55 protein-coding genes (1 of these 55 cut by a window edge) are annotated in these 56,887 nt (G+C 53.1%); 27 read left to right on the forward strand and 28 right to left on the reverse strand.

What is annotated here, in order from left to right; translation table 11 throughout:
* Positions 1-539: 539 nt before the first annotated feature.
* Complete coding sequence (pssA, locus tag CBE72_RS02220; protein WP_100142121.1) at positions 540-1,445, reverse strand: CDP-diacylglycerol--serine O-phosphatidyltransferase; 906 nt, start codon at positions 1,443-1,445, stop codon at positions 540-542.
* A gap of 91 nt (positions 1,446-1,536) precedes the next feature.
* Between pssA and CBE72_RS02225 the strand changes: the two genes are divergently transcribed.
* Positions 1,537-1,980: a DUF4124 domain-containing protein gene (locus CBE72_RS02225; RefSeq protein ID WP_025890175.1), complete on the forward strand. Its 444-nt coding sequence runs from the start codon at positions 1,537-1,539 to the stop codon at positions 1,978-1,980.
* Between the two features lie 77 nt (positions 1,981-2,057).
* Here the strand turns inward: CBE72_RS02225 and mdh are convergent, their stop codons facing one another.
* On the reverse strand, positions 2,058-2,993 hold the full coding sequence (mdh, locus tag CBE72_RS02230) for a malate dehydrogenase (RefSeq protein ID WP_025012092.1): 936 nt from the start codon (positions 2,991-2,993) through the stop codon (positions 2,058-2,060).
* A gap of 285 nt (positions 2,994-3,278) precedes the next feature.
* Here mdh and argR point away from each other — a divergent pair, with 285 nt between their 5' ends.
* Entirely contained in the window at positions 3,279-3,749 is a 471-nt protein-coding gene (argR, locus tag CBE72_RS02235) for a transcriptional regulator ArgR (protein ID WP_025012091.1), read from the forward strand.
* 59 nt (positions 3,750-3,808) lie between these two features.
* Here the strand turns inward: argR and CBE72_RS02240 are convergent, their stop codons facing one another.
* The 5 genes from CBE72_RS02240 to CBE72_RS02260 form a co-directional block, all read right to left on the reverse strand.
* The gene (locus CBE72_RS02240) at positions 3,809-4,744 is read right to left on the reverse strand and encodes a Dyp-type peroxidase (RefSeq protein WP_071238517.1); all 936 of its coding nucleotides are present in this window, start codon (positions 4,742-4,744) and stop codon (positions 3,809-3,811) included.
* A 98-nt stretch (positions 4,745-4,842) separates the two neighbouring features.
* Complete coding sequence (gene ggt, locus CBE72_RS02245) at positions 4,843-6,486, reverse strand: gamma-glutamyltransferase (RefSeq protein WP_229672017.1); 1,644 nt, start codon at positions 6,484-6,486, stop codon at positions 4,843-4,845.
* A 272-nt stretch (positions 6,487-6,758) separates the two neighbouring features.
* Positions 6,759-7,802 carry an ABC transporter ATP-binding protein gene (locus CBE72_RS02250; protein WP_188726041.1) on the reverse strand — a complete coding sequence of 348 codons (1,044 nt, stop codon included), beginning with the start codon at positions 7,800-7,802 and terminating at the stop codon, positions 6,759-6,761.
* The gene (locus CBE72_RS02255; protein WP_100142123.1) at positions 7,799-9,430 is read right to left on the reverse strand and encodes an ABC transporter permease; all 1,632 of its coding nucleotides are present in this window, start codon (positions 9,428-9,430) and stop codon (positions 7,799-7,801) included. Before CBE72_RS02255 ends, CBE72_RS02250 begins: the two co-directional genes overlap by 4 nt.
* Before the next feature lie 39 nt (positions 9,431-9,469).
* Positions 9,470-10,486 (reverse strand): Fe(3+) ABC transporter substrate-binding protein, encoded by a 1,017-nt coding sequence (locus tag CBE72_RS02260; protein WP_100142124.1) that lies wholly within the window; start codon positions 10,484-10,486, stop codon positions 9,470-9,472.
* Positions 10,487-10,698: 212 nt separating this feature from the next.
* Between CBE72_RS02260 and CBE72_RS02265 the strand changes: the two genes are divergently transcribed.
* Complete coding sequence (locus CBE72_RS02265; RefSeq protein WP_188726038.1) at positions 10,699-11,154, forward strand: hypothetical protein; 456 nt, start codon at positions 10,699-10,701, stop codon at positions 11,152-11,154.
* Here the strand turns inward: CBE72_RS02265 and CBE72_RS02270 are convergent.
* From CBE72_RS02270 to CBE72_RS02280, 3 genes are all read right to left on the reverse strand, one after another.
* Positions 11,116-11,706, reverse strand: a complete 591-nt coding sequence (locus tag CBE72_RS02270) for a glutathione S-transferase (protein WP_100142125.1) — start codon at positions 11,704-11,706, stop codon at positions 11,116-11,118. The genes CBE72_RS02265 and CBE72_RS02270 overlap by 39 nt on opposite strands.
* Before the next feature lie 13 nt (positions 11,707-11,719).
* Complete coding sequence (locus tag CBE72_RS02275) at positions 11,720-12,469, reverse strand: ferredoxin--NADP reductase (protein WP_100142126.1); 750 nt, start codon at positions 12,467-12,469, stop codon at positions 11,720-11,722.
* A 114-nt stretch (positions 12,470-12,583) separates the two neighbouring features.
* Positions 12,584-13,162: a DUF5610 domain-containing protein gene (locus CBE72_RS02280; protein WP_100142127.1), complete on the reverse strand. Its 579-nt coding sequence runs from the start codon at positions 13,160-13,162 to the stop codon at positions 12,584-12,586.
* Between the two features lie 136 nt (positions 13,163-13,298).
* Between CBE72_RS02280 and CBE72_RS02285 the strand changes: the two genes are divergently transcribed.
* From CBE72_RS02285 to CBE72_RS02295, 3 genes are all read left to right on the forward strand, one after another.
* Positions 13,299-13,805, forward strand: a complete 507-nt coding sequence (locus CBE72_RS02285; protein WP_100142128.1) for a phosphoglycerate mutase family protein — start codon at positions 13,299-13,301, stop codon at positions 13,803-13,805.
* 9 nt (positions 13,806-13,814) lie between these two features.
* Positions 13,815-15,305, forward strand: a complete 1,491-nt coding sequence (locus CBE72_RS02290) for an FMN-binding glutamate synthase family protein (protein WP_100142129.1) — start codon at positions 13,815-13,817, stop codon at positions 15,303-15,305.
* 111 nt (positions 15,306-15,416) lie between these two features.
* Positions 15,417-15,635, forward strand: coding sequence for a hypothetical protein (locus CBE72_RS02295; protein ID WP_100142130.1), 219 nt, complete (start codon positions 15,417-15,419; stop codon positions 15,633-15,635).
* Between the two features lie 11 nt (positions 15,636-15,646).
* On the opposite strand, the gene CBE72_RS02300 is transcribed toward CBE72_RS02295, so the two are convergent.
* Both CBE72_RS02300 and CBE72_RS02305 read right to left on the reverse strand, forming a co-directional pair.
* On the reverse strand, positions 15,647-15,916 hold the full coding sequence (locus CBE72_RS02300) for a hypothetical protein (RefSeq protein ID WP_100142131.1): 270 nt from the start codon (positions 15,914-15,916) through the stop codon (positions 15,647-15,649).
* Positions 15,917-15,977: 61 nt separating this feature from the next.
* Entirely contained in the window at positions 15,978-17,783 is a 1,806-nt protein-coding gene (locus CBE72_RS02305; protein WP_100142132.1) for an ABCB family ABC transporter ATP-binding protein/permease, read from the reverse strand.
* A 319-nt stretch (positions 17,784-18,102) separates the two neighbouring features.
* On the opposite strand from CBE72_RS02305, the gene CBE72_RS02310 reads away from it, so the two are divergent.
* Positions 18,103-18,276: a hypothetical protein gene (locus CBE72_RS02310; protein WP_096142315.1), complete on the forward strand. Its 174-nt coding sequence runs from the start codon at positions 18,103-18,105 to the stop codon at positions 18,274-18,276.
* A gap of 38 nt (positions 18,277-18,314) precedes the next feature.
* Here CBE72_RS02310 and aroG read toward each other — a convergent pair whose 3' ends face one another.
* On the reverse strand, positions 18,315-19,370 hold the full coding sequence (gene aroG, locus CBE72_RS02315; protein ID WP_100142133.1) for a 3-deoxy-7-phosphoheptulonate synthase AroG: 1,056 nt from the start codon (positions 19,368-19,370) through the stop codon (positions 18,315-18,317).
* A 562-nt stretch (positions 19,371-19,932) separates the two neighbouring features.
* On the opposite strand from aroG, the gene CBE72_RS02320 reads away from it, so the two are divergent.
* Both CBE72_RS02320 and CBE72_RS02325 read left to right on the forward strand, forming a co-directional pair.
* Positions 19,933-20,790 (forward strand): lipase family protein, encoded by an 858-nt coding sequence (locus CBE72_RS02320; protein WP_071238526.1) that lies wholly within the window; start codon positions 19,933-19,935, stop codon positions 20,788-20,790.
* 10 nt (positions 20,791-20,800) lie between these two features.
* On the forward strand, positions 20,801-22,090 hold the full coding sequence (locus tag CBE72_RS02325) for a DUF4785 domain-containing protein (RefSeq protein ID WP_100142134.1): 1,290 nt from the start codon (positions 20,801-20,803) through the stop codon (positions 22,088-22,090).
* Positions 22,091-22,248: 158 nt separating this feature from the next.
* Here CBE72_RS02325 and CBE72_RS02330 read toward each other — a convergent pair whose 3' ends face one another.
* The 4 genes from CBE72_RS02330 to glnK all read right to left on the reverse strand — a co-directional run bounded on the left by CBE72_RS02330 (position 22,249) and on the right by glnK (position 25,789).
* On the reverse strand, positions 22,249-23,478 hold the full coding sequence (locus tag CBE72_RS02330) for a hypothetical protein (protein ID WP_100142135.1): 1,230 nt from the start codon (positions 23,476-23,478) through the stop codon (positions 22,249-22,251).
* 91 nt (positions 23,479-23,569) lie between these two features.
* Positions 23,570-23,941: a hypothetical protein gene (locus CBE72_RS02335; protein WP_229672016.1), complete on the reverse strand. Its 372-nt coding sequence runs from the start codon at positions 23,939-23,941 to the stop codon at positions 23,570-23,572.
* 248 nt (positions 23,942-24,189) lie between these two features.
* Positions 24,190-25,440, reverse strand: coding sequence for an ammonium transporter (locus CBE72_RS02340; RefSeq protein WP_039036014.1), 1,251 nt, complete (start codon positions 25,438-25,440; stop codon positions 24,190-24,192).
* Between the two features lie 10 nt (positions 25,441-25,450).
* Positions 25,451-25,789, reverse strand: coding sequence for a P-II family nitrogen regulator (gene glnK, locus CBE72_RS02345; RefSeq protein ID WP_100142136.1), 339 nt, complete (start codon positions 25,787-25,789; stop codon positions 25,451-25,453).
* Between the two features lie 300 nt (positions 25,790-26,089).
* Here glnK and CBE72_RS02350 point away from each other — a divergent pair, with 300 nt between their 5' ends.
* A complete protein-coding gene (locus CBE72_RS02350; RefSeq protein ID WP_100142137.1) occupies positions 26,090-26,632 on the forward strand; it encodes a hydrolase in 543 nt (180 codons plus the stop codon).
* 91 nt (positions 26,633-26,723) lie between these two features.
* Here CBE72_RS02350 and nrfA read toward each other — a convergent pair whose 3' ends face one another.
* Complete coding sequence (nrfA, locus tag CBE72_RS02355; protein WP_100142138.1) at positions 26,724-28,127, reverse strand: ammonia-forming nitrite reductase cytochrome c552 subunit; 1,404 nt, start codon at positions 28,125-28,127, stop codon at positions 26,724-26,726.
* 314 nt (positions 28,128-28,441) lie between these two features.
* Here nrfA and narQ point away from each other — a divergent pair, with 314 nt between their 5' ends.
* Together narQ and CBE72_RS02365 are read left to right on the forward strand one after the other, a co-directional pair.
* On the forward strand, positions 28,442-30,151 hold the full coding sequence (narQ, locus tag CBE72_RS02360) for a nitrate/nitrite two-component system sensor histidine kinase NarQ (RefSeq protein ID WP_100142139.1): 1,710 nt from the start codon (positions 28,442-28,444) through the stop codon (positions 30,149-30,151).
* Positions 30,144-30,773, forward strand: a complete 630-nt coding sequence (locus tag CBE72_RS02365) for a response regulator (RefSeq protein WP_100142140.1) — start codon at positions 30,144-30,146, stop codon at positions 30,771-30,773. The genes narQ and CBE72_RS02365 overlap by 8 nt, the downstream gene beginning before the upstream one ends.
* Positions 30,774-30,828: 55 nt before the next feature.
* Here CBE72_RS02365 and CBE72_RS02370 read toward each other — a convergent pair whose 3' ends face one another.
* Positions 30,829-31,203 carry a YacL family protein gene (locus CBE72_RS02370; RefSeq protein ID WP_100142141.1) on the reverse strand — a complete coding sequence of 125 codons (375 nt, stop codon included), beginning with the start codon at positions 31,201-31,203 and terminating at the stop codon, positions 30,829-30,831.
* A 403-nt stretch (positions 31,204-31,606) separates the two neighbouring features.
* Here CBE72_RS02370 and CBE72_RS02375 point away from each other — a divergent pair, with 403 nt between their 5' ends.
* Entirely contained in the window at positions 31,607-32,575 is a 969-nt protein-coding gene (locus CBE72_RS02375) for a zinc transporter ZntB (RefSeq protein WP_100142142.1), read from the forward strand.
* A 69-nt stretch (positions 32,576-32,644) separates the two neighbouring features.
* Here CBE72_RS02375 and fkpA read toward each other — a convergent pair whose 3' ends face one another.
* On the reverse strand, positions 32,645-33,421 hold the full coding sequence (gene fkpA / locus CBE72_RS02380) for an FKBP-type peptidyl-prolyl cis-trans isomerase (RefSeq protein ID WP_100142143.1): 777 nt from the start codon (positions 33,419-33,421) through the stop codon (positions 32,645-32,647).
* A 205-nt stretch (positions 33,422-33,626) separates the two neighbouring features.
* Here fkpA and CBE72_RS02385 point away from each other — a divergent pair, with 205 nt between their 5' ends.
* The 7 genes from CBE72_RS02385 (at position 33,627) to CBE72_RS02415 (ending at position 40,501) form a co-directional block, all read left to right on the forward strand.
* Positions 33,627-34,601 carry a WD40 repeat domain-containing protein gene (locus tag CBE72_RS02385; protein ID WP_100142144.1) on the forward strand — a complete coding sequence of 325 codons (975 nt, stop codon included), beginning with the start codon at positions 33,627-33,629 and terminating at the stop codon, positions 34,599-34,601.
* Between the two features lie 3 nt (positions 34,602-34,604).
* Positions 34,605-34,817, forward strand: coding sequence for a SlyX family protein (locus CBE72_RS02390; RefSeq protein WP_025011529.1), 213 nt, complete (start codon positions 34,605-34,607; stop codon positions 34,815-34,817).
* A gap of 22 nt (positions 34,818-34,839) precedes the next feature.
* The gene (def, locus tag CBE72_RS02395; protein ID WP_100142145.1) at positions 34,840-35,328 is read left to right on the forward strand and encodes a peptide deformylase; all 489 of its coding nucleotides are present in this window, start codon (positions 34,840-34,842) and stop codon (positions 35,326-35,328) included.
* Positions 35,325-36,680, forward strand: a complete 1,356-nt coding sequence (locus CBE72_RS02400; protein ID WP_100142146.1) for a COG3014 family protein — start codon at positions 35,325-35,327, stop codon at positions 36,678-36,680. Before def ends, CBE72_RS02400 begins: the two co-directional genes overlap by 4 nt.
* A gap of 22 nt (positions 36,681-36,702) precedes the next feature.
* Complete coding sequence (gene lpoB, locus CBE72_RS02405; protein ID WP_170946744.1) at positions 36,703-37,296, forward strand: penicillin-binding protein activator LpoB; 594 nt, start codon at positions 36,703-36,705, stop codon at positions 37,294-37,296.
* 212 nt (positions 37,297-37,508) lie between these two features.
* On the forward strand, positions 37,509-40,154 hold the full coding sequence (pepN, locus tag CBE72_RS02410; protein WP_100142147.1) for an aminopeptidase N: 2,646 nt from the start codon (positions 37,509-37,511) through the stop codon (positions 40,152-40,154).
* A gap of 134 nt (positions 40,155-40,288) precedes the next feature.
* On the forward strand, positions 40,289-40,501 hold the full coding sequence (locus CBE72_RS02415) for a hypothetical protein (RefSeq protein ID WP_157929023.1): 213 nt from the start codon (positions 40,289-40,291) through the stop codon (positions 40,499-40,501).
* A gap of 99 nt (positions 40,502-40,600) precedes the next feature.
* On the opposite strand, the gene CBE72_RS02420 is transcribed toward CBE72_RS02415, so the two are convergent.
* Positions 40,601-41,167 (reverse strand): phosphoribosyltransferase, encoded by a 567-nt coding sequence (locus CBE72_RS02420; RefSeq protein WP_100142149.1) that lies wholly within the window; start codon positions 41,165-41,167, stop codon positions 40,601-40,603.
* Between the two features lie 406 nt (positions 41,168-41,573).
* Between CBE72_RS02420 and CBE72_RS02425 the strand changes: the two genes are divergently transcribed.
* Genes CBE72_RS02425 through CBE72_RS02435 form a run of 3 tightly spaced genes read left to right on the forward strand, consistent with a single transcriptional unit; the run spans position 41,574 to position 43,701 of the window.
* Positions 41,574-42,299, forward strand: coding sequence for a basic amino acid ABC transporter substrate-binding protein (locus CBE72_RS02425; protein WP_100142150.1), 726 nt, complete (start codon positions 41,574-41,576; stop codon positions 42,297-42,299).
* Between the two features lie 6 nt (positions 42,300-42,305).
* The gene (locus CBE72_RS02430; RefSeq protein WP_044733837.1) at positions 42,306-42,983 is read left to right on the forward strand and encodes an amino acid ABC transporter permease; all 678 of its coding nucleotides are present in this window, start codon (positions 42,306-42,308) and stop codon (positions 42,981-42,983) included.
* Positions 42,976-43,701: an amino acid ABC transporter ATP-binding protein gene (locus tag CBE72_RS02435; protein ID WP_100142151.1), complete on the forward strand. Its 726-nt coding sequence runs from the start codon at positions 42,976-42,978 to the stop codon at positions 43,699-43,701. The genes CBE72_RS02430 and CBE72_RS02435 overlap by 8 nt, the downstream gene beginning before the upstream one ends.
* A 63-nt stretch (positions 43,702-43,764) precedes the next feature.
* On the opposite strand, the gene CBE72_RS02440 is transcribed toward CBE72_RS02435, so the two are convergent.
* Both CBE72_RS02440 and CBE72_RS02445 read right to left on the reverse strand, forming a co-directional pair.
* Positions 43,765-44,511, reverse strand: coding sequence for an RES family NAD+ phosphorylase (locus tag CBE72_RS02440; protein ID WP_157929024.1), 747 nt, complete (start codon positions 44,509-44,511; stop codon positions 43,765-43,767).
* Between the two features lie 37 nt (positions 44,512-44,548).
* Complete coding sequence (locus CBE72_RS02445; protein ID WP_100142153.1) at positions 44,549-44,911, reverse strand: MbcA/ParS/Xre antitoxin family protein; 363 nt, start codon at positions 44,909-44,911, stop codon at positions 44,549-44,551.
* A gap of 183 nt (positions 44,912-45,094) precedes the next feature.
* Between CBE72_RS02445 and nfsB the strand changes: the two genes are divergently transcribed.
* The 3 genes from nfsB to CBE72_RS02460 all read left to right on the forward strand — a co-directional run bounded on the left by nfsB (position 45,095) and on the right by CBE72_RS02460 (position 47,397).
* Positions 45,095-45,748: an oxygen-insensitive NAD(P)H nitroreductase gene (gene nfsB / locus CBE72_RS02450; RefSeq protein WP_100142154.1), complete on the forward strand. Its 654-nt coding sequence runs from the start codon at positions 45,095-45,097 to the stop codon at positions 45,746-45,748.
* Positions 45,749-45,877: 129 nt separating this feature from the next.
* Positions 45,878-46,519, forward strand: a complete 642-nt coding sequence (locus CBE72_RS02455) for a DNA-J related domain-containing protein (protein WP_100142155.1) — start codon at positions 45,878-45,880, stop codon at positions 46,517-46,519.
* A 140-nt stretch (positions 46,520-46,659) separates the two neighbouring features.
* Positions 46,660-47,397, forward strand: a complete 738-nt coding sequence (locus CBE72_RS02460) for a DsbA family protein (protein ID WP_100142156.1) — start codon at positions 46,660-46,662, stop codon at positions 47,395-47,397.
* Between the two features lie 100 nt (positions 47,398-47,497).
* Here the strand turns inward: CBE72_RS02460 and mrcB are convergent, their stop codons facing one another.
* From mrcB to CBE72_RS02475, 3 genes are all read right to left on the reverse strand, one after another.
* Positions 47,498-49,825, reverse strand: coding sequence for a penicillin-binding protein 1B (mrcB, locus tag CBE72_RS02465; RefSeq protein WP_100142157.1), 2,328 nt, complete (start codon positions 49,823-49,825; stop codon positions 47,498-47,500).
* A 14-nt stretch (positions 49,826-49,839) separates the two neighbouring features.
* Positions 49,840-52,395 (reverse strand): ATP-dependent helicase HrpB, encoded by a 2,556-nt coding sequence (hrpB, locus tag CBE72_RS02470; protein WP_100142158.1) that lies wholly within the window; start codon positions 52,393-52,395, stop codon positions 49,840-49,842.
* A gap of 64 nt (positions 52,396-52,459) precedes the next feature.
* The gene (locus CBE72_RS02475; RefSeq protein ID WP_100142159.1) at positions 52,460-54,631 is read right to left on the reverse strand and encodes a putative bifunctional diguanylate cyclase/phosphodiesterase; all 2,172 of its coding nucleotides are present in this window, start codon (positions 54,629-54,631) and stop codon (positions 52,460-52,462) included.
* Positions 54,632-54,774: 143 nt separating this feature from the next.
* Here CBE72_RS02475 and thpR point away from each other — a divergent pair, with 143 nt between their 5' ends.
* Positions 54,775-55,323, forward strand: a complete 549-nt coding sequence (thpR, locus tag CBE72_RS02480; RefSeq protein ID WP_100142160.1) for an RNA 2',3'-cyclic phosphodiesterase — start codon at positions 54,775-54,777, stop codon at positions 55,321-55,323.
* A 1-nt stretch (position 55,324) separates the two neighbouring features.
* On the opposite strand, the gene CBE72_RS02485 is transcribed toward thpR, so the two are convergent.
* Both CBE72_RS02485 and pepB read right to left on the reverse strand, forming a co-directional pair.
* The gene (locus CBE72_RS02485) at positions 55,325-55,783 is read right to left on the reverse strand and encodes a GNAT family N-acetyltransferase (RefSeq protein WP_100142161.1); all 459 of its coding nucleotides are present in this window, start codon (positions 55,781-55,783) and stop codon (positions 55,325-55,327) included.
* Positions 55,784-55,874: 91 nt separating this feature from the next.
* On the reverse strand, positions 55,875-56,887 hold the 3' portion of the coding sequence (pepB, locus tag CBE72_RS02490) for an aminopeptidase PepB (protein WP_100142162.1). Its footprint extends 265 nt past the window's final position; the window shows 1,013 of its 1,278 coding nt (coding positions 266-1,278); the start codon falls outside the window, past its right edge; the stop codon is at positions 55,875-55,877.

Raw genomic sequence — 56,887 nt, forward strand, 5'->3', positions numbered from 1 at the left:
ATTCTACGCTTTCCTGCTGCGGCGTCAAGAGGTATTTACCATCTTTTTTCGCCTGTCGTTGAAAGGACTCAAAAGCCTCTTCACTTCGACCCTGTCACGTCTTTCGCGTTGCCGCTGTGCCGTGTCAGTGGGAGCGCATTATAGGGAGCCTGAACTTTTGTGCAAGGGGGATTTTTGCAAAACCACACCAAGCGAACACTATTTAGGCATAATTAGGGTAAACCAACCTTTGAGCAACATAAGACTTACCCTAAAGTCCNGGATTTTTGCAAAACCACACCAAGCGAACACTATTTAGGCATAATTAGGGTAAACCAACCTTTGAGCAACATAAGACTTACCCTAAAGTCCCTTTTCATCTCGATGAGTAACTTGAACCAACTGAGATGGCTATGCAAGCTGACTTGCTCACTAACCTTGGTTGCTCGTCAAAAGGCTATTTCACTCGAGGTGGATCTAGGTTTAGCACATATTTTGCCGCCTTGCAGAGTAAAAGCCTTTTGAAATGACAGCCCAAAGTTGTCACTATCACGAGAGAGTCATGACTTGAGCTTGTCTAGGCTCGCTTTATCTCCCGTATCTTCTTTTTCTTCGGCGCTCTCTTTGTTGTTATCACTATCTTTATTATCTCGAGCATGGGAAGCGGGAGAGTTCTCTGCAGTTGATGCTTTGTCATCACAGTCATCAGCCTCATCGTCATCACCAACGACATGAGACACCTTGAGTTTTCTAACGCTGCGAATGGTAACGACAGGCCCCGAGAGAGCATAGAGATAAAAAAGCAAACAGAGAATTAATGCAGGCTCGACCGAGATCACCACAAATACAGCCACTACCAGCAGAATCACCAGGAAGTTCACCTTGCCACGCCAATCGACTTCTTTAAAAGAGTGATAGCGGAAATTACTCACCATCAACAGACCGGCAACGGCCGTGACCAGGGCCACCAATATGCCTATATCGTGCCCTGAGACGCCGTAGCCCTGCCCCAGCCAGACACTGCCGGCAATAAGAGCCGCAGCGGCCGGACTGGCAAGCCCTTGGAAGAAACGTTTATCGGCGACTCCTACTTGGGTATTGAAGCGCGCCAGACGCAAGGCTGCACCGGCGCAATAGATAAAGGCCGCCAGCCAACCTATTTTGCCCAATTCAGAAAGTCCCCAGTTATAAGCTATTAAGGCTGGGGCCATACCGAAGGACACCATATCTGCCATCGAGTCGTACTCGGCACCAAAGGCACTCTGAGTGTTGGTCAAACGCGCCAGACGACCATCCAATCCATCAAATAACATGGCAACAAATACAGCAATAGCCGATGCCTCAAAGTGCCCATTCATGGAAGCGATAACAGCATAGAAGCCCGAGAACAATCCTGCCGTTGTCATCAGATTGGGTAACAGATAGATGCCACGGGTTTTTATTGTTGGCTTGGATAAATTTTGCATACACTTAACCTGATGGTGTAATAAAGGTCTATAGCGGCAAAGATAACACACTTGCTCAGACAAGCTCACCCTGCAGAAACGGAAACAGACAATGATAAGGATCAGCCTATTTATGGCTCTGCTGGCATTACTCGGAGCCAACGCTGCCTCGGCAACCCCCATCTATACTTGGGTCGATGAAAATGGCGTTACCCACTACAGCCAAGAGCCGCCGCCACAACAACAGGCTACCGAATTGGACAGCCAAAATCTGCAACCCGCCAGAATCGGCACGGTCGCGCCGCAGCGAAAAGATGACGTTGTACAGGAAACTGAGTCTGAGAAACAGGCCAAATTGATCAAGGAGAAAGATGCGGCCCAGGCTCAGGCTATTTGTGATAAGGCCAAATTCCAATTGGATGTACTCAATACCCACACCAGACTACAACGTAAAGATGAGGCCTCCGGTGAAATGATTAAGATGACAGAAGAAGAACGGCAGGCGCAGATAAAGGAGCAGCAGGAAAGAATTCGGCTGTTTTGCCAAAGAAACTAGCCAGCAAGGCCAGAGTAGAATAGGTTCTAGTAGCAAAAAGGAGCGCCGAAGCGCTCCTTGTTATTCCCGGAGTCGACTTACTTAACGAAGTCTACACCCAGTTTGATATCCGCTTTCAAGGTATCCAGCATGGCATCACGGGCGTTGGTTTCAAACGCGCTCAGTTCACCATATGGCAGAACCTTTTCGATACCATTTTTGCCGAGTACCACTGGCTGGGCAAAAAATTCAGCGTGTTCACTGCCACCGTCTACATAGGCGCACTCGATCACATTGGCTTCACCCTGCAGGCCGCGGATCAGCGACAGACCGAAACGGAAAGCGGCCTGGCCCATGGACAGAGTTGCGCTGCCGCCACCGGCTTTGGCTTCCACCACTTCAGTGCCGGCGTTTTGAATACGCTTGGTCAGGGCAGCAACTTCTTCATCAGAGAAGCTGACACCTTCAACCTGAGACAATAGAGGCAGAATGGTCACACCGCTGTGGCCGCCAATCACATTGACTTTAACATCGGCAACGTTCAGCCCTTTGGCTTCGGCGATAAAGGTTTCAGAGCGGATGACATCAAGAGTCGTCACACCGAACAGACGGTTCTTGTCGTAAACACCGGCTTTTTTCAGTACTTCAGCAGCAATGGCCACAGTAGTGTTCACTGGGTTAGTGATGATACCGATCAGCGCCTTGGGACAAGTCGCGGCCACTTTTTCAATCAGGTTACGGACGATACCGGCATTGATATTGAACAGATCAGAACGATCCATGCCCGGCTTACGGGCAACACCGGCAGAGATCAGCACCACATCGGCACCTTCCAGTGCAGGCGTTGGGTCTTCACCGGCAAAACCTTTAACTTCAACTGCTGTCGGGATATGACTCAGATCCACGGCAACCCCAGGCGTTACGGGGGCGATATCATAGAGTGACAGCTGAGAGCCGGCAGGCAATTGGGTTTTCAACAGAAGGGCAAGAGCCTGGCCGATACCACCAGCAGCACCAAGTACAGCAACTTTCATAGTTATCTCCGTCAATTCTCGGAATTATGTGTGACATAGATCTAATTCTGTAATGGCGCAACATTAAAGGATCGTCACAAAAATAGCAATTATCCCTTAGTCATATGACTCTGTTTCATCAAAAGCTGAATTAACTTCAGCATTTTCTACTGCCCACTGAGGCTTCTTTTACCCACCCAATGACCTGCATTGCATTTTTATGCAGGCATCTTGGGTATTTGTTGACACTTATCCGTTTGATATGCAGAATGGCCGGGATTTTCTGAATAACGACAGAAGAAGATGATGCAAGCAAGCAAAAATCAGGATGAGCTAATCAGAACCTTCAAGGCTCTGCTTAAAGAGGAGCGCTTCGGCTCCCAGAGTGAAATAGTCAATGCACTGCAAGCAGAAGGCTTTGCCAATATCAACCAGTCCAAAGTCTCGCGCATGCTGAGCAAGTTCGGTGCCGTGCGCACCCGTAACGCCAAGCAGGAGATGGTCTACTGCTTACCGGCTGAACTTGGGGTACCGACTGCCGGCAGCCCGCTGAAGAATCTGGTATTGGATGTGGATCATAACCAAGCCATGATAGTGGTGCGTACCAGCCCGGGCGCGGCGCAGTTAATTGCCAGGCTGTTGGACTCCATCGGCAAGCCAGAGGGTATTCTGGGCACTATCGCCGGTGATGACACTATCTTTATCTGCCCTTCCAGCATCAAGACCATAGATGAAACGCTGGAAACAGTGAAATCGCTGTTCAATTACACAGACTGAGTTGAAAATGCCATAAAAAACGCCCCTCGTTGAGGGGCGTTTTTGTCGCTATCGCGCTATTAATCATCAAACTGGATCATGAAATCCAAAGATGGGGCAAAGAAAGAGGAACCTGTTACCGCCTGAGTAAAGTGCATCAGGTGATCATGGTGTCCTTCTCCGTCACCAAAAACCATACTGTGAAGCATCTTTTCGAAATGGCTTGGTGTCTTACAGGTGGAGATAAACATCAAACCCTGCTGTTTGACTGAACCATAAGGCATGCTCTGACGCAGGATCTCCATCGGCTCACCATTGTCATACTTGAGATTTACCCGCTTGATATGCGCAGTCAAGGGTTTATCTTCCGAGGCGTACTCTATGTTGTCCTGCTTGGTGCGGCCTATGATGTCTTCCTGCTTTTTCTGCGGCAGTCTATGCCACTTACTCAGATTATGGACATATTTCTGTACATGAATGTAGCTACCGCCGCGAAATGCGTCGTCTTCATCACCTACCAGGGCCACAGCTTGACGGCCTCTGCCCTTGGGGTTTTCTGTGCCATCGACAAAACCGGTCAGATCGCGGCTGTCCATAAAGCGGAACCCGCGCTCCTCCTCTTCCAGTTCGGCCAACCCTTCCAGCATTTCGTTGACCTCATTGGCTACCAGATGAAGAATATCCAGGCGATCACAACGCAGGTGAATAAAAATATCGAACTCTATCGCTGGCGCATCCCGGTTACCCGACTCCATAGCAGGAAATGGCTTGAGTTCAGCCGGTCTGCTTCCCGGATAGAGGTGATCCCAAAAGTTGGCACCAATCGCCACAAAGGCGTTAAAGGCACTGTCGGCATACTGATCTGCCAGCTCATACAAATACTGGGCGACATTGGCCAGGCAAGGGCGCAGTTGTGACTCCCCGCCTTCGTTGGCATTGAACATCAGATAAACACTGTGCAGATTTCCCTCAGCGCAGATCCCCAGTTGTTCCCGTGGCATAACCTGTGTATCCATTTGCAATCTACCCTTTCAGATTAATTCATCTTCGGCCATATTATCCGCAACTTGAGCATTAATTTGAATTAGCTCACGCACGTTTTTGCCGATTACTTTCAATAACCTGATGCCTGCCCGTCTTTACGGGACTCGGACGCTCCCCGATAAACGCCACTTTCAACATTGACGCCTATGGCCTGATAACCACCGAAAGCCCCGAGAGAATCACTTAAAGTATGCCCCTTTTTCATCAGCTCACGGCGGGTTTCCATAGAAAAGCCCGACTCGAGACTGATATAACCGCCATCTGTCATCTGCTCGCCGCTCGGTTGGCTGGAACCTGTATGCAGTATTCTCGGAGCATCGCCCGCCTCCTGCAGGTTGAGGCCAAAATCAATCAGATTAATCATGATCTGGGCATGCATCTGGGGTTGGGTGGCTCCCCCCATGACACCAAAGCTGAGCCAGGGCTTGCCATCTTTGGTGACAAAGGCCGGGATTATGGTATGAAACGGTCTTTTACCCGGTGCATAGGAGTTAGCACGCCCCGGGGTGAGATCAAACAGCTGCCCCCTGTCCTGCAGCACAAATCCCAAATCCGGAGGCGTCATGCCTGAGCCCATGCCTCGATAATTGCTCTGGATGAGGGACACCATATTGCCTTCTTTATCGGCGGTAGTGAGATAGATGGTATCACCGTGTAAAAGATTGGGATTACCCGGCTCAACACTGGCGGATGCTTTGTCAGCGTCGATAAGCTTGGCTCTGGCGTAGTTGTATTCTTTGGAGATAAGTGACGCTACCGGCACTTCGGCAAAGTCCATGTCGGCGTAGAACTTGGCTCGGTCGGCAAATGCCAGCTTTTTTGCTTCCACGAAATGATGCACATATTCGGCGCTGTCCAGCCCCATGGCCTTGAGATTAAATGGCTCCAGGGTTTTAAGAATCTGCAGTGCAGCTATTCCCTGGCCGTTGGGCGGCAGCTCCCAGATATCATAGCCCCGATAATTAACCGATACAGGCTCGACCCACTCACTCCTGTGAGAAGCGAGATCTTCATAGGAAAGATAACCGCCCTGTTGTTGCATATAAGCGGCAATACTGCGGGCTATCTCTCCTTTGTAAAAGACGTCCCGGCCCCCCTTGGCAATTTTTTCATAGCTGTTGGCCAAAGCCGGATTTCGAAACAATTCACCGACGGCCGGCATGCGACCGCCTGGCATATAGGTTTCTTTAAACCCCGGGTATTTGGCCAGCTTGTCACCGCTGCGCGCCAGATAGAAGGCGATGAGCTCGGAAACCGGAAATCCTTCACGGGCATAATGAATAGCCGGCGCCAGGTTATCCTTCATGGGCAATTTGCCGAACTTGTCATGCAGTTCATACCAGCCATCCACGGCACCGGGCACGGATACGGGCAAAGGCCCATAAGGCGGCAGATGCTCAAGCCCTTTGGCCTTGAGCATCTCCAGCGTCAGAGAAGCCGGACTGCGGCCAGACGCATTGAGCCCATAGAGCCGCTGCTCTTCGGCGCTCCAGACAATGGCAAAAAGATCGCCGCCTATGCCAGAGCCAGTAGGCTCCACCAAACCCAGCATGGCATTGGCGGCAATCGCGGCATCCACGGCGCTGCCACCTTGCTTGAGAATATCGACCGCCACCTGAGTCGCCAGTGGTTGGCTGGTTGCCGCCATACCATTGACCGCATAGACTTCAGAGCGGCTCGCAAAGGCCGCGCCCGTGATTCTGTCCATCGCCATGCTTCCTGTGCTGCAGAAAACAGCCAAACTCCCGATGACGCCGAGTAACAGCTGACGACATGAGCCGTTGCTGATATTCCGTATCCCTTGTGCGTCCTGCATTTTATTATTGCTGTGGTTATGCATCTCGCCTCCGCTCTCCTCCCGGAGCGGCGCATGGGCGAGTCCGGGGTTCAGTGAATACCTATGATGAGTTCAATCAAACCGATTGCTTGGTATAACACAGAGATAAATAAATTATCACCCACAGCAAACTTATGAAACAATTGTTGTTAACAGCCATTACCGAACAACACCAGCGGATGTTCCAGTGCCGACAGCCTGACTCTCTGCCCTGGAGAAAACTGTACCTGATGACTACGAACCTCGAGTATGACTCCCTCTTGCTGCACATCATAGTGGCAAACATTGCCCAGAAAACGCCGCTCGGTAACCACAGCCAGCCCCTGTTCGTCGGGTCGTAACTCCAACTGCTGTGGCCGCAGCAACAGCTCGCCCTGCCAGTTCAGTGGCAAACCATGGGGCAAAGAGCTTTTAAGGCGGCCGATTTGAGTATCGACACAGTGTTCGCAGCTGACCTGGGCCTTAAGATAATTACCACTGCCGAGAAAGTCCGCCACATAGCGATTGACCGGGTTGGCATAGAGAGTTTCGGCACTGCCTTGCTGCACTATTTTTCCATCTTCAAACAGCGCCAGGGTATCGGCAAAAACAAAGGCCTCATCCTTACTGTGGGTCACAAATACGGCGCTGACGTTACGGCTCTTGAGGATCGCGCGAATCTCCAACATCAGCTCGCCGCGTACCTGGGCATCTATGTTGGAGAAGGGTTCATCCAACAACAGCAGTTCAGGTTCATAGGCAAGCGCCCTGGCAATCGACACCCTCTGCTGTTGACCGCCGGACAACTCGTGGGGATAACGTTCAGCAAGCCCCGGGAGCTTGACCAAGTCCAGCATCTCCTCGAGCCGGCTCAGGCGCTGCGCCTTATTCAATCCCTTGACACCAAAGAGGATGTTCTGCGCGACCGTCAAGTGGGGAAACAGGGCATAGTCCTGAAAGATCATCCCCACGCCACGCTCCTCTCCCGGAACCTGTAGCTTATCCGTGGTTACTGCACGGCCGCTGATATGAATTTCACCGGCGGAGACCGGCTGCAGTCCGGCAATGGCTCTGAGCAGAGTCGTTTTACCACAACCACTGGGTCCGAGCAGGGCGACAATTTCACCGGCTTGCAAGGTAATGCTCAGCCCTTTGAGCACCTGTTGGGCGCCATAATGGCTGTGGAGTTGCTTGACACTCAGGGTCGACATCAGTTGTTTTGCTCCAGCGAACGGTTGAGATAAATCAAGGGCACCAGCCCCACCAACACAATGACAATAGCCGCCAGCGCCCCCTGCTCCAACTGTTCATCGGAGACGTATTGAAACACTTGGGTGGCCAGGTTATGAAACCCGACAGGGCTTAGCAGCAAGGCAGCCGGCAACTCTTTCATCGCCTCGATAAATACCAGCAGCAGAGCGGCAAAAATACCGCTGCGCAGCAGTGGCAGATGGATTGATGCCAACACTTTTCCCGGCGTCTTGCCCAAGCTGATGGCCGCCATATCCAAAGAAGGCGACAGCCGTTTGTAACTGCTCTCTATACTGCCGATGGCAATGGCGGCAAAGCGAATACAAAACGCCAGCACCAGGGCGGCGATACTGCCGGTGAACAAGAGCCCCGGGCCTTGGCGCTCGAACAGAGCGTAGAGATCATCGATTCTGAAATCGAGCCAAGTCAGCGGAATAAGCACGGCAATCGCCAGCACTGTGCCCGGCAGTGCATAGCCGGTACTGACCAGACGGGATGGCAGCATGTCCCACTTTCGCGGGCTCAGGCGGCGAATGAACATCAAGAGGATAGCCAAAAGCAAACACAATATACTGCTGATGGCGGCGACCGTTAGGCTGTTGAGACTGTACTGCCAAAAGTCGCTGTTCCAGCTCTGTTGCCAGTAATCCAAGGCGTAACTACCGAGAATGACAAATGGCAAAACAAAGGCCAGCAGCAGCAACAGCGAGCAATAGCCGAGCGCCAACCACTCACGCCAACCTTTGAGCCGGTAAGGCTCTGGTGCCTCAAGCAACAGCTGTTTTTGAAATAATTGCTGTTTACGCCTCGCCATACGCTCCAGCGCAAACAGAGTAAAGACACCAAGCAACATCAATAGCGAAATTTTAGCCGCGGCCGCCAAGTCACCATAGGCTCGCCAGGTGTCGTAAACAGCCGTGGTCAGGGTGGATACCGCAAAATAATTGACCGTCGCCAAGTCAGCCATGGTTTCCATGGCCACCAGGGCGACACCGGCCGCCAGCGCCGGGCGCGCCATTGGCAGCGACAAACGCCAGAAACTCTGCCATGGCGAGCAGCCCATCACCTTGGCTGCATGCTGCAAACTTAAGGATTGCTCCAGAAACGCGGTGCGCCCCAAGAGGTAAACGTAGGGGAAGAGTACCAGCGACAACATCACTGTGGCGCCGCCCAGAGTTCGAATATCGGGAAACCAGTAGTCGGTTACCGATTGCCAACCAAAACTTGCGCGTAAAAACCGCTGCACAGGTCCGGCATAATCCAGTAAATCGGTATACACATAAGCGACAATATAGGCCGGCATGGCCAGCGGCAACAACAGAGCCCACTGGAACAGGCGCCTGCCGCGAAATTCACAGCGCGCCACCAACCAGGCAGCAGGCACCGCCAAAAGCAGACTGCCGACACTCACCCCCAACATCAGCCAAAAGGTATTGGCTATGTATGACGGCAACACTGTGGCAAACATCTGCCCAAAGCGGGTTTCACCCGGTTCGAATGCCTGCATGACCAGCGCCAGCAACGGCGCCACCATTAGGCCGCAGACGATAAACCCCGCCCACGACCAGCCCCTGGAGAAGGTCAGGATCACAGCTATTCCCCCATAGCCTTTGCAGAAACGCCTTCAAGCTCAGAGATCAAACTTAACCTCATCGAGCAGTCTCAGCGCCGCCTGATGATGCTCTGCCAATTTGTAGACAGGTAAATCATCGGCTTTAAAGTCTCCCCAAGATGCCACCAGTTCTGAAACAGGCACATCGGCCTTGACCGGATATTCCATATTGACCTCGGCATAGCTCTGCTGGGCGGCATCCGAAGACAGATACTCCATCAGTTTGAGGGCATCGGCCGAGTTAGGCGCATGCTTGGCCAGCGCCATACCCGAGACATTGATATGGGCACCGCGATTTTCCTGATTCGGGAAGTTGATCACCGCCGCTTCGGCCCATGGCCGCTGTTTGGGATCTTGCAGCATCTTGCCGTAGTAATAACTGTTGCCGATGGCGATATCACACAAACCTTCTTTTACCGCCTGCACCTGCGCCCTGTCGTTACCCTGAGGCTTACGGGCCAAGTTACTCTTCAGTCCCTGAAGCCAACTCTTGGCATCGGCTTCACCGTGGTGAGCTATCATGGAGGCCACCAGCGCTATGTTGTAGGGATGCTTGCCACTACGCATACACACCTTACCCTTGTAGCGGGCATCGGCCAGGTCTTCATAGTTGATCGCCAGCGGTCCGAGACGCTCCTTGCTGGAATAGAGATTACGCACCCTCATAGTCAGAGCGTACCAGTTTCCTTCGGGATCCCGGTATTGGGCCGGAATATTCTGCTTGAGCGTGTCACTTTCCACCTGTGTGACCAACTGCTTGTCCACCAATTCCTGCAAGCGGGAAAAGTCAGACGTCAGCACCAGATCCGCCGGTGATAAGCGTCCTTCACGAGCCAATCTATCGGCGATGCCATCTTTGGCAAACACAAAATTAACCTTCACCCCGGTAGCCTGACTGAAGTCATCCAGAATGGGCTTGACCAAAAACTCCTGACGATAGGAATAAACCGTCACCTCATCGGCGGCGACCACCGGTAACGTCAAGCTGGATGTGGCTAACACACTGCCAAGTATCAGACCTGTCTTGTAGCTCATATTCTTCGGCACTCCATATTGGGATGAGTAATTTAATGAGAACTATTTCTAATCAACTTCATTTTCAGCCTAGTGCAAAAATTCTGGCAAGGGGAATACAAATGAAACAAGCAGAATGGCAGAGGCTGGAAGCAAAGCGATTGGAATCGGCCGAATTGTCGCAAACTAAACTAAACTGAACCTTAAAACCCATGCATGGGGAGGGAAACACTTTGGATATGTTGGAAATCCTGCTGGCTGTCGTATCTTTGCTGCTGATCTTGTTTCTGTTCCGCCACAGGTTAAGACCAGGAAAACGCCGGCTGGCCAAGCCTGTTACGCCGCAGGAAAAGCAGTATCACTGTGTTTCCATAGTGTTGACGCCAACTGCCTGCCAGGCGATAAGAGCGCTTGAAGGCAAGCGTTTTTTGTCGAAGGAAGCACCCAGGCTCCCCTTGGTGGAATGTGATTGCAGCCAATGCGACTGCAAGTATCAACATCATGAAGACAGAAGGGTTCCCTTCAGCGACCGACGGCTGGATTATGGCATGAGCCATGATCTCTACGGTGCCTTCGGTGAAACCAACCGCAGGGACAACCCCAAGGGCAGGCGCTATTCGGACTTGGCCAAACCACGAATCAAAGAAAAATCATCCAGGACGAGTATCTCGGAAACTCTGCCTGAGTGACGCAGATTCCAGCCAGTGCGCCAAGGCCGGTGCCACTTTACGCCAGTCGAGATCCGGATGACGAAAATCAAGGTATTCGAGTAGCACCAACAGCAACACCTGCCTGGCATCGAGTGGGCCGCTCGCGATGATTCCCTGACGCTCCACCTCCATCAAGGCTCTGAGCAGGGCCTGTTCGAAACGGCCGCTCCAGAAAGGAGAACGAAGCCCCTCCTCTTCACGCATCTGTTCCTGCCTTAGTCCAACGGCGCTATCCAGCGCGCCTTTGAGCAGCGAGAACTGGCACTCAAAAGCCCAATTTCTGGATGACCCAAAGAAACAATTCTGGCCGAATTTGTCGTCCAGAAAGCGGACTATGACTTCGCTGTCGAACAGTGCAGCGCCATCGTCCAAAAGCAGACAGGGAATTTTCCCCAAGGGGTTAACTGACAGTAACTCGTCACTGTTATCGAAGGGATTGACCAGCTTTTCATCCAACGCCAAACCCAGCTCGCGGGCAATAACCCTGACCACGCGGGCATAAGGCGAAGCTGTAGAGTAATAGAGCTGCATCCAGACTCTCCTGTTACCAGTATTTTTCGACTGTTATCTGTCCGGGGGCCCGGCGCAGGTTTTTGGCCAAGCCTTTATCGATAAGTGCCGCCGTAGCCCCCTGGATCATCCCGGGATTACCACAAAGCATCAATTGCGAGTCCTTTGCACTTATGTTCAGCCCGGCCTTGGCCTCTATCTCACCACTTTGCAGGCCATCAGGGATGCGACAACGCAGCGCACCATCAAAATCTTCACGAGTGACACAGGGCACAAACACAAATTGCTCGGGATAGGCCTGTTGATAGCCGCGGATCTTATCGAGATAGGCGAGATCCTGCGCTTCTCTTACGCCATAAACCAGAACCACTTTCTCAAACCGCTGCCAAGGCTCAGGAGTATCCAGCATGGAAAGAAATGGCCCCACGGCGGTACCTGTTGCCAAAAACCACAGGTGACGCCCCTGTAATTCCCCTTTTGGGATCTCATCCAGGGTCATAAAGCCGGTGGCTTTGTCTGTCACGCTAATACTGTCACCCGGCTGCAAAGATTGCAGGTCTGGCGACAACTGGCCTTGATCTACCGCCACAGCCAGTATTTCAAGATAGTCAGTCCCGGGGGCATTCACCAGCGAATAGGCCCGGGCGACACGTTTATCATCCCGCAGCTGACTGAGCTTGATAAACTGGCCAGCAATAAACGGCGCTATCTCGGCGGCTATTCTCAGGCTGAATAACTTGCTGCTCCAATCGATACGCTCAATGACCCGACCTTCAGTCCACATAGCTTCTCCTTAGGTAACACAAGACGATTATTGCAGCATAACCCCATATTCAGCCAACAAAAACCCCTCATAGTGAGGGGGGTTATCGGCAGGTAAGGTTTAGCGTGAGCTCAATTATTCCTGCTCTGTGGTAAAGCTGTCTCTGAATGCCTGCAACCCTTGCTGTACTAGGGAGTAAGTTTCATCCACCCCCGTCTTGATATCGCCTTCCAGCACCTTGAGCCCGGAGAGGATATCCGTCGCCTCTTTAAAGCCCTGATCTATGGCGCCGCCGATAACGTCCATAAAACCGGATAGCTGACTGTCAAAGGCCATGCTGGAATTTTGCTGCTGGTAGACACTGAAGAACTGAGTGGCAAAACTGACAATTCTGTCGGCCGTGGCCTCGGGAGAAGTATCTATCTGCTGCTCCTGCACCTGCTGCAGGGCATTTTCCCCCATGTAGGGTGCCAGTTCTTCATTGATGGCCTCAATCGCGGCGCGATACAAGAGACTCATGGGTTCGTTGCCACTATTAAGGCTTACCTCCTCCTGCGCCGCCAGAATAGCGTTATTCATCAACTGCTGGCTGACATGACGGGCACTCTTGCTGCTGGCGACTTCAGAAACCGCCTTACCATGATTACCATCCAGTTGTTGGGTCTTGTCCTTGGCCACCTCAGAGACCTGAGCGCCATGATTGCGGATTTCCATCTTGGTTTCCTCGTATGAAAAGCGTATCTCAGGTTAATTATCGACCAATTCAGCAATTAGTTTAGTGATTGTTTACCCAGGCCGATACTCGGGCTATGATCCCACATGTTATTTAAGTATTTGATAGAAAATAAAAATGGTAAGAATTTTTCTACTGCTTTGTCTTTCAGTGCTTTTTAGTTGGCCATCCCAGGCCACCGCCCCCCATCAAACCATATTCTTGGTTAGGCATGCGGAAAAAGCTCAGGGAAGCGATCCCGGGCTGACAGCCGTCGGCAAGGCGCGCGCCGAAGCTCTGGCAGCGGCATTACGGGACACCCGACTGCACAGGCTGATGTCGAGTGAGTTTCGCCGAACTCAGGAAACCCTGGCACCGATTGCAACAGCCAAACAACTCAAGATTGAGGTGTTTCCAGCCAAAGGCGGCTTGGAGGCTCACATCAATGCCATAACAGATGCAGTCAAAGCCAGCCAAGGCAATGTGCTGATCGCCGGCCACAGCAATACTGTTCCGGCCATCATCAAGGCTCTGGGTGGCCCCCTGGTTAGTTTGAATGAGCAGCAATACGATCAACTCTTTATCCTCACCTTGGGAGAACAGGGGCCCACAGGTCTGGTAACCACCCACTTTGGCAGTCAATAAGGATAGAAGATGCGCGAGCAAAACTGGTTTATGTGGGGCCTGGAACTGTTTTCCGGCCTGTTTTTGATAGTCGTCGGCTTAGGGCTCTTGGTAATCACTTATATGTATATCGCCGATGTGATGCAAACCAAGCAAGCGGTGCGGCATAACTACCCTGTTGTCGGCCGGTTCCGATATTTCTTCGAGAAAATGGGCGAATTCTTCCGCCAGTACTTTTTCGCTCTCGATCGGGAAGAACTTCCCTTCAATCGCGCCGAGCGCAGCTGGGTCTACCGGGCGGCGAAAAATGTCGACCGCACCATAGCCTTCGGCTCCACCAGGCCCCTGGAAGCCAACGGCAGCATACTGTTTATGAACACCGCCTTCCCCACGCTGGATCAAGACATTGTGCCACCAATGCCTGTGGTTATTGGCCCGGACTGCGAACATCCCTTTGCCACCAGCGCCATTTGTCATATTTCCGCCATGAGCTTCGGCGCCCTCTCCCGCCCGGCTATTACCGCCCTTTCCCATGGTGCGGCTCAGGCAGGATGCTGGCTCAACACAGGGGAAGGCGGCCTCAGCGCCCACCACCTCAAGGGAAACTGCGATCTGGTGTTTCAGATAGGTACTGCCAAATATGGTGTTCGCAATGCCGAAGGTCACCTGGATGATGACAAGCTCAGGGAAGTGGCCGCACACTCTCAGGTGAAAATGTTTGAAATCAAACTCAGTCAGGGAGCCAAGCCAGGCAAAGGCGGAATTCTTCCCGGGGTGAAAGTGACCGAAGAGATAGCCAACATTCGCGGCATCCCTGTCGGACAAGACTCCATCAGTCCCAATGGTCATATTGAATTTCACCATGTCGGCGACATTCTCGACATGATAGCCAGAGTAAGGCAAGTGACAGGCAAACCCACAGGGATCAAGGCGGTCTTGGGTGATACTCACTGGTTGGAAGATTTTCTGGAAGAGATTAACCAACGCGGCCATGACTCGGCTCCCGATTTCTTCACTCTCGACAGCGCCGATGGCGGTACGGGCGCGGCGCCGCAAACTCTGATGGATTACGTTGGCCTACCGCTGAAAGAGAGCCTACCACTGCTAGTGGATAAACTGCGGCGACATGGGTTGAAACAGAGGATCAAGGTGATTGCCTCAGGCAAACTTATCACGCCCTCCAGAGTGGCCTGGGCGCTGGCCCTGGGGGCAGACTTCACCGCCTCAGCGAGAGGGAATATGTTCGCGCTGGGATGTATCCAAGCGCTGCAGTGTAACAAGGATACCTGCCCCACCGGGATAACCACCCATAACAAGAAACTGCAACAGGGTTTGGATCCCAGAGACAAATCCACCCGAGTCGCCAACTACAACAAGGCATTGCACCATGATCTGGGGATGCTGGCCCACTCCTGCGGAGTCACAGACCCAAGACAGCTCAAGCCGCATCATGTCAGAGTTGTCACCCAGAATGGTCTTTCCGTGACCTTGGATAAATATTATGCTCACTACGATCAATGAAGATAATTTAGCTGTCACTAAACTGTAATGGCGAGCAGATTGTGCGTTACATCACAAAAGTGGTAAGATCTTGCACCTAGTCAAGACTTGCCACTTCCAGAGGATTTTGAAGTGAAAACGACATTCGTCAGTCAGGTCCCCAAGCCGGAAAAGAGCAAAACGGCATCGCTCAGCTGCAAAAACTGCAGCCGCTTGATTGAGATTGAGGGAGAGTTGCTCTGTTATCGAGGCGGTAAAATCACTGAACTGACACCGGTAAAAGAAGCTAAAAATGGTTTTAATCTGCTGTGTGACGGCTGGCAAGCCGACCGCAACCAGACCAAGAAATAGGATCTCCAGGCTCAGCTACGCACTTCCCCCTGCGACTGAGCCTGCTTTCTTGACTCGCTGATAATCCCTTCCAACGCCGCATTAAAGGGTTCTGCAGATACCATAGACAGAGTCAGGCCGCGAGTGGATACTCTCAGCCCGGCACGCAACTCGGTATGCAGTTGATAGAGGGCAACATCATCCATACCTCGGGTCTTAAGCTCATCCGCCAGACAATTCCAATCTGTACGGACTTTGTCCTGCATTCCTTCAATATTGACCTGCAATGCAATGTTTTCCATCTGTGCTGCCCCCATGACTGACGCGACTTCGGACTTTCGAGTATGCGGCAGCCAGGCTGAATCAATGCTGAACTTGCACCGACTCATCAGCCTGTTTTGTGTGCTGGATCCGCCATAAACGAGCATAATATCCATCGGCAGCCAACAGGCTATCATGGGTGCCGGACTCAACCAACTGACCTTGATGCAACACTAAGATTTTATCGGCATCCACCACTGTCGATAACCTATGGGCAATCACCAAGCTGGTATGGCCCTTAGCAACTTCGTCGAGCGCCTTGAGAATCGCCCGCTCGGAGCGACTGTCCAGCGACGAGGTGGCTTCATCGAAGATCAGTATCGGCGAGCGCTTCAATATCGCCCTGGCAATAGCCACTCGCTGCTTTTCACCGCCGGAGAGTTTCATGCCTCTCTCACCCACCTTGGTCTGGGCCTGCTGCGGTAATGCCTCAACAAACTGCTTAAGGTGGGCCAACTCTATCGCCTGCCAGATTTCGGCGTCCGAAGCATCGGGGCGGCCATAGCGAATATTCTCAAACAGAGTATCGTTAAACAGCACAGTGTCCTGAGGCACTATGGCAATGGCTCGGCGCAGTGCATCTTGGGTCATATCGCGAATATCGATACCATCGACTCGAATCGCTCCTTGGCTGACATCGTAAAAGCGGAACAACAAGCGCACCAACGTCGATTTACCGGCGCCGCTTTCACCCACGACAGCCACCTTCTGCCCGGGCTCTATCTCAAAACTCACACCCTTGAGTATCTGCCTGTCACCATAGCCAAAGCCAACCGAGTCAAAGCTGATTCGGCCCTCTGTCAGCGATACGGCTTTAGCCGTAGGACTGTCTTTTACCAGTGGGGTCTTATCCAGCAGCGAGAACATCCTCTCTATATTGGCCAAAGCGCCCCGAATTTCACGATACACAAAACCCAGGAAGTTGAGCGGCATAAAGAGTTGCATCATAAAGGCGTTGATCAAAACAAAGTCACCCACTGTCATCTGCCCGCGGGTCACTTCAAAAGCCGCCAGCCCCAGCATCAAGGTCATGGCAATGGCAATAATGGTGGCCTGACCGGCATTTAGGGCGAACAACGACAGGCGATTCTTGCGCTTGGCCACCTCCCAGTCTGCCAACGCCTTGTCATACTCATTCGCCTCATAGGCTTCATTGTTGAAGTATTTGACGGTTTCATAGTTAAGCAGGCTATCGATAGCGCGGGTGTTGGAGACAGAGTCGGCCTTCGCCGCCTCACGGACATAAGAGGTACGCCACTCAGTCGTCACAACAGAAAACAAACCATAGGCCAGTACGGAGCAGAAGGTGATCAGCGCAAACCAGATACCGTAATTCCACAGTAAAATGGCCACCACCATCAGGATTTCCAACAAGGTAGGCACTATGTTGAACACCATAAAACGCATCAGAAAACTGATGCCGCTGGTGCCGCGCTCTATGTCCCGCGATAATCCGCCGGTGCGCCTGTCGAGGTGAAAACCGAGATCCAACCGGTGCAGGTGTTCAAAGACCTGAAGTCCCAGGCGTCGTATCGCTCTCTCGGTCACTCGGCCAAAGAGGGTATCCCTGATCTCCCCTGTGAGCGCATTAACCAACCTCAGGCCACCATAAGCTAAAACCAGTGCTATGGGCACAGCCAACAGCTGCGCCGTTTGTTCGCCGCCAAGATCATCAACCAAATGCTTCAACAGGAAAGGCAAGCCGACACTGGCGAGCTTTCCCACCACAAGGCACGATAGTGCCAACATTATGCGCCCCTTATATTCCAGCAGATAGGGCCAGAGAAGTTTCAGCACTTGCCAGTTGAGCTTATCGACGGGACCTTCAAGGTAGAGAGTTGGACGCATACATCTTGCCAGGGGAAAAGAGTGTTCCGAGTGTAGCAGCGCCCAAAGCTCAAGTCTGCGATCTGTTTGGCTGAGCGCTTGGAAATAATCACCACGAGTAGCACTTTAGAATGACAAAAATCACATTTAACCTAGACTAAACGACTAGTCATGGCATTTTTATCGCCAAAATCACCTCAAAGAGCTGAAAGATGGTTATGCGTGAAAAAAGAATTTGCTACTCTTTCCAGCTATTGAGTACGGGCGGCAACAAGTGTTCAAAAAGTGTCAAACAAACCGGTCCGCACCGATTTTTACCGTATCTGTTGAAGGAAATCTTATGTTGGATTCAAAAGTTCAATACCCACCCCTGCCACTGATCCAAACCTGGGTATGGATGATGATCGAATCGGGCAATCCTGAGATCCAGGAAAAAGGCCGTAACAACCTGATAGCTTCCTTTGGCAGCCTGGCCAAGGCCAACGAATACCTGGCACAGCAAGCCCAAAAATAAAGGCGCCGATGGCGCCATTATCCATGCCACAGAGCAGCTCAAGCCTGTCGACGCTTCAGCACGCTGTCGTTGAGCATTGAAAGCAGTTTCTCTGTATCATCCCAACCGATACAGGCATCGGTAATGCTCTGGCCATAGCGGAGGGGTTCCCCGGGGTTGAGATCCTGACGCCCTTCCACCAGATGACTCTCCACCATCACTCCGAAAATCGCCTGCTGTTTGGCGGCAATCTGGCCGCTGACATCTTCAGCCACTAACATCTGACGCCGAAAGTCTTTACTGGAATTGGCATGGCTGAAGTCAATCATCACCTTAGGTTTCAGGCCAACCTTCTCAAGCTGAGAACATATCTGATTCACATGAGCCGAGCTGTAGTTGGGTTCGCGTCCACCACGCAGAATGATATGGCAGTCATCATTGCCCTTGGTTGACACAATTGCCGAATGGCCAAACTTGGTCACCGACAGAAAATGGTGTGGCGCGCTGGCGGCCCCAATGGCATCTATCGCCACCTTGATGGTGCCATCTGTGCCGTTTTTGAATCCCACGGGACAAGACAGGCCCGATGCCAACTCCCGGTGAACCTGAGACTCTGTGGTACGGGCGCCGATAGCGCCCCAACACATGAGGTCGGCCATATATTGCGGGGTGATCATATCAAGGAACTCACCTGCAGTCGGTACCTGGCTGTCATTCAATTCGAGCAGCAGTTTGCGGGCCGTTCTCAGGCCATCGTTGAGCTTGAAGCTGTTATCCATGTAGGGATCGTTAATCAGCCCCTTCCAGCCCACTGTCGTTCTGGGTTTCTCAAAATAAACCCGCATCACCACTTCCAACTGATCCTGATAGGCCGTTCTGAGTTTGGCCAAACGCGCACCATATTCCAACGCGGCCTCAGGGTCGTGAATAGAGCATGGGCCTATCACCACCAGCAGGCGATCGTCCTGTCCATGCAGGATTTTGTGAATATTCTTCCTGGCTTTAAAGACGGTGGATGAGGCGCGTTCGGTTGCCGGAAATCGTTCCAGAATGGCTATCGGTGGCAGTAACTCTTTAACTTCATTAATCCGTACATCATCATTCTGGTAATACATAAACGTCACACAGCTCCGGCTATTGATAAGAATCTCTTGTTTTGAATAACAGTTTTAATCTATCCGCTATATTCAACCATTGCAATTAACTCATATAGATTTATAGGCAATTTATGTTATTTTTTATCTTTTATATGACAATCCCAGCCTTCCGATGAGAAATTCCCTAAACTTAGCCTTATTGAAAGACAAACCACCAACAACACTTTCAATCAAGACATAGCCCCCGCATCGTCTTGAACTCTCAAATACTTTTATCACTCTATCCTGAAACCGTGTCTCCGCCCCTCAGAGGAGTCGCTTACCGGATATTTAGCCCAGGAGTTATGGAATAGAAGCGACCATAGGCAAATAAACCCGCATAGCTCACTTCCAATTGAACCAAGCTTTGTTGATATCAACTGTATTTGATCAGCAGTTCCTCCGAGATCCCCATTAAACCCGGCTTACCAGAGTAAATATTTCGACCATCAACTTGCCGCCAACCAATATCAGCGCTAGCTTAACTAGCGGATAAGTAAACCTATCCGCCAATAATGAAAACCAACAAGAGAAATGCGACATGAAAATATCCACCACCCTAATGATGTTGGGTCTTTGTAGTGTCTGCTCCCTGAGTCATGGCGCCACCGGCGTCGCCTTTGTCCATGGAACAGGAAAACAAACCGATGCCCTGAACGATTACTGGACCCGCGAGTTTGTCGATTCAGTTCGTCAAGGTATCAGCACCCCGAGTAACTATCAGGTCATCAACTGTGACTTCGAGCAATATATGTGGGATGAGGCCGCTGCCGGCTGTTTGGTCGATCAGCTGCAGAGCTTTATCAACGCCCGCAATCTGGATCAACTGATCCTCATCACCCACTCCAATGGCGGCAACATAGTGCGCTGGGTCTTGTCCAATCCCACCTGGGATGGACGTTATCCAGCTGTGATCAACAGCATCAGCCGAGTGATAGCGCTGGCGCCTTCCAGTGCCGGTACACCACTGGCCGATGCCGTCACTCAAGGCAATGTGTTTGAAACCAGTCTCGGCTGGCTGCTCGGTTACGACAGCGATGCCGTCAAACAGCAGCAGGTGGGTTGGATGGCGCAATACAACAGTCAATGGTTGTACGGCACAGCCGGGCGTCCTTCTCTGGGTAAGCCTTTTGAAGCTGTTGTCGGCTCGGACGTGGAGTCGGCAGTTTGGGACAGCGACAGCTATTGCGGCGGTTATCAGAATCAAGTGGGCCTGGAGACTACCCAAAACTGGCTGGATAACTGCTCCGACGGTTTTCTTGAGTGCAGCTCCCAGAGTGCCGCCGGCAGTGTCTGGTTTACCGATAAGCAGAAAACCCGTGACAGAGAACCTTTGAGCCACCATCAAAGCCGCCGGGCCTGTTTTAATCTCGACACCCTTCTGCGCAATCATATCTGAGGACGTAAGTATGAAGATGCATATCAGCAAGACACCGCTGCTGGCAGCAATACTCCTGAGCCTCACGGGTTGCCAGGATGATGCCAAGGTAGAACAAAACCTGCAGCCCAAAAGCCTGACCTTGGCCATGGTGCCGCCCCAGGCAAGCGATATCAAGGCTTCAGAAGAGCTTGATACAGGGCAATTGCCGCCCTTGAATACCTCCAGGGAAGATGTCAGCTTTGTCAGGGCGCTGTCAGGGGAATATCAAGCCCAGCTGCCGGACAAAACCGCCAGTACCAGCAGTGATGAATACTGGTTGATGGTTACAGGCGCCGAGCTTAACCAAGGCATAGAGCTGCCATTAACCCAAGGCAGCAGCGTTATCCGTCTGGCACCGCGCTGGGATAAAAGCAGCGGCGCCCCGACTGCCCCCAAAAGTATTGCTCCGGACGCAGTTCAACTCAGCTCGGCCGCAGGCAAAACTGAGAACAAGCGTCTTATCCGCCGCGCCGTAGACTCTGAGTCTCTGGCCAGCGCCGGGATGGATGATGACTCCAGTGCCCTGTTGCTGAGCTCAGATATCAAGCCCGGTCTCTATCGCCTGCAGGTCGCCGCAGCGCTGACCGCCACTGACAACTATCTGGTCAATGTCAAAGAGAAAGGATCTGCCTATCGTCTCAAGTTAAGCACCCCATCATCACTCGAGGCCAACACCCATCTCGAGTTGGAGCTGGCGCTTGAGAACGATAAGGCCATGGGTTCACCTCGTTTGGCCAGTGCCCGGCTGCAGCAAGCAAGCGGCGAGCAAACCCCACTGCAACTCAGCCAAAGTGGCGACAGCTGGCGACTGCAAAATGAGCAGCTGCCCATGCCCTCAAGCAATGCGGGTTTCAGTGAACTGGTGGTCGATATTGAGACCCAGGTGGATAACACCTTGGTACGACGTACCGTCAAGACCGCCTTCAAGCAGTTCTATCCATCGGCGCGGCTGGCACCCGAAATCCAAGTTGGTTGGCAAAATGGTCTGCCAAGTGCCCTCAGCTTTACGCTGGAGCTGGCTCAAAGTGGTCGTTTTGGGGTGTCGGCAATACTGACAGGAACCGATGCCCAAGGACGGGAAATCGCCATACTGCAGAGTGAGACAGCGGCCTGGCTGACACAAGAGCAAAACAGTCTGCAGTTGCCTCTAAACCTTGAACTAATCCAAAATTCGGGCTTAAAGCCGCCCTACGGTGTCAGGGCAGTTGAGCTCAAGGATATGGGGCAGATGGCGCGCTTGAGTTATCGCGACAAGGCGCTGAGTTTAGATGCCCTTTAAGGCCAGCTTTCAGGCAGAGAGAAACTTATAACCAGAAAGCAACTTATAGCCCAAAGCAACAAAGCCCGATGCAGATCTCAGCATCGGGCTTTTTACTCTGCAACTTGGCTTAACCAATTGCGCCTTTATAACCCCACTCTTTCAGCCAAGCTTTTGAATCAATGCCCTTCCATCGCATGCAACTTGGCCTGATAGCGTTTTTTCTGCTCGCCGTCACCGGCCAACGCCAACGCCTTTTGCAGATTGCTCTTCGCCCGGTCGGAGTCCCCTTTTGCCCAATAGGTTCTGGACAAACCAAAGTAAAACTCGTGGCGATAATCCGCCTTCTCAATCGCTCTTCGATACCAACTCAGCGCCTCATCATATTGGTGATCCATGTAGGCTTGTTGCGCCATATCATAGTAGTAATAAGGATTACGGATCCGGGCAAGCTCCAGTACCTTGTGCACTTCGGCCCATTCATCCAGTCTGTCTTGGCTGCTCAGCATGACCGCCAGGTTATAGAGGGTAGTCATGTTTTCTGGCTCAAGCGTCAACGCATAGCGGTAGACCCGCTCGGCCATCTGTTCCATGCCCCTGGCGCGATAGAGCACCGCCAGGCTATTGAGCGCCGGAATAAACAGACTCTGCTGTTGCAGGCTCCTTTTCAGCAAGCCGTATGCAAGATCCCAATTCTCATTGATCAATGCCTCGGCCGCCGCATTGTTGTAATACATGGCGACCACAGTACCTTGGCTGATCTTATTGACCTTATAGCTGCGCACAGCACGCTCGGGCAGGAAATCCACCAGGATGGAACGCTCGGTGACATGGAAGACATGATTATTCTTGGGCGGATATAACTTGAGATTGATATGACCATTGACCAGATAAAAGGCGCCTTGGCGATCCCAGACCGGGGGCACTTCCACATCACGAAATTCAACCTCTATCCCCAGTTGTTGCGCCATGGCCGCCGTCAGGATCACCAGTGACATGCAATTTCCGGCCCTGTCGTGAAAGGTTTCGGCGGCGGTGCGGGTGTAGTTGTCCTGATAGCGAAAGCCGCCCTTGTCGGCATGGATATAGTCAGCCAACCACTCGTGGGCCAACTCCTGATTGGACATGAGTGCGCTGCGGCTATAGGCACCTTTTAGCAACTGCACCGCCTCGGGAGGCAAGGCGAATAACTCGGCGGGCTCGGGGATATTCCCTACCTCTTTGAATTGGTTATCCTGAAACAGGCTGCCAAGGGCCATCTTGCTTGGCACCGGGGTACTGCTGCAACCGCAAAATAGCAGCAGCAAAACCGCACCAATTAAGCGACTCAAGATGGTAGTGGATAGAGCGCCAGAGAGAGCTCGAATGAGAGAGCCGGAGAAAGCGCTTGAGAAAGTGCCTGAGAACATAAGGCCTCCTGAGTTAAGGCTTCTTTACTGAAAGCTTAAGTCAGACTGGCCACTCCTGCCGCGCCAAAGGGTGACAAAATGTGAATATCCCCTAGTTCAAGCCTTCATTTCCGGGAGCGATAACTTCGGAACCCGGCTTGGGGATCCCTATATAGAGCTGCTGTTGCCGGTAAAGATAGGGGCGATAAAAATGGCCATCGCAGGAAAAGTAGCGATAGGGGCGCATGTAAGGAACACATATGGCAGGCAGGCTGCGGAGGATCTCCAGTTGCTGCTGCGAGCGCAGTAGTTCCTGCCACTCATGCTGACGCAGTAATTCATCCCTGACGGCAAAGGCATCGAAGGGCTCACTGGCATCACGAACCACCACTTGTCCTGCCTCGGCATTGCCAAGCCACAGCAAGGTACTGCACAAAGTGCAGAGAAAAGTACCGGTCAGCTTCATTACACTGAGAGTCTTCATCACCATCCCCTTAGGCTCCAGGCTGTTCCTGCTTTCAGTCTGCCCCCAAGAGCGTCTGTCATCAAGCGCCATAGCCGCAAAATGTGCTTTTCCTGGCCGACTCCCGCCAAGCCAGGTAACAACAAGGCCGGTAACCCCAAAGCCAGCTCTAACGAAAAGCCACCTCACAAGAGATGGCTTAAAGATTAAGGAAGCTTGCTTGATCTCTCAAGAACACTCATGGCTTATCAGCTGGCGTTCTTGGCCTCTCAGTTGGCGTTCTTGACAGTTACAAACTCAGGATAGGCATCGATACCACAGTCCGACGCGTCCATACCGTTGTACTCTTCCTCTTCGGTCACCCGGATCCCCATGGTCACTTTCAAGGCGCCCCACACCAGCAATGATGCCAGGAACACCCAGGCAGAGATCACCGCAGCGCCAAACAGTTGCCCTGTCACACTGGCATCGGCATTGGACAGAGGCACCATCATCAAACCGAAGAAACCGGCAACTCCGTGCACCGAGATAGCCCCGACAGGATCGTCTATCTTGATGCGGTCAAAGCCCACGATGGAGAACACCACCAAACCGCCGGCTACCAGGCCTATCACACCCGCCATAGGCAGCGAGGGCGACAATGGATCGGCCGTGATAGCCACCAAACCTGCCAAAGTACCATTGAGTATCATGGTCAAGTCGGCCTTGCCCCACACCATCTTACAGACGATCAGTGCAGATACCGCGCCGAAGGCCGCCGCCGAATTGGTGTTGACGAAGACTTTGGCCACGGCACTGGCATTTTCGGCATCAGAGACCAGTAACTGAGAACCACCGTTGAAACCAAACCAGCCCATCCAGAGGATAAAAGTCCCCAGGGTTGCCAGCGGCAGGTTGGAACCCGGGATAGGGTTAACCTGGCCATTGGCGCCATATTTACCTTTACGGGCCCCCAGCAGCAAGACACCGGCCAAGGCCGCGGCCGCACCGGCCATATGCACTATGCCGCTACCGGCAAAGTCGACAAAGCCGGCTTCGGAAAGGAAACCACCGCCCCAAGTCCAGTAACCTTCCACCGGATAGATGACTGCCGTCATTACCAGGCTGAATGCCAGGAAAGCCCACAGGCGCATGCGCTCGGCCACGGCACCGGAAACAATCGACATGGCTGTAGCCACAAATACCACCTGGAAGAAAAAATCAGACTCCAGCGCATGGTCGGCGTCGGCGGCTTGAGCTCCTATCAAGGTGCTGATGCTCGGCAGCCAGCCACCCTCGCCATTGTCCACATACATGATGTTGTAACCCACAATCAGGTAGGTGATACAGGCGATTGAATAGAGACAGATGTTTTTGGTGAGTATCTCTGTGGTATTTTTGGAACGCACCAACCCGGCCTCCAGCATGGCGAAACCCGCCGCCATCCACATCACCAGCGCGCCGGAGATCAGAAAGTAAAAGGTGTCCAGCGCAAAACGCAGCTCTGTGACCGTAGTACCCAATTTGCTCAGTTCTTCCATCCTCTCCCCCTTACAGCGCTTCTGTGTCTGTTTCGCCCGTACGAATACGGATAACCTGTTCCAGATCTGTCACAAAGATCTTGCCGTCACCTATCTTGCCGGTATGAGCGGCGTTGCTGATGGCTTCCAACAACTCATCGAGATTCTCAGCCTTGGTGGCTATCTCAAGCTTAACCTTGGGCAGAAAGTCCACCTGATACTCGGCTCCCCGATAGAGCTCTGTATGTCCCTTTTGTCGGCCAAAACCTTTGACTTCGGTGACCGTCATCCCCTCTACGCCTATGCCCGCTATCGCTTCGCGGACATCATCGAGCTTGAACGGCTTAATGATTGCGCTGACTAATTTCATCCAGACCTCCAGAATCGCCTTGCTGTATTGGTGTTATGCCAAAACAATTCAAGCATTAGGCCAAAATGTTAATTTTTTGTTTTATAAAGAGTTAGTTTTTACGGACCAGGTTAAGAGCTGCAGATATGCACCAATTAAGTGCAATTAAGGCATAGGCGCACAAAAAAAGCGCAACCATCTACGACCTAAGGCCTATTGGCTTAAGCCCTGTCCTGTCGTTAACTGAATATTCTGTCGTTGACTGAAGCGAAAGAAGGACTCGTTTGCACCTGTCCTAAGACCAACCTGAAGGAGAACAAGATGTTAAAAGCGGAAGAGTGTGTGCTGGTCATAGTGGATGTTCAGGGCAAACTGGCGCAGATAATGGACAAGAGTGAACAGCTGCATCAACAACTGGCCATGCTGATAGAAGGCACGGCCTTGTTTGATATCCCAGTGCTCTGGCTGGAACAGTTGCCGCAGAAGCTCGGCCCTACTACAGAGTCGCTGGCCGCCCTGCTATCCAAGACCACTGCGCCGATTGCCAAGCATCACTTCAGTGGCTGGCACTGCCCGGCGTTCCGTGAGGCACTGTTGAGCACGGGCCGCAAACAGGTACTGCTGGCCGGGATAGAGACACATGTCTGTGTCTATCAAACCTGTGGTGATCTTATCGAGCAGGGTTTCGATGTGCACTTGATAGCCGATGCCGTCAGCTCCCGCAGTGAAAGCAACAAACGCTTGGGAATAGAAATGATGAAGCAGCAGGGAGCCAGGCTCAACAACAGCGAATCTTTACTGTTTGAACTGCAACATCAGGCAGAAGGTGAACGCTTTAAGGCTCTGCTTAAGCTGATCAAATAGGCCTGTAATCCTTCGCTGGCTACCACTGCTGGCTTGTAAGATAAAAAATCCCCGCGGTGCGGGGATTTTCATTTACGAGTGTTAACGACTGTTACTTGTAGGTTGCTTCACGCTTCTTGGCTTCGGCATCCCACTTAGGCAGAACATTTTTCTTGAAGTCTTCCTTGTCGGAAACCATCTTCTTCATGTCCATACCCAGAGCAGCCTGAGCCTTGGCCTTGGTGGAGATATCAGGCAGAGCGACAGGCTCAACGATACCTTTCTTAGCCAGCAGCTGCGCCAGTTTCACCCGGGCGTTGGCAGCCTTGTCAACCGCAGTACCCAGTACCCGCAGCGCTTCATCAGGAGCGTGAGCCGCGACACCGTGAGAGGCGATAGCATAATCCCAGCGCCATTGAGCATGACGGATATCAGTCAGGATTGGCTTCATCTCTGCTTCGGTCGCACCGGCTTTCCAGGCGGCAGCAGCTTCGAAGTGTGCCTTGACGATTTGATCTTCGGCCTTCAGCTTCAGCTCTTTAACTTTGGCTTTACGCTCGGCAGTCAGGTTCTCCATAAACTCTTTGCTCTGAGTGTGGCACTGAGCACAGGTTTCTTCGTAGCGATCGAAAGGATTACCCACTTTGTGATCGGTAAACTTACGCCCCTTGTCGCTGGTCACCTTCGGCATGTGACAGTCAACACAGGTCACGTTGTTCTTACCGTGAACCCCCAGTTGCCAAGTTTCATAACCTGGGTGCTGTGCCTTCAGCATAGGAGTCTTGGACAGCGCGTGAGTCCAGTCGGCAAACTCGATGGCATCGTAGTAAGCCTCCATGGATTCCACTGTAGTGCCCTGATCCCATGGGAACTTAACAAAGCCCTTACGACCTTCCACTTTCTCAAAGTAGTACTCTACATGGCACTGAGCACAAACCATGGACTGCTTGTCTTTGCGGGAAGCCTTATCAAACGGCATCCCCAGGGTTTCCATGGCGCGCTCGGCAAAAGGACGCCCCAGACGCAGCTTAGGAGAACCTTTCTCGTGACAATCACCACAACCTATGGCGTTAACCACTTCTGGACCACCTTTGGCCCATTTGCCGCTGAAGTAACCGTCTTCGCCCTGCTCTTCAATCAGACGAGGAACATCCGGGCTCTTACAGCTCCAACAAGCCATTGGCATTGGGCCATCTTCAGCTGTTTTGGGTGCTCCGGTACGCAGGGTGTTGCGCAAGTCAGTTACGGCATAGATGTGGCCGCGAGGGGCATTGTAGTCCTTGGCGAAACCATAACCGGCCCACAGAACCACCAGATTGGGATCTTCGGCCAGTACGTCAACAATTTCAGAACTTTCGGCGGTGTCATGCCAAGTGGCATATTGATTTTTGAACTTGTCTTTGTAAACTTCGTTACGAGGCTCGGTCTTATCACTCGCAAACGCACCGGCAGCCATAAGGCTTGCGGCGACCAATGCACTGAGTGCAAAGGATTTTTGGTTTATTTTTTTCACCATCTCATCTCCGTGTTACTTTATCATTATTTGCAATAACCACGACATCTCCAAGGTCAAAAGTAGCCTCTTGAATAAGCCAAAAACATACCTCTTAGGGAGTATCCGGAGCGAAGTTTGCGCCAGATCAAAATGTGAAGGCGATGTTGTTCACATTTTTGTACTCTTGTTAATGTATTCAAGCGCAGGCTAATGTAGAACGCTGAGACTCAAGTCCTTTTTCTTCTCGATGACGTTATCGGCGTAGTTCCTTCCGCCAGCCGAAGGCAACACAGCAAAGGACTCAGGAAACCTTAGCAAAAGTGAGTGAATATTTCATGAAACGAGGCAGTTTAACCTCTACCATTTTAGGCTTAATGCTGACCCTTATTTTGCTCTCAAGCGGTCTGGCCACTTTTGCCATCATCAATCTGTCCTACAGCCTTGGAGATGCCCGGGCGATCAACGCCTCCGGTTCATTGCGGATGCAAAGTTACCGGTTGATGTTCTATGCCAATTCCGGCAGTGAAGAAGCACTGCAAAAAATTCGCGAATTTGAAAATACCCTCTACTCAGATGCCTTGGTGCGCTCGATGGACTGGTCATCGCCGGCCAGACTCGGACAGCAATACCAACTGGTGATCAATAAGTGGAAGGTCATGAAGTATTACATAGAGCAGGAAGACTCGCGCAATTACGCCATTTCACTGAAAGACTTTGTCGATACCATAGATCTGCTGGTACTGGAGATGGAGCATCACGCCGCCTTTAAACTAAGATTACTGGCCGTCAGCCAGATAGTGGGCTTGGGGCTGATGTTGCTGATTGCCTTTATCGCCGTGCGTTTTACCAAACGCAAGGTGGTGGTGCCGCTGCAACAGATGATGGAGTCGGCCAACACTATTTCCAAGGGTAACTTTGCCGTCGAAATGCCCAAGACAGAGTATATCGAGCTCAGCGCTCTTTCCGATGCCCTAGACAGCACGGTTCAGGAGCTGGCAACCCTCTATGGCAACCTGGAAACCCAGGTGAAGGAGAAGACCCTGGCGCTGACTCGTGCCAACCGCGAACTCAAGTTCCTCTACGATAACCTGGTGATGCTACATTCGGGTAAGCTGAACTATGACGTCATGCGTCAATCATTGATACAGCTCCAGGAGTATGAACATCTGCAACACTTACGGCTGATTATTCAGCAAGATGAAGATGCCATGGAGGTGATAGCCACCGATGAGGGCAACTGGCCACAATCCGGACAGACCATGCAGTTTCCGCTCAAGTTTGAGCAGCAAGAGCTCGGCTTTCTGGAAGTGTTTGGCGAACACGATATCAATGTGCCCCTGTTTGAAAACTTCACCATTATGCTGGCCCGCTCGATTGTGATTCATAACGCCACCGAACAGCGCCAACAGCTGGCCCTGCTGGAAGAGCGGGCGGTTATCGCCAGAGAGCTGCACGACTCGCTGGGGCAACTCTTGTCCTTCCTGAAAATCCAGATAAGTTTGCTGCGTAAAGGCCTCGACCAGAGCTGCAAAAGCCCGGCGGTAACCCAGCAGCTCGAAGAACTCAATGAAGGGGTGACCACAGCCTATGCCCAGCTCAGGGAACTGCTGTCGACCTTCCGCCTGACCGTCAAAGAACCTAATCTGCGTAACGCTCTCGAAGCCATGCTGGAGCAACTGAGCAGCCAGACAGAGACAGAGCTGGAACTCAACTATCGCCTGCCGCCCCAGTTACTGGCGGCGCACCAACACATTCATATTCTGCAGCTCACCCGAGAAGCCACCCTTAATGCTATTAAACACGCCAATGCGAGTCGTATTTGTATCAGTTGTGAAAAAAACTCTGATAACATGGTCGTCATCAGCGTTTCGGACAACGGCATTGGTCTGGCACACATCAAGGAAAGGGATCAGCATTTCGGCATAGGGATAATGCACGAACGCGCCAGCCGTCTTTCAGGTACTGTAGAATTTTCCAGCAATGCGTCGGGAGGCACCAATGTTGTCCTGACTTTCCCACCTCAGCAGGAGCCATATCATGGGTAAACCTTATTCTGTTCTGGTAGTCGATGACCATCCCTTACTACGTCGCGGTATCTGTCAGTTACTGGCATCCGATCCTGACTTTAGTCTCTTCGGTGAAGCCGGTACCGGGCTTGACGCCTTGGCGGCTACCACCGAAAACGAGCCGGACATTATCCTGCTGGATCTGAATATGAAAGGGATGACGGGTCTCGATACCCTGAATGCCCTGCGTCAAGAGGGAGTGACTTCCAGAATCGTTATCCTAACGGTTTCCGATGCCAAGCAAGATGTACTTCGTTTGCTGCGAGCCGGTGCCGATGGTTACCTACTCAAGGACACCGAACCCGATCTGTTGCTGGAACAGTTAAAGGAAGCCATGTCCGGCCACAGAGTGATCAGCGCCGAAGTGGAAGACTATCTGTTTGAACTGAAAAATGCCACCGATGAAGAAGCCTGGCTCGATAGCCTAACACCGAGAGAGTTGCAGATACTGCAGCATCTGGCTGAAGGCCAGAGCAACAGGGTGATCTCCGAGGAACTTCATATCAGCGAAGGCACGGTCAAGGTACATGTCAAAAACCTGCTCCGCAAGGCCAACGCCAAATCTCGCACCGAAATGGCTGTGCGTTATCTCAACCGTTAAGCCACAAAAAAGGGACGTCACCGCGTCCCTTGTCATTGCAGCCAATGCCGCTTGTTCAGCGGCTCTGGTGCAGAAAGTCACACCAACTCTCAAGCACATCCTGAAAGTCTTCCAGGCCGCACCAGGCTTCTGACTCGGCATCGTAGAGAGAGAGGGACTCATCCATCTCCTGACTCTCGCCAAATTCGAGCACATTGGCGTAGACACGTACCTGCTCCTGATCCAGTTGCAATGTCAGATCCCGGCCAATCAACTGCCATTCGCGAATGCGCCCGGACTGCAAGTCCGCCAATGCCTGTTTGACCCGAGTGCAGATCTCGGCGTCATCCGCCAACTCTTCAGAGAACCATTGCCCCAGTACATGATGCTCCATACTGAAATAGGCTATTACGGTCCCCGTCAGTGAATTGCGCCGAAATTCGTATTCCATGGTGTCACTTCTTTTGCTGTAACCAAACCTACCCTAATTTTAACCCAGGGCCTGGGTATTGCCCAGAGTTATGCCAGGGCTTTACTTTCAATCTTAATACCATTCCTTATAGAAGTTTGCCTTGCTCATAACTGTGTCAACCATGGGAATTCCAGCCAAACTCGCGATAACATAATGATGCTACAGCGAGGCAAGTTGGTATCACTATCGGATGGCTGACAAGCTCCCTAAGCACGTGTTGAAAAAACACGTATGCAACAGACCAATGTCACGTTATCCCGAGAAACCGCCCATTAGCCTATTTGTCTGCCCTGCTTTTCATTGCCGCTGAGTGAGTAAACTCCTATACCCAATGGTATAACTAGGTTAGCTTGAACTAAAGCAAACCTATGAGAGTGAATCTATGGCCGAAAAACAGTTTTGTGCCTTGCTACTCAGTGGAGAGATGGCAGGCAAAGAGTTGACGCTGCAACAGATCAGCGACTGGCAGCCAGAGCAAGGCATACTCTGGCTGCATCTGGACTATAAGAAGAAATCCAACCGTCAATGGTTGCAACAACACAGCGGCCTCGATGCATTAGAAGTGGCCGCCCTGTTGGCGCAGGACACTCGTCCCAGGGTGGTCCAATCTGGCCACGGGCTACTACTGGCGCTCAGAGGCGTCAATCACAACCCTGGGGCCGACCCTGAAGACATGGTGTCGATACGCCTCTACCTGGACAATCATAGGATTATCAGCACCAGCAGTCGCGAGCTGTTATCGGTCAAAGACATCATCCAGAGCGTTGGCCAAGGCTCTGGCCCCGGCAACACAGGGGAATACTTGTTGGCGCTAACGCAGCGTCTCACCCAGCGGAAGACGGAGTTTATCGATCGCCTGGAGGAAACCGTCGACGACCTGGAAGACAAGGTGATGGCCGGCAACGACAGGGATCTGCGCAGCGATATCGCCGAACTCAGGCGCCAGATAGTGGTGGTCCGACGCTACCTGGCACCGCAGCGGGAAGCCTTTAGCCGCCTGCTGGCAGACTCGGCCAAGGTATTTGATGAACATCAACGGCTTAAATTCAACGAAATCAACGATCAACTCATTCGCTGTATCGAAGATCTGGACGCAATAAGAGACAGGGCCAGCGTCACCCAGGAAGAGTTACAAAACCGTCAGGCCGAGGCCGTCAATCGCCGCCTCTATTTCCTGTCGCTGATCAGCGCCGTCTTCCTGCCGCTGGGATTTCTTACCGGTCTGCTCGGAGTCAATATCGCCGGGATCCCTGGCGCCGATGTCGGCTGGGCCTTCGGAGCTTTTTGCCTGTTCCTGTTGCTATTGGTAGGGGGACAGTTGTGGCTATTCTATCGCTATAAGTGGCTGTAATGGAAAAAGAAAAGGACGCCAACGGCGTCCTTTTCAATATCGGGTATCCACTTTCCGTGAAACAAGAGATTACTTGGCAGAAGCTTCGGCTTCGGTCGGCGCGGCAGGAGCTTCGGCTTTCTTGACCTTGAGCAACTCGACTTCAAAAATGAGAGTGGAGTTGGCCGGAATAGTGCCCATATCACGCTCGCCATAGGCCAGCTCAGATGGGATAACGAAGCGATACTTGGCGCCTACAGGCATCAGCTGAACCCCTTCAGTCCAACCTGGGATCACCCGGTTCAGGGCAAATTCTGCTGGTTCACCGCGAGAGTAGGAGCTGTCAAACTCAGTGCCGTCGATCAGAGTACCACGGTAGTGAACTGTCACAATGTCTTCAGCAGCTGGCTTCTCACCTTCACCGGGTGTCAGGACTTCATATTGCAGACCGGACTCAGTAGTGACCACACCTTCTTTGGCCTTGTTCTGCTCCAGATAGGCTTTGCTCTCCTGCATCGACTTGGCTGCCATCTCCTGAACCTTGGCCATGCGTTTTTCATTCAGCTTCTGATCCAGACCTTCAAGTACTTTCTGCATCTCATCTTCGGTCAGTTGCAGTTCGTCTTTCAGCCCTTGTTGGAAACCTGTCACAATCAAAGCACGATCGACTGAGAAGCCCAGCTCTTCCTGTTCCTTGATATGGCCGGCCATGTAGCGGCCAATAGAGGCGCCCACGCTATAAGCTTCTTTCTGCTCGACAGAGCTCAGTTCCACCTTGTCGGCACTCGCTGTTTTTTGTTCTTGGTTACAGGCGGAAAGGCCGATCAGGGCCAGTGCGACCAGTGAAATTTTGTAAATCGGTTTCATTAAAGGCATCCTCAGGATCTTCAAATGGTTACAATTAACCCTAAATGTGTAAGACGACTCACTTTATACCAGTTAACTTTGAGATACAAAGCAGATTATCCATACTGGTTAACAAGGGAGAGCTGGTCGACGAACCGAGCCCCCTGTATGGAAGTGACAGCGTTTTACCCTTACTCAAAATGACAAGTCGAGGCGGTATAAGTTCATGGCAATAAACAGATTGCTACTTATTTGCACGCTCAGTTTTACTTTGCTGGGCCTTGGCGCTTGCCATCCAGGCCCCAATAGCAGCCAATCCCTGGCGGCCGATCCCAGTTACAGCGCCAGTCTCTCTGCCGATGGCCACTATGCTTTAATAAGCAGTCAGGAAGGGCTCAGACTTTGGGATCTCAGACAAGGGACAGTCAAGTATCAGTGGGCTCAAGGCAGTGCAGCCAATGATGTGATCGCCACCGATATCTCGGCCAATAGTGAATATGCAGTGACGTTAAGCCGCGATTCAGTTGCACTGTGGAAAATCGCCGACGGCCGAGCGGCAGGTTGGTGGTCACTGCCGGCGGTAGCCCAAGCTGTAGCCGTGGCCGACAATGGCCAGTTGCTGGTGGGGCTGGCCGATGGCGCGGTAATGTCACTGACGCCAACAACAGGCGTGCTGGTAAAATTTCTTGGCCACAGCGAAAAGGTTAACAGCGTTGCCCTCTCTGCCGATGGCCGCCTGGCATTGACCGGCGCCAACGATACCACCGCTCTGCTGTGGCGCCCTCAAGATGCTCAGGTGCTGAGGCGCTGGCAGATGGATTCCAGGGTACTAAAGGTTGCCCTCAGCCACAGCGGCAGCCTCAGTTTAGTGTCCGACAGTACCGGCAATGCCGACATTTGGCACAATGACTCAGGAAAACTGGCCAGCTCGCTGGCGATAGTCCGGCGGCAAATGAACTTTTCGGCAGCACGCTTTATCCAACAGGAACAGGCCTTGTTGACCGGCACACCGGCCAGAGAGTTAAGCCTTTGGCAGGTCGATTCGGGGAAAAAAGTCGCCAACTGGCAAGTTTCATTGCCAAAAAAGCCTTTGCCCCAAAGCGCCGTAGTATACTCAGTGTCTGAATCCGACAACGGCCAACTTCAGAGTATCAGCAGTGCCAGCTTACTGGAACGCTGGTCAGCGCCAACACAGAGGTAAGTAATGCAAGCAATCCCGGACAGGATCGAAGAACTCGAAACCAAGCTGTCATTTCAGGAAGCCACACTGGAAGAATTGAGTCAGGAGATTTTCGAACTCAATAAGGTCGTGGCCGAGCAGCAGTTTCAGATCCAGTTGTTAATCAGCAAACTCAAGGCGGTAGAGCCGAGCAATATCGCGTCTCAATCGGAAGAAACTCCGCCGCCTCACTATTGAGTCGAATAAAGGGGGAATAAGGATGTTAGCCATAGCAACCCATGGAGAACGTATTCTGGGGCAGGCGGCCCAGCCGGTTCAACTGTTCGATGAACCCTTGGCGACCCTGGCCAAGAAAATGCTCGAGACCATGAAACTGGCACAGGGGGTTGGCATCGCCGCGCCTCAGGTGGGCCAAGGTATCCGCTTATTTATTATGGCATCCCACCCCAACGACAGATATCCGGATGCGCCTTTGATGGCGCCTCAGGTGGTGATCAACCCCCAAATACTCCAACGCTCAGGCAAGATGCTTACCGGGGAAGAGGGGTGCCTGTCGCTGCCAGGCGAAAGAGTACAGGTTTTGCGCCATGAAAGCATTGAGGTACGTTATCAGGATCTCAGCGGCGAGTGGCAGCAGGAATGGTTACAGGGCTTTGTCGCGCGCATTTTCCAGCATGAATATGATCATCTGGAAGGGCTTACCCTGATAGAGCGACTGGAGATCCAAAACCAAGGAGCCGATGCTTGAAGTCAGGTAAGTTACTACTGCCGCTGTTGTTGTCATTGGGCCTCACTGGCTGCGCCTTCAACAGTGTATTAGTCAACTACCCATCCCAGTTGGCCGGCATTCGCGCCGAGCTCAACTCATCAATGCCGGGCAATGCCGCCAAAGAGTTGGCAGGTGGAATAAACGGCCGCGATGGTCTGCTCTATGCCCAGGAAGCGGGGCGCGCCGCGCAGATCAGCGGCGATTTCATCGCCAGTAAAGACTATTACCAGAGCGCCATAGCCGCCTATCAGGCGTTTGACGACAAGGCCAAGCTCAGTTTATCCGAGCTGGGTTCACAGGGCGGCAGCCTGCTGCTGAACGACAATATCATTCCCTATCGCGGCCCCGGGTATGAGCGCATCATGCTGCACCAGTATCAGGCGCTCAATTATCTGTTTGCCGGCGATGCCGAAGGCGCGTTGGTGGAGGTGCGTCGCAGCAATGAACTGCAATCGCTGGAGCAGCAAAGGTATGAGAAATCCAGCAGTGCAGTGCAACAGATGGCCAACGGCACCATCAGCGCCGAAATGGATAAACTGGGCAAGGCCGCCGGCAATGTCACCAGCTCGTTTTTGAACGCCTACAGTTACTACACCACAGGGGTACTGCACGAAATCCTTGGTGAGCGCAACGATGCCTTTATCGACTATCGCAAGGCGGCGCAGATTATGCCGGATAATCCCTATCTGCAGCAGGATCTGGTGCGCTTGGCCAAGGAGCTTGCCATGCCTCAATATGATGAGTTCAAACGCCGTTGGGGAGAAGCGCCCACGCCCACCAAGGGGCAAGGTCAGGTCATCTTGCTGCTGGAGCGCGGCTTTGTGCCCGCCAAGGAGAGCCTGACGGTTCCCTTCACCATTCACGGCAACTGGCAAACTGTCTCTCTGCCCACCTATATGCCCGCCAGAGTACCGCTCAGCAGTGCCCATATCCGCGGCTTATCAAAACCTATGACCGCAGCCCCGATAGCCAACATAGATGCCTTGGCCATCACGGCGCTCAAGGAGGAACTACCCTATCTGCTGGTGCGCCAGGCCGCCAGGGTCTATGCCAAGTCGGAAATGGCCCGCAAGGCCGAGCGCAAAGACGGTTCGGACCTCGGGGTGATCGCCATGCAGATATTCAACGTGGTCACAGAGCAGGCCGATCGCCGCAGTTGGCTCACGTTACCTAGGCAGGCACAGATAGCAAGGCAGTTTGTCGATGCCGGCAGCTATCAACTGACCCTGGACAATCAGGGCACGGAAATTCAGGTTCAGAGTGGCAAGACCACTCTGGTCTGGGCAATAGACACTGGCAATGTCACACGTTTTTATACAAAATTGATTTGATAACCTTGAAATGGAACTGACTATGAAACACTTGAAGCTGATACTGATACTGGCAATGGCCATGGGCATGGCAGCCTGTCAATCCAAAGTGGAATACGGTGATGCCACTGAGGTAGAGACAGTGAATGAAAACTTCGGTTCGACAGATCTGCAAGCCATTGCCGCCAAAATGGTCGACAGCATGCTGACCTTCCCACCAGTGGTGGCCATGACAGCCAACGACAGACCTATCATCTTTGTCGACAAGATCAAGAACAAGACCTCTGAGCATATAGATACTGAGTCAGTGACCGACTCCATCAGCAACAAGCTGCTGCGCTCAGGCAAGTTCCGTTTTATCGATATGACCAAGGTGGATTCAGTACGCAAGCAACTGGACTACCAGAACAACGCCGGCATGGTTGACCCATCCACCGCCATCAAGTTCGGTCGTCAGATAGGCGCTCAATACATGCTCTATGGCAACCTTTCCAGCATAGTTAAACAAGATGGCAGCACCCGTGATGTCTACTACAAGATGACCATGCGCCTGATGGACCTGGAAACCGGCTTGATCGAATGGTCCGATGAAAAAGAGATCCGCAAAGTGAAGTCCAAGTCCTTCCTCGGGCTCTAACCAAATCTAACGCTCCTTCCCCAAAGCCGCTGTCATAGCGGCTTTTTTGTAACATTTCTCCTTTGTTCTTTGGCGGCAAATAGCGTAATTTATGCTGCGGGCGCCAAGCCCGACAGGGTATTAACTCAAGACGTATCCCTCCCTTTTATTCCTGTTGTGAGGGAAAACACCGACACCCAATGGTAAAACAATAAAAAGCAAGGAATCTGTTTGTGAAATCTCTTCCCCGGTTGTTTGGTCTCAGCCTGTTGGCTGCCGGACTGATATCACTCAGCGGCTGCAGCAGCACTCAATCCTCCGCCGGAGTGCGGGATGGCAGCGGCTATATCAGTGAGCAACAGGCGATGGCTCGCTCTGCCAGAGTCAGCAATGTCAGCTATGAACTGGACTTTACCTTGGATGGCAGCGAGCGATTTACCAACCGCACCTTGGTACGTTTCAGTCTCAGCGACAACCAACAGCCCCTGACACTGGACTTGAGCAAGGCGCAGATCACCAGCCTTAAGATCAACGGCCACAGGCTCTATCCCAAATACAATGGCGCCTATCTGGAGATCAGTGCCAAGTTGCTGCTCATAGGCGACAATGAGATAGAAGTCAGCTTCACACGCCAGCATTCCAACAATGGTGAAGGGCTGCACCGCTTTGTGGATCCCGTCGATGGCAAGGTCTATCTCTACTCTCACTTTGAGCCCGCTGCCGCGCAGCAGATGTTTGCCGTATTCGACCAACCGGATCTCAAGGCCAGCTACAAGTTAACTGTCAGAGCCCCCAAAGACTGGCAGGTGATCAGCGCCACCCAAGAATTGAGTGTGACCCCGGAGGGTGACAAGCAGCTGTGGCAGTTTCCGGCAACACCCAAGTTGAGCCCCTACAACTTTTCCATGCATGCAGGCCCTTACCATGTCTGGCAAGACAACAGCGGCAAATACCCCATGCGCCTGTTTGCCCGCCAATCTGTGGCGGCCCAGGTCAATGCCGCCGACTGGTTCAGATACACAGACGCCGGGCTTAAGTTTTTTGACGGCTATTTCGGTATCGACTACCCCTTTAAAAAATACGATCAGCTGCTGGTGCCTGACTTCCTCTATGGTGCCATGGAAAATGCCGCCGCCATCACCTTTGCCGAGGGGCGTTTTCTTGGCAGTGGTGAGATGACAGCCAATCAGCGCCAGCGCTTGGCGTCTGTGATCATGCATGAAATGGCGCACCAGTGGTTTGGCGATCTGGTGACCATGAAATGGTGGAACGGTCTGTGGCTCAATGAAAGCTTCGCCTCCTTTATGGGCATGCTGGCGAGCGCCGAAGCCACTGAGTTTGACAACACCTGGCGCAGTTTTTACGCCAGGGGCAAACAGAGCGCCTATCAACAGGATTCTGGCGTTACCACCCATCCCATAGAAGTACCAGTGGCTAGTAGTGCCAACGCCTTCGATAATATCGATGCCATCACTTATCAGAAAGGGGCCGCGGTTCTGATTCAACTGCGCCACCTGCTTGGGGAGCAAACCTTCCGCCGTGGCGTCAGTGATTACCTCAAACGCTACTCCTGGCAAAACGCCACACTGGAAGACTTCATTAGCAGTCTAGGCCAAGCCGCCAAGCGGGATCTGAGTCAGTGGAGCCGGGATTGGCTCTACAGCGCCGGTGTCAACAGCCTCAAGGCCGAGTTCCAGTGCCAAGATGGCCGCATCAGTGAATTTGCCCTGTTGCAGTCAACAAGCGATCCCGCCTATCCGACTCTCAGAGAGCAAAAAGTTCAGTTAGCCTTACTGAGCAAGGGCCGCCATGAGATGCGCTTACAGCAAACACTGACCGTTACTTACCAAGGTGAAAAGACCTTGGTGCCGCAACTTAAAGGCGCATCCTGTCCTGATTTGGTTTATCCCAACTATCAGGACTGGGGCTACGTCAAAGTCGAGCTCGACCCACGCTCGTTCGATACTGCCTTTAATCACCTGGCCAAGGTAGAAGATCCCCTGCTGCGCGCCATGCTCTGGCAAAGCCTGTGGGACAGTGTCCAGAGCGGTAACTTGCCCTTGAACAAGTATCTGGAAACTGTGCTTATCAATGCTCCCCAAGAGAGCGATTACACCCTGCTGGGGCAAATTCTCAGCAATATGCGCTATAGCAAGGCCTTGCTCGAATCGATGGCTCCGATTCACTCAGCCTATGCCGAGCGCGCCATCAGAGCACTGGCACAGATGAGCCTGCGTCTGACCATGCAAAACGCAGATAATAAAGATCTGCAGCGGCGCTGGTTCGATGCCTATGTGGACTTTGCCCGCGACGGTGACTCGCTGGACCACCTGCTATCACTGCTGCAGGGCTACAGTAAAATAAAGGGAGTGGAGCTGGATCAAGATACCCGCTGGCAGCTTATCTATCAGTTGAACCGTTACGATTATCCCACCAGCAAATATCTGCTGCAGCAAGAAGCCAAACTTGATAACAGCGATTCGGGGCAAAAGGCGGCCATCGCCGCCGAAGTGGTGCGCCCGGACACCGCCGGTAAACGCCGCTGGCTGGAGAAAATCAACCATTCGGCGCTGCCGTTTGCCAAGCTGAGGGTGGCAATGGAAAACCTCTATCCCAGCAGCCAAGGGCAACTCCAGGCCAGCACCGCAGAGCAGCGCTTGAGTCAGCTGGCCAGCCTGGACGCCGAAAAAGACCCGGTATTTATGCGCAGTTACGCGCCGGCACTATTACCGCGTCAATGCAGTCACGCCTCAGTGCTGCGGCTCGAAAAAGCCTTGCAGGCCAACCCAGAGCTATCGGCCCAGACCCAGCGCAATCTCAAGCAAGCAATAGAAAGAGAGCGGCGCTGCGTGTTGATTAAAGAAACCCTTAAGCCTTAATTGGCAAAGCAAGTTCAAGGGCCTCGATGAGGCCCTTGGCGTACTATTGGTCCAGCCGTACCACACAATAGTGCCGTAATGTGCGAGAATGATGTGCCAAAATATTCAATATGCTTAACACCCAAGGAGTCATTATGGGATTAATGAGTCTGGTAGCCGTCATAGCCATAGGCTTTTTTGCCATGGTACTCATCAAGGACTACAACAGTAAGCAGCAAGACGGCCAAAACCGTGAGATAGAAAAACTGCAACGGGAAGTGGATGAACTGAAGCAGCGGATTGCCAACCTGGAAACCATAGTCACAGACAAGAGCTACGATCTAAAGGACAAGATCAATCGTCTCTGAGGCTATTACGGACTGCGCCAACAGCATAAATATGTAAGGTCATTAAACGAAAAGAGGGCAACCATTGGCGCCCTCTTGCAATATGCTGCTGCCCAAATCTTAAAGGAACAGCTCTTTGATATTTTTAAGATCGCCCTTGCCTTCGGCCAGCTCTTGCGGACTCAGGCCAGAAACTTCATGGGGGAATACCAGCCATTCATCCGAGGCGTGGATATAGTAGTCGGGCTTCAGTGGCACAGCAGTATTCTGTGGCTTGTAGTAAGGACAAGCGATACGGATATCCTTGGGCATATTCAGACGCATGGATTGACTGAGCTTTTCCTTGAGAGCAAAAACGCTGCGCCCGGAATCGAAGACATCATCAACAATCAGCAAACCATCATCGGCGTTGGCATTTTCCACAATGTAATGCAGACCATGAACCTTGATCTCCTTGCTCTGCTTGTCTGTACCTATGCCGTAATAGGATGAAGTGCGCACCGCAATATGGTCGGTTTCCACCTTCTTGAAGTCGAAAAACTCCTGCACCGCGATCCCTATTGGGGCGCCGCCACGCCAGATCCCAACAATAAACTGTGGCCGAAAACCACTGTCATAGACCTGTGCAGCCAGACGAAATGAATCCTCCAGCAATTCCTGAGCGGTAATAAAGCGTTTTTCTATCATAGGTATACGACCCCATCTTGTTCTATTTTGTGTGCTTCGCTGTCTGCTTTGGCAGGTACTGAATTGGAGGCCTGTTCCAAAATCCGGAGTGGGCTTCCACCATTGTAGGCAGGCAGAGGATTTTGGGCGCGCATTTTATAACAAATTTTTCTTCGGCGCTGTGCCAAATACACATTCTTGTGTCTCAGGCGACAAAAAATTTCTCAGCGCCCCTCCAACTTAAGCAATATCCATTTTATTCAACCCTGCAGATTTTATTAATAAATAAACCCATAATTAACAACGATCTTATAACAACGCGAGACATTAAAATGAATAAATAGTCATTTTTTATGATTAGTTATTGATTAGGGAATTGAAACTGGCTATAGTGCCAGTCATACGGTTCCTCAAGAGTATCTCCAAGATGAAAAAATCCCTGCTTCTGGCCACTGTCACGGCCTTGCTGTTGACCGGCTGCGGTAAAGATCAAGATGTACTGGTCGTCGGTACCAATGCTGCCTTCCCTCCATTTGAATATATGGGGGGCGCCAATGGTGATGAGGTAAAAGGGCTGGATATCGATATTGCCAAGGCGATTGCCGCCGACGCTGGTAAAACTCTCAAGGTAGAAAACCTCAAGTTCGACTCTCTGATAGTGGCGCTGAACTCAGGCAAAATCGACTTTATCGCCTCAGGGATGACAATCACGGATGAGCGGCAAAAGAGCGTCAACTTCTCCACGCCATACTACGAAGCCACCCAGGTGGTGATAGTCAATCAAGACAGCCAGGTATTCACCACTCCTGCCGATCTTGCCGGTAAGAAGATTGCGGTGCAGCTGGGCTCGACCGGCGACATCATGGCTAAGGAGCTCAAGGCCGAAGTCGTCGCTTTCAACACGGGTTTTGAGGCCTTCATGGAGCTGAAAAACCACAAGGTTGATCTAGTGCTGTTCGACAGCCAACCAGCAGCCACTTATCTGGCCAAGAACCCCACCCTCAAACAGCTGGATATCGAATTTTCCCCCGAGTTTTACGGTATTGCTGTCGCCAAGGATCAACCCGAACTGCTCGGCCAGATCAATGCCACTCTTTCGCGGCTGCAAAGCTCTGGCGAATACCAACAACTCCTTGAAAAATACCAGAAGTAGTCTTAGATGGATGCAATAATCTCTTCGCTGTTCACCCCCATAGGGGAAGATGGCATGATCGGCATCTTGCTGATCCTAAGCGGCCTCAAGGTCACCTTGACTGTGACCTTCTTCGCCATGATCCTCGGTGCCATTCTCGGGGTGCTCACCACCTTGATGGGCATGTCCGAGCGTTGGTATCTACGCTGGCCAGCCAAGCTGTATGTCGGGGTGATCCGTGGTACTCCTGTAGTAGTGCAACTGGTGATCCTCTACTTTATCGTGTTGGCCGCTATGGATGTCGACAAGGTAACCGCCGCCATCATCGCCTTTGGCCTCAACAGCGGCGCCTACATCAGTGAGATCATCCGCGCCGGTATCCAGGCGGTCGACAAGGGCCAGGCCGAGGCCGCCCGCTCTCTGGGGATGAGCCATTCACTGACCATGCGTGAGGTGGTATTGCCGCAGGCTATCAAGAATATCCTGCCGGCGCTCGGCAATGAATTTATCGTGCTGTTAAAGGAAACCGCGGTCATCGGCTTTATCGGTGGTGTGGATCTGATGCGTGCCGGTGAAATCATCCGCAGCCGGACCTTTGAAGATGTGGTGCCACTATTGACTTGTGCCCTTATCTATCTGTTATTGACCTACAGCTTCACCTGGCTGCTGGGTAAGTTTGAAGCGAGGCTGAAACAAAGTGATTGAGATAACCAACCTGCATAAGTCCTACGGCAAACTGGAAGTACTCAAGGGCATAGATCAGCATATCGCCAAAGGCGAAGTAGTCAGTATCATAGGCCCAAGTGGTAGTGGCAAGAGTACTTTTCTGCGTTGTATCAATCTTTTGGAACAACCTACCGAAGGCGACATACGGATAGCCGGTGAATCGATAACGGCGCCTGGTGCCTGTGTCGATAAGCTCAGACAGAAAGTGGGCATGGTATTCCAGCACTTCAACCTGTTTCCCCACAAGACAGTGTTGGCCAACCTAACGCTGGCACCAGTCAAGCTGGGGTTGATGACTCAAGCCGAGGCCGAAGCCAAGGCTTTGGGGCTGCTGGCTAAGGTTGGCCTGGCAGACAAGAAAGATGCCTATCCATCCAGTCTGTCCGGCGGCCAGAAACAGAGGGTGGCCATTGCCAGAGCCCTGACCATGTCTCCGGAGCTGATGCTGTTTGACGAACCCACCTCGGCGCTGGATCCGGAAATGGTCGGCGATGTACTGGACGTGATGCAATCCTTGGCTCGCGACGGCATGACCATGGTGATAGTCACTCACGAAATGGGGTTTGCCCGCGAGGTGTCTGACAGGGTGATCTTCATGGATGAAGGGGTGATCCAGGAAGCGGGCACACCGGAGCAGATTTTCAATGCGCCGCAAAACCCCCGCACTCAAGGTTTCCTTGCTAAGGTGCTGCGTTAGAGGCATATGCCTTCCGAGTTGACACCAGTCCTCAAGCGTCAACCAGCTATATCTGGCTCACTCTCAGGCGGGACGCGGTAACTGTCCGTCCCGCAAAAAGTCTTTTAAAAACCAGGTCAATGGCATGCTGCGGCTGTTACGGCGACTGAAGGCTACCTTGTCAGCCGAGCTTTGGCAGATCCAGTATTCACACTCCTGCGGCTCGGTTGATTGCAACACCAGAGGATCGTGCAGCGCCAGGTTAACGCCCTCTTCGGCTCTGGCCGAAGTGTAGCGGATCATCTGCGCCTGCTGCTGCAACAACCAGGCCCCCAATGCTTGGGTATAGGCATAGTTCGACTTGTGAGTCAGTTGCTGCTGCACTTCCTGCCGCTGCAATAGTGTCAGATCGGCACAATGGCAGGCATCAATATTCACAGAGAACAGCATATGCTCAGAGCGCAGTGGCTCCAGATAAGGCTCCAGCATGTCGGCCATAAAGACAAAACGATAATAGGCGACTTCTGCCAAGCAGGTCTGCCAGGACTCACTGGCATAAAAGAAGCTTTCCATAGTGATACTGCCAAAGCGCGAGCCATGGCGCAGCGGCGGGTAACGAAACGGGGTCTTGAGCAGATAATGTAAATGCTCTGTCCCGTTCCGGTAAGGCGGTTTAACCTCATCGAGCAGGGATTCGAGCAGCATCTGTTCGTCAAAATCATCCACCAGACTCAGAGTGGCGGCTTCTTCTTGAGATTCAACCAGGCGATAACCACGGCCAAGGTAGGGGCGAGGGAAAAAGTCCTGTGGCTCTAACGCGCTAAAATCCATTTTCAGTTGTTTGTCTCCTTTCATCGACTATGGTCTGTCAAACCTTGCCTCGCATCGCATCCAGATATTGGTTAACACTCACCAGGCCAACCACGGTTTGCAACAGAGCCTTTGGCGTCCCATTCAGCGCCTTGTTGGGGCTATTGAGCCAGTGACGCATAAAGGCTTTTTCTCCCCCCGCCATGGCATACAGCGAACGATACAGACGGATAAGTTGCAACTGCAACTCCCCCTGCTTGGAGTCGGGTTTAAACCCCTTGCCGCTGTTACGGCTCAAGGTGCTGGGATTAACGCCTATGATGCGACTGGCCTCGGCCTGGGTAAGTTGTAACTCTCGGCAAGCATTGGAAAATGCCTTGAATAACACCTCGGAGGCATTGGCTTTCTCTAGGGTATTCATCTTTGCTGCTCCGCCATAAACCTGACCATAGATTAACCAACGCCACCTGCAAATGCAATTTTTGGTCACATAAAAGTGCAAATAAAAGTCGATTAAACCAAGAGACTGAAACCCTGTTGTAAAGCGCAACAGAGATCGTAGAATGCCAGAAGCATTTCAGCCTCATTTGTCCGGAGCAGCGACATGACAGATCTGACCTACCTTGCCAAAAAGCGTTATACCACCAAGGCTTTTGATCCCAACAAGAAGATCCCCCAGGATAAAATTGACGATCTGCAGAGCCTGTTGCAGTTCAGTCCCTCCTCGGTAAACTCCCAACCTTGGCACTTTGTTCTGGCCGCAACAGATGAAGGTAAAGCCAAAATCGCCGAGTCTACCGCAGACTATGGCTTTAACACGCCAAAGATCCTCAACGCTTCCCACGTGGTAGTACTCTGCACCCGCAACAACATGGATGAAGCCCATCTGCTGCGCCTGCTGGAGCAGGAAGATGCCGATGGCCGCTTCGCCGATGACAATGCCAAGCAGGGACAACATAACGGCCGCTCTTTCTTCACCAATATGCACAGATTCGAACTCAAGGATCTGCAGCACTGGATGGAGAAACAAACCTATCTGGCGCTGGGTACTCTGTTGCTGGGCGCCAGCGTATTGGACATAGATGCCACCCCTATCGAAGGCTTCGATGCCACTAAGCTCAACCAGGTGTTGGGCCTCAGAGAGCAAGGCTTCACCGCCAGCGTAGTGGTTGCCCTCGGCTACCATGACGAATCAGACTTCAACGCCAAGCTGCCTAAGTCTCGCCTGCCTCAAGAAGAGCTCTTTACCAAGATCTAACGAGGAACGAGTTTACATTCCCCCTTTCAGAACCCGGCACTCCGCCGGGTTCTATTATTTTTCACCTTGCGCCCACAGCCACCTGTGGCATAGTAGTTTTCATTATTAGGTCAGGATGAATGTCCCACTATGCTGCTTGCCAAACCCACACTGGCCCAGCCAGAGACTACAGGGGTCAAGCCGACCCGACTCAAGGGCGACAACCCACTTATCTGGCCACTGCTCAGCTTACTCAAACGCAGCAACCGCTCCTGGAAGGTACATCATCTCGCTACCGAGTTGCAGCAACAGGGACTGATGCACGACTTGGATCCTCTGCCAGAGAAAGATCTGTTCAAACGCAACTTCCTGCTGATGAATGCCCTCTATGAACTACAACACATACTGTTGCCTGGCCAATGGCTGCAGGTACAGGCCATGGATATCATATTGCTGCGGATCCCTCCGGCAAATGTGCTGCAACTGCAACAAGACGATTCAGCGCTCAGGGACTACTACCTCGACTGGAACAACTATGACACCTGCGTCAATGTTGTCCGTGAGATGCTGGAATCCTTCTGGAACAGTTATCAGGATTATATTGGTGTGCGTCCCGGCCGTTTTGCCCAACGAGAGGCGCTACGGGTATTGGAGCTGGAAGCCGATGCCAGCGACAAGGAGATCCGCCGCCAATGGCGTAAACTGGCGCTAAAGTGGCACCCGGATAGACAAGGCGGTGATGCCGCCAAGTTCAGACAGATCTGCGAGGCCTGGCAAGCCCTGCGAGGTTGAATAATCAGGCAAACCGTCAAAGCTTAGCCTCGCTCACAGAAATGGCCGCCAAAGGCACCGTCGCTTAAGTCATAATTAAGCCAGTCACACTAACCTGACAACAAAGGGCGCTGCGCCCGGTCAACTCTGAGGAGATTATTTTGCTCAAGCCACTGGTTGCCGCAATGGCACTTACCCTGATCCCGCTGGCCGCCAATGCCGCCGACTTTATCGAAGGTCAACACTATACCCAGATAGCCAAGAATGGTAGTGAAGAGCCTAAACTCACCGAGTTTTTCTCTTTTTACTGTCACAGCTGTTTTAACATGGAGACCCAGTACCTGGCAGATATCAAGGCCGGTCTCAAAAAAGATGTTAATTTTGACAATAAGCATGTCGACTTTATGAACAGCGATCTCGGCACCGAGGTGATGAAATCTCTGGCCATCATGCAAGAGCTGGGCGTAGCCGACAAGCTGACTCACCCCATGTTTGCCGCCATTCAGGGCGAGGAAGGGGCTCACGGCCATGACCATTCCGCTCCTGGACACAAGCATACCTCCGCCATCAACAGCCGCGACGATATCAAGCAGCTGTTTGCCGCCAACGGTGTCGATATCAGTCAGTATGATACCTTGGCCGACAGCAAGAAAATCAATGATGTCATCGCCCTGTGGCGTACACAACAGAATGAATTTGGTGTTCAGAGTGTGCCAAGCTTCGTGGTGAACGACAAATATATGGTTAATCTGGATCAAATACGCACCCTAGGTGAACTGACCGACCTGATAAACTTCCTGGCTACCGAAAAAGATGCCAAGAAAGATGAAGGTGGCAGCCTGGGTTGGTTGTTCCTGGCCTTCGCCGGTGTCGCCGCCGTTACCAGACGTCGCCGCTGAAATCTGACGGTATAGCGATAAAGCGCTATATTCTCAAACAAGTCAAAGGCCACCTCGGGGTGGCCTTTTTGCTATCTAGTGTCTATTAGCCTCTACACGGTTAACCACCGAGGATCCGCTTCCACCAAGGCAGAGGTTCACCACAGTTGGGCGCCGGATGATAACTATCGGCCAGCGCAGGTACCGCCACCACATTACGGCAATCTGCTTGTTTCGCCGCGCCGCTATCCCGGTCGAAATAGCCCTGCACCACGCCGTTGACCGGCGGCAATCTCAACCCCAGCGGCGGCCGCTCGGCGAGGAAACGTTGATAAACCGTCATCGCACCACTGCTGCCATAGAGCTGGGTCTTGCCGTTGTCATCTCGGCCAACCCAAACGGCGGCAACGTTACGCTCGTCAAATCCGGCAAACCAGGAATCGCGGCGGTCATTGCTGGTGCCCGTCTTGCCCGCCAGCATCACGCCGGGGAAGGCCGCCCCCAGGCGCGAAGCCGTGCCGGACTCCACCACCTTGGTCATGGCGTACTGCACCAGATAGTTGGCCGCCGGCGTTATCGCCTCATGGCGTGGCATACTGGCCGCAGGCAGAGGCTGGTTGTCGCTGTTCAGCACGGCAGTCACCGCATTGAGCTGACGATAACGCCCGCCGTCCGCCAGGGTCTGATATACCTGCGCCACCATCAAAGGGGAACCGTTCACGGCGCCGAGCAACATGGAAGGATAAGCCGGTACAGCCTCATTCCAACCGGCCTCTTTTAACGTCGCGGCCACGGCATCGACGCCAACCATCATGCCCAAATTCACGGTCGGCACATTCATCGACTTCTTGAACGCCGTCAACAGTGGCACCTGGCCACGGAACTTGCGATCCACATTCTGGGGCGACCAAGTCTTGCCCTGCTCATTCTTGAGGGTAATGGCCTCATCTTTGAGGGGGCTGGCGAGATTGAACTTACTGCCCTGTGCCAGCGCCGTGGCATAAACAAACGGCTTGACCAGTGAACCTATGGGACGGCGAATTTCCACCGCCCGGTTGAAACCCTCGTAGCCCGGCACCTTATCGCCCACCATGGCGGCGATCCCGGCGCTGTACTTGTCGGTCACCACCATGCCCACCTGCAACTCTTTATCTTTCTTGCCAAGCTCCTTCAGGGTTCGCTCAACGGCGTTTTCGGCAGCTTCCTGCGCCATGGGATCCAAGGTGGTATAGACCTTGACGCCGGACTGCTTCAGCAGCGCCGCACCATAGCGATCCTTGAGTTCCTGTTTAACCACTGCAAAGAAGGCCGGCAGTTTCTGATGCACAGGTTTGTCAGAGCGCCTTAATCCCAGCGGCGACTCCGCTGCCGCCTTATATTGGTCGACAGAAATTTTGCTACCTTCCATCAAGAGCCTAAGCACCAGATCGCGCCGCTCCTGAGCCCTATCAGGATAGCGCCAGGGGTTGTAGTAAGATGGCCCCTTGATGGCGGCGACCAGGAAGGCTTGCTGCGCCAGGGTCAGCTCTCCGACCGGGCGGCCAAAATAGAATTGCGATGCCAGCCCCATGCCATGCACGGCTCTGGACTTGTCCTGTCCCATGTAGACCTCATTGAGATAGGCCTCGAGAATTTCATCCTTGCTGTAACGAAAATCGATAATCAGCGCCATCAAGGCCTCCCTGGCCTTACGGATCAAGGAGCGCTCGCTGGAGAGGAAGAAGTTCTTCGCCAGCTGCTGGGTCAGGGTCGAGCCGCCCTGTACCGTGCGACCGGCACTGATATTGACCAGCAGGGCGCGGGCGATGGCAAAGGGATTCACCCCGTGGTGCTCATAGAAGCTGCGGTCTTCCACCAAAATAAGCGCTTCGACTATGTGTTCGGGGATCTGCTCTGTCGGCACAAATAGCCTGTCCTCACCATCGCCGGCGATGATCCTGTCCAGCAGCACAGGTTCGAGATGAAACACCGCCAGTTGGCGTTTGTCGCTCATGCGCGCCACCGAAGTGACGCCGTTGGAGTCGAAACTTATCATCACCCGCTGCTCTGCCTGGCTTCCCTCAGGATGCAGGAAGGGGCGGCGCCACAGCTCGATTCGGGTACTGGAGGCAGAAAACTCGCCCACCTGACGCGGATTGGCCACCTTGCGATAGCCCAGCAGTTTAAGTTCGGCCATCAACTGGGCGTGGCTCACCGCCGCCCCGGGATAGAGCGCCATGGAGCGACTAAACACCTGCGCAGGCAGGTGCCACTTCTGCCCTTCGAACTTACGGGCGATGATCTGATCCAGGTAGATACAATAGATGGTCAACGCCGCTACCAGAATAAGGGCCAGCTTCCAAGTTATCGACCATAACCTGCGCCATAGCCCGGGGCTTTGCCGCGCCGGTTTGCTCTTGCGGCTGGTTTTTCTGGTACTTTTTTTCGTGGTACTTTTCTTGATGGTCATGCTTATCCCAAAATTTACTGCTGGATATTCAAGGTCTTTTTCTTAGTGAACTTGGTCGGCAAAGTATTGGCCGGATCGTCGGGCCACAGGTGTTTAGGGTAGCGCCCACGCATCTCTTTTTTCACTTCGACATAGGGCCCTTGCCAAAAACTGGCCAGATCGGCCGTCAGCGCCAAAGGGCGCTGCGCCGGAGACAAGAGTTCCATGGTTACGGTCAGCTCCCCTTGCAGTAGCCGCGGGCTTTCGGCCATGCCCAGCGCTTCCTGCAGACGCACACTCAGCAGCGCCCGCCCGCCGGCATCATAGCGGATCGGTGCCCGGGTGCCCGTGGCCATTTTCCAATGGCTCGGCAGCCATTCATTCAGTGTCTGCTGCGCCTGCCACTCGAGGCGATTGAGCAGCAGCTGCTTGATATCCAATGCCATTAATCCCTTTAGCTGCTTGATATCGCTCAAAAACGGCTCCAACCACTCCTCGAGAGAATCCAGCAGCGCCGGATCGCTGCTGTCCGGAAATAGGCTCGGATCTTTGGATCTTGCCAGTGCCAGCCTGAACTGGAGCTGCCTGACATCCTCATCCATATTGAGCAGCGCCAAGCCCTTGCTGCGCAGCAGCGCCATAATCGCCTGAGCCCTCAGCTTGGGATCCGCCTCTTTCTCGGCCTCCCGCTTGAGCACTATCTCCCCAAGACGCAGTTGGCGCTCGGCAAAGAAACGTCCCTTGGACTCATCCCAGCCCGCCTGCTGTTGCCAAGTACAGAGAAAAGCCAGCTCATTTTCCAGCAATCCCGCCGGTAATTCGGCCGCCAGATAGATGCGGCCGGCGCTGCGGCCCTCGGTTTCCTGATAGTCGGCCACCACCAGAAACTCGCAGCCGCTGAGGCTGTCACCGGCATCGAGCACCACGCCGCTGCCATTGGCCAACTGGTAACCCTCGACGCCTCTTGCCTTGGCTATCCTGTCAGGAAATGCCAGCGCCAACAACAGGGCGCAATCGGCACGATTCGCCAATTTCAGAAAATCCGCCGCCTTGCCATTAAGTCCTAAGCGTCTGAGCCAGTTGCCGACTTGTCTAGCTTCAAGGCCTTGAGTGGCCTGAGAAAGTTTATCCATGATGTCGGCGCCGTTGCCCGCAAGGCTTCTGGCCTCCAATAAGGCAGCCAGCAGACAAGCCAGACCGGCGAGCTCAGGCTCGCCGCGCCCCTGCCCCAAACTCTGCGCCCGGAGCAGCATGTGCGCCAGCCGCGGCTGCGCCCCCAGTGCATAGGCCGCGCGGCCATGGGTAGTAAGCTTACGTTGCGGGTCTACCAATTGCAGCGACTGCAACAGCTGCCAGGCCACCGCCTCATTGGCTCTGGCCGGTGGCGTCAGTAAAGGCAAGTCACTGAGGCTGCGCACACCCCAGCAGGCCGCATCCAGGGCCATGGAGAGCAAGTCGGCATGCAAGATTTCCGGTTCATCCGCCTGCGGCAAGCGGCCGTGCTCCTCCTGGCCCCAAAGCCTTAAGCAGAAACCCGCACTGGTGCGCCCAGCCCGCCCGGCTCTTTGAGTGGCCGATGCCTGGCTGATACGCTTGAGTCCCAAACGGGTCACGCCGCTGCGGGGGTTGAAACTGGCCTGGCGCTTGTAACCACTGTCCACCACCAGAGTAATCCCCTCTATGGTCAAACTGGATTCCGCCAGGTTGGTGGACAGCACCAGCTTACGCTCACCGGCATTGGCCGGGGCAATCGCCGCATCCTGCTCTTTGGCACTCAGTGAACCATAGAGAGGACAAATGCGCACATTGGCCGCAACTCGGGATTGCAGATAGTGCTTGAGGCGCTGAATTTCCCCTTGTCCCGGCAGGAAGGCGAGAATCGAACCCTGTTGCTGCGCTTCGCTAACCCCCAAAGCGCTGGCTTGCTGAGGGTCCAGCAGCGCCAACAGCTGCCGCCCCATGTGTTCAAGCCAAGGCGCCATGCCAGTGCCGGAACCCGAGCCGCTGCGCCTCTGCGCCGAAGCGGCGCTGTAGGCGATAGTCACAGGGTAACTGCGGCCCTCACTGGCAAGCAGCTTGGCATCCGGCATCAAGGTTTGTAACGGCAAGCCTTCGAGGGTTGCCGACATGGCCAACAAGTGCAAATCCTCCCGCAATGAGGCCTGCACTTCCAGTGCCAGCGCCAGACCGAGATCTGTGCTCAGATGGCGCTCATGGATCTCATCGAAAATGATCATGGCAACGCCCTTGAGCTCAGGGTCCTGCTGGATCATGCGGGTCAGCACCCCCTCGGTGATGATCTCGAGTCGGGTGTTGCCGCTGACCTGACTCTCACCGCGAACCCTGAACCCCACCTCTTGCCCCAGCGCCTGCCCTCTTTGGCGCGCCAAAAAGCCGGCGATGGCCCGCGCCGCCACCCGTCTGGGCTCCAGCATGAGGATCTTGCCGTCGATTTCCGGCCAGTCGAGCAGTGCCAAGGGCAGCGCGGTGGATTTACCGGCTCCGGTAGGTGCTTCGAGGATAACTTGCTGACAAGTGGCCAAGGTTTGGCGCAGTTGAGGCAACAGGGATTGAATGGGTAAGTCGTTCAAGATTCAGGGCATGGCTTACAAAAACAGGCGCTCAGTGTAACCAGTTTCCGCCGCTGAGGCTAACCTAACGGATTGGCTCGCTCAGCGCCAATAAGGGCCTGGGTTTACCTATGGCGTAACCTTGAGCATAATCCACTCCTAGCTCCCGCAGTTTCGCCACTATGGCCTCGGTTTCCACAAACTCGGCAATAGTTTGAAACGCCATCTGCTTCCCCAACTGACACATGGCGGCAATAATCGCCTGATCCGCCTTGTCTTCACAGAGATTGACCACAAACTGGCCGTCAATCTTCACATAATCCACCGCCAACTGTTTCAGGTAGGCAAAAGAGGAAAAACCGGCGCCAAAGTCATCCATCGCCAGCTTACAACCCAAAGGCTTGAGCAGTTCAATCAACCTATGAGCCTGCTCGAGCTGGCTGAGTACCGACGTTTCGGTGATTTCGATACACAGCTTATCGACCAACTCCGGCTCGGCCAGCAGACGCATCTCAAGCCAGTCCATAAACTCCTCATCCTCGAGCGAGGACGCAGAAAGGTTCAGCGACACCAAAGACAGGGACTGCCACAACTCAAGATGCCGATTGCCCCAAAGCAGCAGATGATCTATCACCCAGCGATCCACTCTGGACGCCAGGTTATAACGCTCTGCCGCCGGCAGAAATATCGCCGGTGACAACATCTCTCCCTCCTCCTGATACATACGCAGCAAGATCTCCAGATGCATACCGCTATCTGTAGCCTCCAGCGGGCGGATCTCCTGAAAATAGAGCTCAAATTTGTCGTTGGCCAGGGCTCCCAGGACATCGACCGAGGCGGTCATTTCGCTGTAGAGCCGCTTGAGGCGGGGATCGCTGCTGTCATAGAGTAACCAGCCATTGCGCCCCTGCTCCTTGGCCAGCCGGCAAGCGGCATCGGCCTGGCCCATAACGGTATAGATGTCCTGCGCCAATGGTTCCAACAAGGCTATGCCTATGCTGGCCGAGACCCCATGTTTGCGGTTTTCCCAGTTGAATTCATGATTAAACAGCTGCTGACAGATACGCTCGGCGATATGTTTGGCCGACTCAGGATTACAAAAATGCATCAGGATCCCGAACTCATCGCCGCCGAGCCTGGCCACCACATCCCCCTTGCGCACCAACTGCTTGAGCCGCTGCGCCACCTGACACAAGAGCCTATCACCCGCGATATGACCGCTGACATTGTTGATCACCCGAAACTGATCCAGATCCACAAAGGCAATACACACGGGCGAATCTCGCTCTTCAGTCAACACCTTGGCCAACAGGGCTTCGAAATGCGCCCGATTGGGCAGGCCGGTCAGCGCATCATAATTGGCGTGAAATGACAGCTCACTGGCCAATCTGTGGCGCTCACTAACATCTTCGGCCATCAGCACCAAAGTACGCTTATCAGCCTTACTGCGGCTAAAACTGAGTTTTTGCCAAGAGAGCTCCTGTCCATGCAGAAAACCAACCTCACACCAGGCCTGATTCAATACTCCATCGCGTACCACGGCCAGGGTATCAAGCAAAATCCCCTTGTCATCCTCACGCACCAACGCCAGCAGATCCTTGCTGTCACCGGCCACCAGTGTCTGCTTGGCTATCCGGTTCATCATGGTCAGTTGGTTACTGCTGTCCAACTGCCCGCAAGCCAGGGGTAACTGTTGGAACAGCTCCTGATACTTGCGCTCACTGGCCAGCAGCGCCAAGGCGATACGGGTCAGCTCCATTGCCGAGCCTATCATGGCCGCCGCATGGCTGAGTTCATTGACAAAGTCTTCCTGCCAGCGCTTTTCGCCGCCGCATTGCAGGGCGCCAACGGCGATATGGGTATCCCCCAGATGCAGTGGCGGCAGCACCAACAGGCTGCGCACCTGCCATTGGCGTAAGAAACGTTTCTCTTCCTGAGCTTCCTTGGGAAGCTCTTCAATACTGTCCAAGGTCAGGAGTTTGGGGTGGCGTAACAGATTGCGAAAAAAAGGCATGTTCCCCAGCCCCCACTCCCGGGAAGCTTGCTGAGTCTTGAATTGGGGTTTGAGGTAGAGATTGCGGGTCTTGAGTCGCCCCGGTGTCTTACCGGCCGCCAGCACAAACACCCCGTCACAATCCAGTTGTCGGGTGATGATCTCCAGGGCGCGATCAACATTCTGCTCCAGGGTGATCAGCGGAGAATCGCTGAAGACATCCACCAGAGCATGTTGTAATTGGTTGGCAAGACTCGCGGGCATAATGGGGTCATTTCCTTACGACTGTTTTTTGATCCTAAGAATCCATCCGATACCATTGCTTTTCATTCTCACCGAGTGAATCGACTCCAGTGTACAATGGTACAAGTCACAGTATAGGCCAAGGTCTTAACCGGGAACGAAAAATGAGCTCAATTACGCCTAAAAGACTATTTCTGGGATTCGCGCCAACCATGGCAGAAAGAGCGAGCTTGCTGACGTTGCAGCAAGCTTGTGAACAAGCTGATGAACCGTCAGCCCCCGGTCTCAAGAAAGTGACTGAGGCCAATCTGCACCTAACCCTGGCGTTTCTCGGCCAGGTGACGGCAGAACAGCATGGGGATTTACTCGCCGCCATTCCCGACTTGCCCTTGAAACGCTTTCGGGTGCGGCTCGAGCATCTCTGTTTCTGGCCCGGGCCGAAAATACTCTGCCTGGCCGGCACAGCCGAAGATCCGGCACTAATGGCGCTCGCCGGGGCGGCACAACAACTGGCGACAAACCTTGGGCTGCATAACAGCGAATATGATTACCGGCCCCATATCACCTTGATGCGAAGGGCCGGCAACCTACCGAAACTCGAACATATTCCAACGCTCGATTTAACGCCAAGCGAGCTGCAACTCTACGAGTCTTTGAGTACTCCAACCGGCGTCAAGTACCGGATATTGGCCAGTTGGCCGTTAAGCGACTGAATCACTTAAGCGCCTTGTGCATCACCACGCAGTCGAGCACTATGCCTCTTGGGGAGTGATATTGGCTTATCCCCTCACCGCAAAAGCCACAGCTACGATAGAAGTCGGCGGCATTGAGGGTAGACTCCAGCGTAAGCGCAGTCACGCCTCTTTCACGCGCCAAAGACTCGAGATGAGCGAGTAAGTCGCACCCGAGCCCTTGACCCATGGCTTGTGGATGCACGAACAGGGCTTCAATTCGGTCGTTATCCAGCATGCCGGTCGCCAGTATTTTTCCCTGATGTTCGATGAGATAAAAGTCTCTCTCCACCATGGTGATAAAGACAGAGGGCATCTCGCCTTGGGTCCAAATTCTGAGCTCTTCATCTGCGTAAAATCCCCGGCAACCGGCTTGAATAGCCAGATTGCGGATATCCCAGGCAGCTTGCGCGTCTTCCATTCTGGCCTTGCGTAACTTCATCCTGCACTTTCCTTGGTTGAAAAATAGCGATACACAGACATTAAAAAGCCGCCCAGTGGGCGGCTTGGTTTGGGCGTTAATTCCCTATGACTCAGTCCGCCAACAGTTCGGCTATGGTCAACATACCGTGAGTCGTGGCGCCTGCAGCCCAAAGGGCCGAAGCATTGTCTTCAAATGCGGCGGCCAGATCGATATGCAGCCAATCGACACCTTCATTGACAAAACGCCACAGGAAACCGGCGGCATTAGAAGCGCCACCGGCGCCGCCACCTTTTACCGGGCGGCTGTTGGCGGTATCGGCATAGGCAGAAGGACACATCTCTTTATGCCAAGGCTCCAGAGGTAAAGGCCAAACATTTTCGGCCACTAGAGCCGCCTTTTGCTGCGTCAACGCCAGCAGTGGCTGGCTGGGGGAGAAGATGGCGTTATAGTTGCGGCCAACGGCCATCACGGCGGCGCCTGTCAGAGTGGCGGCATCGATAACCCGAGTCGCACCGCTGGCGCAGGCGGCCTGCAGACCATCGGCCAGCACCAAGCGTCCCTCGGCGTCGGTATTAACCACTTCAACCGTGGTGCCGTTCTTGTAGGTCAGTATGTCTCCCAGCTTATAGGCACGACCACTTATCAGGTTCTCGGCGCAGCAGAGATAGAGTTTGACCCGTTTGTCGAGACCGTTCTGAATCGCCAGCCCCAGCGCCGCAGTAACCGTTGCCGCGCCGCCCATATCGGCCTTCATGCCCAGCATGCCTTCGGAAGCCTTGATGCTGTAACCGCCCGAGTCAAAGGTGATCCCCTTGCCTACCAGCGCGACGGACACGGGAGCATCTTCACCCAGAGGGTTGAAGTCCAGTTCCAGCAACGCTGGTGGCCTTTCGCTGCCGCGACCAACCGCATGAATGCCGATCCACTGCTCCTGCAGCAAGGCTTCCCCTTCAACTATCCGGTAGCTGACCTTGTCACCGCCGAGCTCGGCCAGCCAACTGGCCGCCTGCTGCGCCAGTTTCAGAGGTGGCAGATTTTCCGGGGTTTCATTAATAAGACTGCGGGCAAACGATGCGCTGTAAGCCCTGCTGGTCAGCGCGCCCTTGAGCGCCTCATCACCGG

Source organism: Shewanella carassii, assembly GCF_002777975.1.
Lineage (GTDB): Bacteria > Pseudomonadota > Gammaproteobacteria > Enterobacterales > Shewanellaceae > Shewanella > Shewanella carassii.

What these genes read in the sequence shown, in the direction of transcription:
- pssA (WP_100142121.1), bottom strand. Translation starts at nt 1,445, where the DNA reads ATGCAAAATTTATCCAAGCCAACAATAAAAACCCGTGGCATCTATCTG.
- CBE72_RS02225 (WP_025890175.1), top strand. Translation starts at nt 1,537, where the DNA reads ATGATAAGGATCAGCCTATTTATGGCTCTGCTGGCATTACTCGGAGCC.
- mdh (WP_025012092.1), bottom strand. Translation starts at nt 2,993, where the DNA reads ATGAAAGTTGCTGTACTTGGTGCTGCTGGTGGTATCGGCCAGGCTCTT.
- argR (WP_025012091.1), top strand. Translation starts at nt 3,279, where the DNA reads ATGCAAGCAAGCAAAAATCAGGATGAGCTAATCAGAACCTTCAAGGCT.
- CBE72_RS02240 (WP_071238517.1), bottom strand. Translation starts at nt 4,744, where the DNA reads ATGGATACACAGGTTATGCCACGGGAACAACTGGGGATCTGCGCTGAG.
- ggt (WP_229672017.1), bottom strand. Translation starts at nt 6,486, where the DNA reads ATGGCGATGGACAGAATCACGGGCGCGGCCTTTGCGAGCCGCTCTGAA.
- CBE72_RS02260 (WP_100142124.1), bottom strand. Translation starts at nt 10,486, where the DNA reads ATGAGCTACAAGACAGGTCTGATACTTGGCAGTGTGTTAGCCACATCC.
- CBE72_RS02270 (WP_100142125.1), bottom strand. Translation starts at nt 11,706, where the DNA reads ATGCAGCTCTATTACTCTACAGCTTCGCCTTATGCCCGCGTGGTCAGG.
- CBE72_RS02275 (WP_100142126.1), bottom strand. Translation starts at nt 12,469, where the DNA reads ATGTGGACTGAAGGTCGGGTCATTGAGCGTATCGATTGGAGCAGCAAG.
- CBE72_RS02280 (WP_100142127.1), bottom strand. Translation starts at nt 13,162, where the DNA reads ATGGAAATCCGCAATCATGGCGCTCAGGTCTCTGAGGTGGCCAAGGAC.
- CBE72_RS02285 (WP_100142128.1), top strand. Translation starts at nt 13,299, where the DNA reads ATGGTAAGAATTTTTCTACTGCTTTGTCTTTCAGTGCTTTTTAGTTGG.
- CBE72_RS02290 (WP_100142129.1), top strand. Translation starts at nt 13,815, where the DNA reads ATGCGCGAGCAAAACTGGTTTATGTGGGGCCTGGAACTGTTTTCCGGC.
- CBE72_RS02300 (WP_100142131.1), bottom strand. Translation starts at nt 15,916, where the DNA reads ATGGAAAACATTGCATTGCAGGTCAATATTGAAGGAATGCAGGACAAA.
- CBE72_RS02305 (WP_100142132.1), bottom strand. Translation starts at nt 17,783, where the DNA reads ATGCGTCCAACTCTCTACCTTGAAGGTCCCGTCGATAAGCTCAACTGG.
- CBE72_RS02310 (WP_096142315.1), top strand. Translation starts at nt 18,103, where the DNA reads ATGTTGGATTCAAAAGTTCAATACCCACCCCTGCCACTGATCCAAACC.
- aroG (WP_100142133.1), bottom strand. Translation starts at nt 19,370, where the DNA reads ATGTATTACCAGAATGATGATGTACGGATTAATGAAGTTAAAGAGTTA.
- CBE72_RS02320 (WP_071238526.1), top strand. Translation starts at nt 19,933, where the DNA reads ATGAAAATATCCACCACCCTAATGATGTTGGGTCTTTGTAGTGTCTGC.
- CBE72_RS02325 (WP_100142134.1), top strand. Translation starts at nt 20,801, where the DNA reads ATGAAGATGCATATCAGCAAGACACCGCTGCTGGCAGCAATACTCCTG.
- CBE72_RS02330 (WP_100142135.1), bottom strand. Translation starts at nt 23,478, where the DNA reads ATGTTCTCAGGCACTTTCTCAAGCGCTTTCTCCGGCTCTCTCATTCGA.
- CBE72_RS02335 (WP_229672016.1), bottom strand. Translation starts at nt 23,941, where the DNA reads ATGAAGACTCTCAGTGTAATGAAGCTGACCGGTACTTTTCTCTGCACT.
- CBE72_RS02340 (WP_039036014.1), bottom strand. Translation starts at nt 25,440, where the DNA reads ATGGAAGAACTGAGCAAATTGGGTACTACGGTCACAGAGCTGCGTTTT.
- glnK (WP_100142136.1), bottom strand. Translation starts at nt 25,789, where the DNA reads ATGAAATTAGTCAGCGCAATCATTAAGCCGTTCAAGCTCGATGATGTC.
- CBE72_RS02350 (WP_100142137.1), top strand. Translation starts at nt 26,090, where the DNA reads ATGTTAAAAGCGGAAGAGTGTGTGCTGGTCATAGTGGATGTTCAGGGC.
- nrfA (WP_100142138.1), bottom strand. Translation starts at nt 28,127, where the DNA reads ATGGTGAAAAAAATAAACCAAAAATCCTTTGCACTCAGTGCATTGGTC.
- narQ (WP_100142139.1), top strand. Translation starts at nt 28,442, where the DNA reads ATGAAACGAGGCAGTTTAACCTCTACCATTTTAGGCTTAATGCTGACC.
- CBE72_RS02365 (WP_100142140.1), top strand. Translation starts at nt 30,144, where the DNA reads ATGGGTAAACCTTATTCTGTTCTGGTAGTCGATGACCATCCCTTACTA.
- CBE72_RS02370 (WP_100142141.1), bottom strand. Translation starts at nt 31,203, where the DNA reads ATGGAATACGAATTTCGGCGCAATTCACTGACGGGGACCGTAATAGCC.
- CBE72_RS02375 (WP_100142142.1), top strand. Translation starts at nt 31,607, where the DNA reads ATGGCCGAAAAACAGTTTTGTGCCTTGCTACTCAGTGGAGAGATGGCA.
- fkpA (WP_100142143.1), bottom strand. Translation starts at nt 33,421, where the DNA reads ATGAAACCGATTTACAAAATTTCACTGGTCGCACTGGCCCTGATCGGC.
- CBE72_RS02385 (WP_100142144.1), top strand. Translation starts at nt 33,627, where the DNA reads ATGGCAATAAACAGATTGCTACTTATTTGCACGCTCAGTTTTACTTTG.
- CBE72_RS02390 (WP_025011529.1), top strand. Translation starts at nt 34,605, where the DNA reads ATGCAAGCAATCCCGGACAGGATCGAAGAACTCGAAACCAAGCTGTCA.
- def (WP_100142145.1), top strand. Translation starts at nt 34,840, where the DNA reads ATGTTAGCCATAGCAACCCATGGAGAACGTATTCTGGGGCAGGCGGCC.
- lpoB (WP_170946744.1), top strand. Translation starts at nt 36,703, where the DNA reads ATGAAACACTTGAAGCTGATACTGATACTGGCAATGGCCATGGGCATG.
- CBE72_RS02415 (WP_157929023.1), top strand. Translation starts at nt 40,289, where the DNA reads ATGGGATTAATGAGTCTGGTAGCCGTCATAGCCATAGGCTTTTTTGCC.
- CBE72_RS02420 (WP_100142149.1), bottom strand. Translation starts at nt 41,167, where the DNA reads ATGATAGAAAAACGCTTTATTACCGCTCAGGAATTGCTGGAGGATTCA.
- CBE72_RS02425 (WP_100142150.1), top strand. Translation starts at nt 41,574, where the DNA reads ATGAAAAAATCCCTGCTTCTGGCCACTGTCACGGCCTTGCTGTTGACC.
- CBE72_RS02430 (WP_044733837.1), top strand. Translation starts at nt 42,306, where the DNA reads ATGGATGCAATAATCTCTTCGCTGTTCACCCCCATAGGGGAAGATGGC.
- CBE72_RS02440 (WP_157929024.1), bottom strand. Translation starts at nt 44,511, where the DNA reads ATGGATTTTAGCGCGTTAGAGCCACAGGACTTTTTCCCTCGCCCCTAC.
- CBE72_RS02445 (WP_100142153.1), bottom strand. Translation starts at nt 44,911, where the DNA reads ATGAATACCCTAGAGAAAGCCAATGCCTCCGAGGTGTTATTCAAGGCA.
- nfsB (WP_100142154.1), top strand. Translation starts at nt 45,095, where the DNA reads ATGACAGATCTGACCTACCTTGCCAAAAAGCGTTATACCACCAAGGCT.
- CBE72_RS02455 (WP_100142155.1), top strand. Translation starts at nt 45,878, where the DNA reads ATGCTGCTTGCCAAACCCACACTGGCCCAGCCAGAGACTACAGGGGTC.
- mrcB (WP_100142157.1), bottom strand. Translation starts at nt 49,825, where the DNA reads ATGACCATCAAGAAAAGTACCACGAAAAAAAGTACCAGAAAAACCAGC.
- CBE72_RS02475 (WP_100142159.1), bottom strand. Translation starts at nt 54,631, where the DNA reads ATGCCCGCGAGTCTTGCCAACCAATTACAACATGCTCTGGTGGATGTC.
- thpR (WP_100142160.1), top strand. Translation starts at nt 54,775, where the DNA reads ATGAGCTCAATTACGCCTAAAAGACTATTTCTGGGATTCGCGCCAACC.
- CBE72_RS02485 (WP_100142161.1), bottom strand. Translation starts at nt 55,783, where the DNA reads ATGAAGTTACGCAAGGCCAGAATGGAAGACGCGCAAGCTGCCTGGGAT.